At 61.3% G+C, this 54,991-nt stretch carries 58 protein-coding genes, 1 tRNA gene and 2 pseudogenes (1 of these 61 cut by a window edge); 28 read left to right on the forward strand and 33 right to left on the reverse strand.

Annotated features, from left to right (window positions below):
- Positions 1–276: 276 nt before the first annotated feature.
- The 5 genes and pseudogenes from AC0L14_RS03865 to AC0L14_RS03885 form a co-directional block, all read left to right on the forward strand.
- Positions 277–408: pseudogene (locus AC0L14_RS03865) on the forward strand (haloacid dehalogenase-like hydrolase); the annotation flags it as partial.
- 81 nt (positions 409–489) lie between these two features.
- Complete coding sequence (locus AC0L14_RS03870) at positions 490–1,260, forward strand: hypothetical protein (RefSeq protein WP_473748710.1); 771 nt, start codon at positions 490–492, stop codon at positions 1,258–1,260.
- Between the two features lie 85 nt (positions 1,261–1,345).
- The gene (locus AC0L14_RS03875; protein WP_473748711.1) at positions 1,346–1,816 is read left to right on the forward strand and encodes a DUF992 domain-containing protein; all 471 of its coding nucleotides are present in this window, start codon (positions 1,346–1,348) and stop codon (positions 1,814–1,816) included.
- 280 nt (positions 1,817–2,096) lie between these two features.
- Positions 2,097–2,312 carry a hypothetical protein gene (locus tag AC0L14_RS03880; protein ID WP_473527536.1) on the forward strand — a complete coding sequence of 72 codons (216 nt, stop codon included), beginning with the start codon at positions 2,097–2,099 and terminating at the stop codon, positions 2,310–2,312.
- A gap of 166 nt (positions 2,313–2,478) precedes the next feature.
- The gene (locus AC0L14_RS03885) at positions 2,479–2,754 is read left to right on the forward strand and encodes a hypothetical protein (RefSeq protein ID WP_473748712.1); all 276 of its coding nucleotides are present in this window, start codon (positions 2,479–2,481) and stop codon (positions 2,752–2,754) included.
- Positions 2,755–3,133: 379 nt separating this feature from the next.
- Here the strand turns inward: AC0L14_RS03885 and AC0L14_RS03890 are convergent, their stop codons facing one another.
- Entirely contained in the window at positions 3,134–3,544 is a 411-nt protein-coding gene (locus AC0L14_RS03890) for a DUF1214 domain-containing protein (protein WP_473638150.1), read from the reverse strand.
- A gap of 588 nt (positions 3,545–4,132) precedes the next feature.
- On the opposite strand from AC0L14_RS03890, the gene AC0L14_RS03895 reads away from it, so the two are divergent.
- The gene (locus AC0L14_RS03895) at positions 4,133–4,387 is read left to right on the forward strand and encodes a hypothetical protein (RefSeq protein WP_473487206.1); all 255 of its coding nucleotides are present in this window, start codon (positions 4,133–4,135) and stop codon (positions 4,385–4,387) included.
- 15 nt (positions 4,388–4,402) lie between these two features.
- Here AC0L14_RS03895 and AC0L14_RS03900 read toward each other — a convergent pair whose 3' ends face one another.
- Entirely contained in the window at positions 4,403–4,819 is a 417-nt protein-coding gene (locus AC0L14_RS03900) for a hypothetical protein (protein WP_473748713.1), read from the reverse strand.
- Positions 4,820–5,973: 1,154 nt separating this feature from the next.
- A complete protein-coding gene (locus AC0L14_RS03905) occupies positions 5,974–6,291 on the reverse strand; it encodes a KTSC domain-containing protein (RefSeq protein ID WP_473748714.1) in 318 nt (105 codons plus the stop codon).
- Positions 6,292–6,430: 139 nt separating this feature from the next.
- On the opposite strand from AC0L14_RS03905, the gene AC0L14_RS03910 reads away from it, so the two are divergent.
- Complete coding sequence (locus tag AC0L14_RS03910) at positions 6,431–6,757, forward strand: DUF2934 domain-containing protein (RefSeq protein WP_473748715.1); 327 nt, start codon at positions 6,431–6,433, stop codon at positions 6,755–6,757.
- Positions 6,758–6,903: 146 nt separating this feature from the next.
- Here the strand turns inward: AC0L14_RS03910 and AC0L14_RS03915 are convergent, their stop codons facing one another.
- A complete protein-coding gene (locus AC0L14_RS03915; protein ID WP_473748716.1) occupies positions 6,904–7,806 on the reverse strand; it encodes a hypothetical protein in 903 nt (300 codons plus the stop codon).
- Positions 7,807–7,916: 110 nt separating this feature from the next.
- Here AC0L14_RS03915 and AC0L14_RS03920 point away from each other — a divergent pair.
- Positions 7,917–8,090: pseudogene (locus AC0L14_RS03920) on the forward strand (IS1595 family transposase); the annotation flags it as partial.
- A gap of 120 nt (positions 8,091–8,210) precedes the next feature.
- On the opposite strand, the gene AC0L14_RS03925 reads toward AC0L14_RS03920, so the two are convergent.
- Positions 8,211–9,128 (reverse strand): class I SAM-dependent methyltransferase, encoded by a 918-nt coding sequence (locus tag AC0L14_RS03925; protein WP_473748717.1) that lies wholly within the window; start codon positions 9,126–9,128, stop codon positions 8,211–8,213.
- A 974-nt stretch (positions 9,129–10,102) separates the two neighbouring features.
- On the opposite strand from AC0L14_RS03925, the gene AC0L14_RS03930 reads away from it, so the two are divergent.
- Positions 10,103–10,528, forward strand: a complete 426-nt coding sequence (locus AC0L14_RS03930) for a tetratricopeptide repeat protein (RefSeq protein WP_473748718.1) — start codon at positions 10,103–10,105, stop codon at positions 10,526–10,528.
- 359 nt (positions 10,529–10,887) lie between these two features.
- Here the strand turns inward: AC0L14_RS03930 and AC0L14_RS03935 are convergent, their stop codons facing one another.
- Positions 10,888–11,547 carry a DUF2161 domain-containing phosphodiesterase gene (locus AC0L14_RS03935; RefSeq protein WP_473489596.1) on the reverse strand — a complete coding sequence of 220 codons (660 nt, stop codon included), beginning with the start codon at positions 11,545–11,547 and terminating at the stop codon, positions 10,888–10,890.
- 116 nt (positions 11,548–11,663) lie between these two features.
- On the reverse strand, positions 11,664–11,960 hold the full coding sequence (locus AC0L14_RS03940; RefSeq protein WP_473489595.1) for a DUF982 domain-containing protein: 297 nt from the start codon (positions 11,958–11,960) through the stop codon (positions 11,664–11,666).
- A gap of 287 nt (positions 11,961–12,247) precedes the next feature.
- Between AC0L14_RS03940 and map the strand changes: the two genes are divergently transcribed.
- A complete protein-coding gene (map, locus tag AC0L14_RS03945) occupies positions 12,248–13,075 on the forward strand; it encodes a type I methionyl aminopeptidase (protein WP_123150673.1) in 828 nt (275 codons plus the stop codon).
- 48 nt (positions 13,076–13,123) lie between these two features.
- Positions 13,124–13,879: a RadC family protein gene (gene radC, locus AC0L14_RS03950; RefSeq protein WP_473489594.1), complete on the forward strand. Its 756-nt coding sequence runs from the start codon at positions 13,124–13,126 to the stop codon at positions 13,877–13,879.
- A gap of 51 nt (positions 13,880–13,930) precedes the next feature.
- On the opposite strand, the gene AC0L14_RS03955 is transcribed toward radC, so the two are convergent.
- Positions 13,931–15,382: an MFS transporter gene (locus AC0L14_RS03955; RefSeq protein WP_473489593.1), complete on the reverse strand. Its 1,452-nt coding sequence runs from the start codon at positions 15,380–15,382 to the stop codon at positions 13,931–13,933.
- Between the two features lie 142 nt (positions 15,383–15,524).
- Here AC0L14_RS03955 and AC0L14_RS03960 point away from each other — a divergent pair, with 142 nt between their 5' ends.
- From AC0L14_RS03960 to AC0L14_RS03995, 8 genes are all read left to right on the forward strand, one after another.
- Complete coding sequence (locus AC0L14_RS03960; protein ID WP_473748719.1) at positions 15,525–16,433, forward strand: LysR family transcriptional regulator; 909 nt, start codon at positions 15,525–15,527, stop codon at positions 16,431–16,433.
- A 146-nt stretch (positions 16,434–16,579) separates the two neighbouring features.
- The gene (locus AC0L14_RS03965; protein WP_473489591.1) at positions 16,580–16,738 is read left to right on the forward strand and encodes a hypothetical protein; all 159 of its coding nucleotides are present in this window, start codon (positions 16,580–16,582) and stop codon (positions 16,736–16,738) included.
- Between the two features lie 454 nt (positions 16,739–17,192).
- Complete coding sequence (coxB, locus tag AC0L14_RS03970) at positions 17,193–18,008, forward strand: cytochrome c oxidase subunit II (RefSeq protein WP_473489590.1); 816 nt, start codon at positions 17,193–17,195, stop codon at positions 18,006–18,008.
- A gap of 87 nt (positions 18,009–18,095) precedes the next feature.
- Positions 18,096–19,865, forward strand: a complete 1,770-nt coding sequence (gene ctaD / locus AC0L14_RS03975; protein ID WP_473489589.1) for a cytochrome c oxidase subunit I — start codon at positions 18,096–18,098, stop codon at positions 19,863–19,865.
- Positions 19,862–20,566 (forward strand): cytochrome c oxidase subunit 3, encoded by a 705-nt coding sequence (locus tag AC0L14_RS03980; RefSeq protein WP_473748720.1) that lies wholly within the window; start codon positions 19,862–19,864, stop codon positions 20,564–20,566. The genes ctaD and AC0L14_RS03980 overlap by 4 nt, the downstream gene beginning before the upstream one ends.
- Positions 20,567–20,579: 13 nt before the next feature.
- Entirely contained in the window at positions 20,580–21,302 is a 723-nt protein-coding gene (locus AC0L14_RS03985; protein ID WP_473489587.1) for a heme-copper oxidase subunit III family protein, read from the forward strand.
- 9 nt (positions 21,303–21,311) lie between these two features.
- Positions 21,312–21,716 carry a cytochrome C oxidase subunit IV family protein gene (locus AC0L14_RS03990; RefSeq protein ID WP_473748721.1) on the forward strand — a complete coding sequence of 135 codons (405 nt, stop codon included), beginning with the start codon at positions 21,312–21,314 and terminating at the stop codon, positions 21,714–21,716.
- Positions 21,717–21,903: 187 nt separating this feature from the next.
- Positions 21,904–22,377, forward strand: coding sequence for an aminoacyl-tRNA deacylase (locus AC0L14_RS03995; protein ID WP_123150665.1), 474 nt, complete (start codon positions 21,904–21,906; stop codon positions 22,375–22,377).
- 57 nt (positions 22,378–22,434) lie between these two features.
- Here AC0L14_RS03995 and AC0L14_RS04000 read toward each other — a convergent pair whose 3' ends face one another.
- The 4 genes from AC0L14_RS04000 to AC0L14_RS04015 all read right to left on the reverse strand — a co-directional run bounded on the left by AC0L14_RS04000 (position 22,435) and on the right by AC0L14_RS04015 (position 25,106).
- On the reverse strand, positions 22,435–23,253 hold the full coding sequence (locus AC0L14_RS04000; protein ID WP_473489585.1) for a DUF2189 domain-containing protein: 819 nt from the start codon (positions 23,251–23,253) through the stop codon (positions 22,435–22,437).
- A 53-nt stretch (positions 23,254–23,306) separates the two neighbouring features.
- The gene (locus AC0L14_RS04005; protein WP_473748722.1) at positions 23,307–23,588 is read right to left on the reverse strand and encodes a hypothetical protein; all 282 of its coding nucleotides are present in this window, start codon (positions 23,586–23,588) and stop codon (positions 23,307–23,309) included.
- Positions 23,589–23,660: 72 nt separating this feature from the next.
- Positions 23,661–24,590 carry a heme o synthase gene (locus AC0L14_RS04010; protein WP_473748723.1) on the reverse strand — a complete coding sequence of 310 codons (930 nt, stop codon included), beginning with the start codon at positions 24,588–24,590 and terminating at the stop codon, positions 23,661–23,663.
- 135 nt (positions 24,591–24,725) lie between these two features.
- Entirely contained in the window at positions 24,726–25,106 is a 381-nt protein-coding gene (locus tag AC0L14_RS04015) for a c-type cytochrome (RefSeq protein ID WP_473489582.1), read from the reverse strand.
- Positions 25,107–25,393: 287 nt separating this feature from the next.
- Between AC0L14_RS04015 and AC0L14_RS04020 the strand changes: the two genes are divergently transcribed.
- Positions 25,394–26,281, forward strand: coding sequence for an alpha/beta fold hydrolase (locus AC0L14_RS04020; RefSeq protein WP_473489581.1), 888 nt, complete (start codon positions 25,394–25,396; stop codon positions 26,279–26,281).
- Between the two features lie 77 nt (positions 26,282–26,358).
- Positions 26,359–26,685, forward strand: a complete 327-nt coding sequence (locus AC0L14_RS04025; RefSeq protein WP_473489580.1) for an antibiotic biosynthesis monooxygenase family protein — start codon at positions 26,359–26,361, stop codon at positions 26,683–26,685.
- Positions 26,686–26,766: 81 nt separating this feature from the next.
- On the opposite strand, the gene tig is transcribed toward AC0L14_RS04025, so the two are convergent.
- The gene (gene tig / locus AC0L14_RS04030; RefSeq protein WP_473638158.1) at positions 26,767–28,239 is read right to left on the reverse strand and encodes a trigger factor; all 1,473 of its coding nucleotides are present in this window, start codon (positions 28,237–28,239) and stop codon (positions 26,767–26,769) included.
- Positions 28,240–28,782: 543 nt separating this feature from the next.
- Complete coding sequence (locus tag AC0L14_RS04035; protein WP_473748724.1) at positions 28,783–29,484, reverse strand: hypothetical protein; 702 nt, start codon at positions 29,482–29,484, stop codon at positions 28,783–28,785.
- Positions 29,485–30,006: 522 nt separating this feature from the next.
- On the opposite strand from AC0L14_RS04035, the gene AC0L14_RS04040 reads away from it, so the two are divergent.
- Positions 30,007–30,089: transfer RNA gene (locus AC0L14_RS04040), tRNA-Leu, on the forward strand.
- A gap of 70 nt (positions 30,090–30,159) precedes the next feature.
- Here the strand turns inward: AC0L14_RS04040 and AC0L14_RS04045 are convergent.
- The 3 genes from AC0L14_RS04045 to AC0L14_RS04055 are packed head-to-tail and all read right to left on the reverse strand — an operon-like array spanning position 30,160 to position 33,362.
- The gene (locus tag AC0L14_RS04045; protein ID WP_473638135.1) at positions 30,160–31,608 is read right to left on the reverse strand and encodes an aromatic amino acid lyase; all 1,449 of its coding nucleotides are present in this window, start codon (positions 31,606–31,608) and stop codon (positions 30,160–30,162) included.
- Between the two features lie 60 nt (positions 31,609–31,668).
- The gene (locus AC0L14_RS04050; protein ID WP_473489577.1) at positions 31,669–32,250 is read right to left on the reverse strand and encodes a GDYXXLXY domain-containing protein; all 582 of its coding nucleotides are present in this window, start codon (positions 32,248–32,250) and stop codon (positions 31,669–31,671) included.
- The gene (locus AC0L14_RS04055) at positions 32,247–33,362 is read right to left on the reverse strand and encodes a DUF2157 domain-containing protein (protein ID WP_473748725.1); all 1,116 of its coding nucleotides are present in this window, start codon (positions 33,360–33,362) and stop codon (positions 32,247–32,249) included. Before AC0L14_RS04055 ends, AC0L14_RS04050 begins: the two co-directional genes overlap by 4 nt.
- A gap of 237 nt (positions 33,363–33,599) precedes the next feature.
- Here AC0L14_RS04055 and AC0L14_RS04060 point away from each other — a divergent pair, with 237 nt between their 5' ends.
- Positions 33,600–33,740, forward strand: coding sequence for a DUF1127 domain-containing protein (locus AC0L14_RS04060; RefSeq protein WP_091596947.1), 141 nt, complete (start codon positions 33,600–33,602; stop codon positions 33,738–33,740).
- Positions 33,741–33,794: 54 nt separating this feature from the next.
- Positions 33,795–33,935: a DUF1127 domain-containing protein gene (locus AC0L14_RS04065; RefSeq protein WP_023802557.1), complete on the forward strand. Its 141-nt coding sequence runs from the start codon at positions 33,795–33,797 to the stop codon at positions 33,933–33,935.
- Between the two features lie 373 nt (positions 33,936–34,308).
- Here AC0L14_RS04065 and AC0L14_RS04070 read toward each other — a convergent pair whose 3' ends face one another.
- Positions 34,309–34,917: a hypothetical protein gene (locus AC0L14_RS04070; protein ID WP_473489575.1), complete on the reverse strand. Its 609-nt coding sequence runs from the start codon at positions 34,915–34,917 to the stop codon at positions 34,309–34,311.
- A 93-nt stretch (positions 34,918–35,010) separates the two neighbouring features.
- Here AC0L14_RS04070 and trmFO point away from each other — a divergent pair, with 93 nt between their 5' ends.
- From trmFO to AC0L14_RS04085, 3 genes are all read left to right on the forward strand, one after another.
- The gene (gene trmFO / locus AC0L14_RS04075) at positions 35,011–36,423 is read left to right on the forward strand and encodes a methylenetetrahydrofolate--tRNA-(uracil(54)-C(5))-methyltransferase (FADH(2)-oxidizing) TrmFO (RefSeq protein WP_473527559.1); all 1,413 of its coding nucleotides are present in this window, start codon (positions 35,011–35,013) and stop codon (positions 36,421–36,423) included.
- Positions 36,424–36,500: 77 nt separating this feature from the next.
- Complete coding sequence (locus AC0L14_RS04080) at positions 36,501–36,791, forward strand: type II toxin-antitoxin system ParD family antitoxin (RefSeq protein WP_473489573.1); 291 nt, start codon at positions 36,501–36,503, stop codon at positions 36,789–36,791.
- Positions 36,775–37,107: a type II toxin-antitoxin system RelE/ParE family toxin gene (locus AC0L14_RS04085; RefSeq protein ID WP_473489572.1), complete on the forward strand. Its 333-nt coding sequence runs from the start codon at positions 36,775–36,777 to the stop codon at positions 37,105–37,107. The genes AC0L14_RS04080 and AC0L14_RS04085 overlap by 17 nt, the downstream gene beginning before the upstream one ends.
- Before the next feature lie 52 nt (positions 37,108–37,159).
- Here the strand turns inward: AC0L14_RS04085 and AC0L14_RS04090 are convergent, their stop codons facing one another.
- The 4 genes from AC0L14_RS04090 to yajC form a co-directional block, all read right to left on the reverse strand.
- Positions 37,160–37,987 (reverse strand): phytoene/squalene synthase family protein, encoded by an 828-nt coding sequence (locus tag AC0L14_RS04090; RefSeq protein WP_473748864.1) that lies wholly within the window; start codon positions 37,985–37,987, stop codon positions 37,160–37,162.
- A gap of 25 nt (positions 37,988–38,012) precedes the next feature.
- Complete coding sequence (locus AC0L14_RS04095; RefSeq protein WP_126106226.1) at positions 38,013–38,402, reverse strand: Mth938-like domain-containing protein; 390 nt, start codon at positions 38,400–38,402, stop codon at positions 38,013–38,015.
- A 104-nt stretch (positions 38,403–38,506) separates the two neighbouring features.
- A complete protein-coding gene (gene secDF / locus AC0L14_RS04100) occupies positions 38,507–41,059 on the reverse strand; it encodes a protein translocase subunit SecDF (RefSeq protein ID WP_473748726.1) in 2,553 nt (850 codons plus the stop codon).
- Positions 41,060–41,384: 325 nt separating this feature from the next.
- A complete protein-coding gene (gene yajC, locus AC0L14_RS04105) occupies positions 41,385–41,723 on the reverse strand; it encodes a preprotein translocase subunit YajC (RefSeq protein ID WP_123150653.1) in 339 nt (112 codons plus the stop codon).
- 292 nt (positions 41,724–42,015) lie between these two features.
- Between yajC and AC0L14_RS04110 the strand changes: the two genes are divergently transcribed.
- Positions 42,016–42,891, forward strand: a complete 876-nt coding sequence (locus AC0L14_RS04110; RefSeq protein WP_473748727.1) for an ATP-binding protein — start codon at positions 42,016–42,018, stop codon at positions 42,889–42,891.
- Between the two features lie 121 nt (positions 42,892–43,012).
- On the opposite strand, the gene AC0L14_RS04115 is transcribed toward AC0L14_RS04110, so the two are convergent.
- The 11 genes from AC0L14_RS04115 to AC0L14_RS04165 form a co-directional block, all read right to left on the reverse strand.
- Positions 43,013–44,506, reverse strand: coding sequence for a peptidoglycan DD-metalloendopeptidase family protein (locus AC0L14_RS04115; RefSeq protein WP_473748728.1), 1,494 nt, complete (start codon positions 44,504–44,506; stop codon positions 43,013–43,015).
- 417 nt (positions 44,507–44,923) lie between these two features.
- A complete protein-coding gene (locus AC0L14_RS04120) occupies positions 44,924–45,589 on the reverse strand; it encodes a protein-L-isoaspartate(D-aspartate) O-methyltransferase (protein ID WP_208867856.1) in 666 nt (221 codons plus the stop codon).
- On the reverse strand, positions 45,586–46,344 hold the full coding sequence (surE, locus tag AC0L14_RS04125) for a 5'/3'-nucleotidase SurE (RefSeq protein WP_473638123.1): 759 nt from the start codon (positions 46,342–46,344) through the stop codon (positions 45,586–45,588). Before surE ends, AC0L14_RS04120 begins: the two co-directional genes overlap by 4 nt.
- Complete coding sequence (gene serS / locus AC0L14_RS04130) at positions 46,344–47,888, reverse strand: serine--tRNA ligase (protein ID WP_473748729.1); 1,545 nt, start codon at positions 47,886–47,888, stop codon at positions 46,344–46,346. The genes surE and serS overlap by 1 nt, the downstream gene beginning before the upstream one ends.
- 299 nt (positions 47,889–48,187) lie before the next feature.
- Complete coding sequence (gene tatC / locus AC0L14_RS04135) at positions 48,188–48,997, reverse strand: twin-arginine translocase subunit TatC (RefSeq protein WP_123150775.1); 810 nt, start codon at positions 48,995–48,997, stop codon at positions 48,188–48,190.
- 44 nt (positions 48,998–49,041) lie between these two features.
- Complete coding sequence (gene tatB, locus AC0L14_RS04140) at positions 49,042–49,725, reverse strand: Sec-independent protein translocase protein TatB (RefSeq protein WP_473748730.1); 684 nt, start codon at positions 49,723–49,725, stop codon at positions 49,042–49,044.
- 28 nt (positions 49,726–49,753) lie between these two features.
- Positions 49,754–49,975 carry a twin-arginine translocase TatA/TatE family subunit gene (locus tag AC0L14_RS04145; RefSeq protein ID WP_095493766.1) on the reverse strand — a complete coding sequence of 74 codons (222 nt, stop codon included), beginning with the start codon at positions 49,973–49,975 and terminating at the stop codon, positions 49,754–49,756.
- 178 nt (positions 49,976–50,153) lie between these two features.
- On the reverse strand, positions 50,154–50,933 hold the full coding sequence (gene scpB / locus AC0L14_RS04150; protein WP_292185833.1) for an SMC-Scp complex subunit ScpB: 780 nt from the start codon (positions 50,931–50,933) through the stop codon (positions 50,154–50,156).
- Entirely contained in the window at positions 50,930–51,730 is an 801-nt protein-coding gene (locus AC0L14_RS04155; protein WP_473638156.1) for a segregation and condensation protein A, read from the reverse strand. The genes scpB and AC0L14_RS04155 overlap by 4 nt, the downstream gene beginning before the upstream one ends.
- 127 nt (positions 51,731–51,857) lie before the next feature.
- Positions 51,858–52,877, reverse strand: a complete 1,020-nt coding sequence (gene nagZ / locus AC0L14_RS04160) for a beta-N-acetylhexosaminidase (RefSeq protein ID WP_292185835.1) — start codon at positions 52,875–52,877, stop codon at positions 51,858–51,860.
- Between the two features lie 160 nt (positions 52,878–53,037).
- On the reverse strand, positions 53,038–54,991 hold the end of the coding sequence (locus AC0L14_RS04165; RefSeq protein WP_473748731.1) for an SPOR domain-containing protein. The gene runs 2,018 nt beyond the window's last position; the window shows 1,954 of its 3,972 coding nt (coding positions 2,019–3,972); the start codon falls outside the window, past its right edge; it ends in the stop codon at positions 53,038–53,040.

A 54,991-nucleotide genomic window follows, 5' to 3' on the forward strand; every position in this document is an offset into this window, starting at 1 on the left:
TCAACACCTCCGGCCAAAAGCCAAAAGTGTTACCCATGTGTCCGGTACAAAACGTCACCTATGTCTCGGGTCGCTCAAACCGATTGCAGAGGCAATCCCTAAGTCACGATAGCCGCCGCCTAGGCAATCCGCCTCCAAATCCGCAATGCCGCTTTCCCCAAAGGACAATATCGCCGAGACCGGCCGACAGCTAACGTTGCGTCAGTCCAGAGTGTCTTCTCCCAGTCACAACCGACACTCTGCCTCGGCCGTTCCAATTTGAACAGCTGGCGGGATTTCGAAATCCTCCGGCACCACCGCGACACCGATTTCGGCCGCCTCGACCTCGCACTCGATGCCGCGGCGATCAACCACTGGTCGGTGGTGAGTATGAAGACCGACTGGAAACAGATTTTTCCAGAGAAGTAGAACCATGGTTTCGGGTTTCGATCAGGGTGAAAACCGACGCAAGTACAGTACCGGCAACCTCAAACGCGAAGGATAACTGCAATGAATAGGATTCGCACCACAAGCCTGATGGCTTTTGCTGGAGGTTTGGCCATGGCAGCCACCGGGGCAATGGCCCAGGATGCCACCAAGAAGCCGCATGTGCCGCTCGAGAAGACCATCGGCGAGGTTACGCCGACCGGTCCGGTGCCATCGCTCGCCGTCGTCAACGCGGATGGCGCCAAGCTGGAGGGCGGCAAACTGGTCCTGACAGGCGTATCCAAGAACGCAATTGTATTCGCCGACCGACCGGTGCGGGCCGCAGGGCATGTCACCACCGAGCAATTCATCATGCAGTGGGATGAAGGCAAGGACAACTTTGCCATCGACCCCCCGAATGCGACAGTCTCGATGCTCGGCGGCGATGGATCCGATATAAGCGATGTTGTCGTGACCCTGAAAACTCCGAAGCTGGAAGGAACAACGCTGACGTTCGACGTCGCCGTCCTGGAGGGAAATCTGGATGGCGCCGCTGGGCCGGCGGCTGTTTTCATCGATAACTTTGGCGGCGGCTTCCACGGCGGCGGCTTCCACGGCGGCTACGCGCATGTCGGTGATGCCACCTTCGCCCATGTCGGCGGATGGCATGGCGGGGGCTATGGCGGGGGCGGCTACTGGCACGCTCCGGTTTACCACGGGGCCTGGTATGGCGGCGCAGGCGTTGCAGCGGGCGTGGTGGCTGGCGCTGCCATCGGTGCCGCGGCGACCGCTCCATACCGCTACGGCTACTATGGGGACCAATGCGGGTACTATCCCTATCCATCGTGCTACTAGGAATGGCACTTCGCACATTTAGGGGCTCGCTCCCCCAAGGAGCGGCCATCGCAACAAGCGACATCAATTCAAGGGAGACATGATAATGGCCTACCTTCGCAGCGCATGTTTTGCGCTCTTCGTACTATCGATCCCCCTCGCTGCGACTGCCCAGAACTCGACACAGGTCGGCACATTGTCGTGCGATGTGTCACGCGGGATCGGCATGTTCGTGGTCGAAAAGCAGAAACTTGCCTGCGTTTTCCAAGACCAGAGCGGTAAGGTCGAAAACTATGCCGGTTCAATTGATCAGTTCGGCTTAGAACTCGGCGAGGTGAAAGATGGGCATTTGATCTGGGGCGTGGCTGCGGCGACAAGCGGCCTTCCGGCGGGTGCACTGGCGGGCACCTATACCGGTGTGGGCGCCAACGCATCTTTCGGCGCCGGCGCTGGCGCCAATATTCTTGTCGGCGGCAGCGACCGTTCGCTCTCCTTGCAGCCGATCTCGGTCGAGGGTCAGCAAGGCATCAACATCGCGGGTGGTGTCACCACCGTCACGTTGACGGCGACTGATTGAAGAACGACTGGTCGCACAACGCTGGAGGCTGCAGAGGGCGCGGGTCCTAGGGTGAGCGCGCCCATTGAAGCATGAGATTTTCGCGAAGGGCCTCGCGCACGCATTGCGAGCGGACCCTTATTGCTAACTTACCCCTGGTTGAAAAAGTACCAGGCTGGCTGGTTGAAGAAGTCGCAGAGCGGTTCTGTTCATAAGGGCAATACCGCCAACACTTTTTTGATGCCAGCTTTGACAGTACCGCTTGGCATGGCAGGCGTGAACAAGAGATGGGAAGCTCGTCATGAGTGGTAATCATGGTAGTGATCGCCGGCACGGAGTGCAGCAAACGGGCGGACGGATGAAACGGCGCGACCTATTGCTCAGCGGCTGTTCGTTGCTGGTAGCATCAATGCTGCCGGCCGTGCCAAAGGCGCTGGCTCAGACCGGGAAAAAACCCAACATCCTCGTCATCTGGGGCGATGACATAGGCATTGACAATATCAGTGCGAGGGCGTGACGGTGGCGCTTCCGGCTGCCGGTAATTGGGCGACGAGACTCCACCGCAAGTTCCCTAAAGGACAATATCGCGGAGCCAAGTGCTCTCCTATGGTTGACCTAGGGGTAGGCCCGACCCGTGCCGATCCCGCACGAGCACGAAATAAAAGCAACCAGGAGAAATGACCATGAACCTCAAGATGCTTTGCACGGGCGCGATGGCGTTTTCGATGATGACCGGCGCCGCACTTGCCGAACACGGTGGCGCCCTCGACGAGCCGACGAAAATGGCGCCCTTCTACACCGCTGCCGACATGAAGACCTTAAAATCGGAAGCCGACTTCAAGGCCGCTTGGGAGGGGTTGAAAGACGAGGATCGCGCCACGATAAAGCAGGAATGCGGCGACATAGCCAGTGATGACCAGGGGCATGGCGACTTCTGCACGATGGTTGGCCACCAGTAAACGCTGCCGGTTTGGTGAAGTCGGAGATGGCGGGCAGCGTTGCCTGCCATTTTTCCGTGACCGGACCTTTTCCGTCAGCGCTCATGAGATTACCGGCGGGCGCGTTCATCCATGTCACATTGTGGCTAACTAAAGGACGCTTTCAGATCGGCCCACGAAACTTCCGCTAAGCGCCGATGGGCTGCCGTAAGGCCCGACGCCAACCGAGGGTCAGATCGTGTCATGCGACACTCGCGAACGAACGACTCCAAAGGATAGAATGTTGTCATTCGTCTCATCGATTGGAACGAGCAAATAGCGCCAGTCCCGGACCTTTGCAGTAATGCAGCGAAGGTCGCATCTCGACCAATGGTTCACCGCCCGGCATCGGCAGCTGTCGTCAATTCACCTTCTCGATATCGCCGGGCTTCCAACTTTTGTCGATGGCAGCTTCGGTCGGGCCGTAGAGCCTGAGGATGGCGAAATACCCCTTGTTCAGCACAGTCGCGAGCCAGTTGCCGGCCTTGCCCTCTGGGGCTTTGGGGCCGAGGTAAAGGTCCGTGCTGCCGTCGGCGTTCTGCACCGGCTTGTCGCGCGAGCCGAGCGACGGGAATGGTTGCCCGTTGGCCAGGCCCGAGGCGTTCTCGGCTTCGTAGAGCGTCACCGACCAGAAAGTGGCGGCTGGAACGTTCGGCGGCAGGTTGATCTTGTAACTCGAACCGCCCGAGAGCGACGCGCCGGTGCTATCGGTAAAGGCTATGACGCTAACAGGCTTCGTGACTTGATGGCAAAAGTTATCATGGGTGGCCACTGATTCTGAACGTGAGCTAAGAGCAACTACGACAGGGCCAGGCGCAAGGCGGCCATAATGCCCGCCTCGACATGGCTCCGATACACTCCGCCTTGCCGGCACAATATGACCAAACTCTCAGACTTGGGGCCACACTAGGCCGGCCGCTGGGCAGCCCGTCTGCACATCTGCCGCATGTACCGCGCTCCCAGGCTATGCGCCAGGACGAGCAGTTCTGACGTGCCTCCAGCCCGCTAGTCGGGATACTTCAAAGGCTTGTGGCTTGGCGTAGCGTGGTGAAGAGCCTCGCCAAGATCGCGCATGTCCATTTCTTGCCCGCAGACAGGGCAAATCTGGAAATGCTTCGCTTCGTCCTGCACCGGGCCATCGTGGCGCTCCCCCTTGAAGCCAGTCGCTTCACTATTCGTCCGCGGACGGTTCCGAATGGCCTTCACCGTGTCGGTGAGCGTCGGTCCGCCCCTCGCTTTCGCTCTGATCCGCTCAAACACTGTCGGTCGTCGGCCATTCCACACCTCCTGACCGCAAAACGGACGGTTTTGTTGCTACCCACGTTGCGCTTGATACGATCGCGCGACCAGGAGCACCAAGATGAGCGGGCCGGAGCAGGATTTTGCCGAGAAGCTCCGCAGCCGCATCAGAGAGAGTGCCGCAAACGAACGCGGTGAACGGGCAGGGCTACAGCTAGTTCGCATGGCTATCGAAATGACGTGCCCCGCTGGTGTGCTGCCGAGCGAAGAAGCTGTCCTGCTGCTCTATGGTCCTGAGCCGGTCCATGAGGGGGAAGCGCTGGCCAAAGCCATCATTGAGACGGTGGAAAAGCTGACCCGGTGCCCACCGCGTTGATTTGTTGCCGGCCGGCTAGGCAGCTTCTGGACTCTCGCCCGCAATGGCGGCAGGCAAGCCGGCGGCATCGACGGCGGCGTGCCCGACTACAGCAAGGAAGCCGACTGCATCGAACGCCAGCTTGATGGCTTTGCCCGCGTTCAGAAACTGCTGCCCCGAAGGAGTGAACCATGACTGACACCAACACCGCCGACATTCTCCGACGTCAGCGGCTACGTCACCCGCTTCGGCACCGCCTGCGCCTACGAGGTCTTTCAGGCGGGCTTTGTCCGTCCTCAAGCAGAGCCTGTTCGACGAGACGACCGGGCGCTCGATGGTCAAGGTGGCCTGAGCCAGGACGCCTGAACAGTGCGCACCATAGGCAAGAAGATCGGCCTGACGCAGGAATAGCTCGCCAATATCGGGTCGGCTCACGCCCTCGTGCGGCGTCATGGGGCCCCCACAAGCCACCCTCACCCCGCCTGCCGCAACCCGGGGGGCGACCGGCACGGACAAGGATGCCTGCTTCGCGCACCCCATCAGCAGCGGTGTGGCTTCTAGCCGCAAATAATTGCTTGAAGCAGTTCCCGACACCACATGGTGGTCCATAGCCAGCCAAGCGAGATAAACTCGACGCAGTCGCGCTGCCCTCCACAGGGGAAATCAGACTATTGGATCATGGCGATGGCCTACGGCCAACCTTAGGAAACTAGAAAGACATCATGCCTGAAAACACCAGACTAACGTCGAGGGATGTCCCCCTCATTCAGCTAGGCCTCTATCAGTGCCGCTTTCCGGTGAGCGAAGACCCGTCAGTACCTGGCGGTTACCGTTTTTGCGCTGGGCCAACTTCGCCGGATCGCGTCTACTGTGATCACCACCACAGCATCGTGACCGCCGTCGAGCCTCGTCGAGCCCGTTCGGGTTTCCACCTCGCTCAACGACGCGCCGCGTAGGCTGCCCGGTCTCTAGGCTCGGCGCTTTGAGCTCTGACGCTGACAGTCGACTTCAGCCGTTTGCATCGTCGTCCTTTCGCGGGCTGAGCCCTCCGCGCGCTGGCGGTGGGCGTTGCTTCGTCGTCTATCATGCCGCCCCCTCATATTCCTTCTGCTATTTCGGATTGGTAGCGTCAGATCGATCAGCCTAGCCTGCAGGAGGGATGGCGTGAGTTCGTCACCCTGACCTATGCCAGCGGCGCACCTGGCCGAGCCTGGGCCAACGCTGGCCAAGAGCACAGGCCGCCCGCTGCTGTGAGTTCGCAACGCCAAAGCACAATCACCCCGATCCGTTGCTTGATGATCCCGCGAGCACGAACGGACATGCCGTGGCGGTCCCCGTTTTCTGGTTCGATGAATCGCTGGAACAAAACACCGGATCGGACCGGGCTGCGGCATTAAGTCCCCAGACGACAAGCAAAAGATGAGCCGCCCATAGAGCCGGCGCGAGCAACGAGGAGAGAACCGTTGCGGATCGCATAGTTAACCCCTCTCGTATGAACTTATTGGGACGGATCGCCTTTCCAAATTACGCATCAGCCGCCTTTGACGTGAGGCGAAGCCAGCCCCGATGGTCTCGATGGATGGCCTTCCGATGTCAGCAGATCCAGATCATCCCGTCTCGTTGCCGGCCGCAACCCGTCGGTACCGGAAGTGATTGCGGATGTGGTCGTTGAAGTAGCGGCCCTTGGCGAAGGCCGCTTTGAATGCGGCAAAAGTCTCCGGCGGCACGCCCTCAAACTCATATCGTTTTCCGCTGGCGACGAACCACACCGAAAGGATTCGGCTCTCCGGATCGTATTCCGTTTTGGGTATTGAGGTGGATGGCATGACGGCAGCTAGATCAAAAGTAATCAGCGAGCGGAGCGGCGGTCGCGTTCCCTCGTGGTATCGCTCCCGAGCAGCGCACGAGGATTTTCTCCAGGCCACCTAACGCATCGCGGCGTCGCAACACGCGGCAGGCACGGTGCTCCGGAAGCCAGTCTTTCGTCCCTCTTTTGTCCGAAATCGGCGCGTAGGATCGGATCGTTCCGTGGCCCCACGCGTTGGAGAAAAGGCAACGGGAGGAATGAACATGTCAGACGAGAAACACGAACGCATTAGGCGACGCGCTTATGAGATATGGGAAGCGCTGGAGATCGAGACCGAAGACCGCTCGCTCGGTGCTCGGCCACCAGCAATATCTGGTGCCGATGTACCAGTTCCCGCGCAGACCCAAAGCCGAGAGAAGAAAGGCAAGCGTGCTGCTGGTCAATCGGATGTTGAGGCGGCGGAAGCACTGGCGATGAGAACAGGCATCACCGGCGATCAAGCTCAAGAGCTTATCGACCGCCTCGGTGACGATCCGCTGGCGCTCGATGAGGCGGCGCGGAGCCTTAGGGCGTCCGAACGGTAACCGCCGGCTTTCTCAGGCAGCCCATCGTGTAACTCGACAGATCGCCGCAGATTTTCAATCTCCGTCCCCCGCCAGCGGACCGCCGAACAAATGAAAGCCCGCGCCTCTGGCGGAGAGAGCGGGCCGCTCGGGTCGCGGTCTGAGTTTCATGACGTTGGACCGAGATCGCGGTTTCGCCTTCGACGCTCGATGATGCGAGCGTTTCGACGAGCGACTCTGAGTTCGGTGAGCGTCGGCTGCCACCAGCCCCGGGAATGTTCCATCGGCCCGGCTTCACGACGAGCGGGCCATGTCCTGATGAGTTCCGTCAGCGTTGCCGAGCGCCACGTTCCCCACACGTAGTCGATGTCGGTCCGCGTCGCATGTGGGCAGAAAGCAGCTACTGCCGACGGCTCGGCAATTTCCCCTGACACATCGGTAAAGACGACAATGCCGTACTGCTCTGTTGCGACAGCGCGGCCCATCGGAGGCAAGTCTTCAGCAGGCAACGGATAGCGATGGCGGCGGCGTTCCGCATATCGCAACCGCGTGGTTCTTTGAGCTTCCGAGTCCCTCGCCGCCTCGCGTCGTCGCTTCCTTTCCTCGGGTTCGCTACGTCTGGCAGCCTCTTCGATTGTCGGCCATCGGCGCCGCAGTTCCTCATAGGATCGAAACGGCACGCGCCACGCCCGGAGTTCATCGTCCCAACTTGCCCAGGGAATTTCGTGTAGTTCCCGAAGGACGGTCTTCGAATAGGGTGTCCGAATGCGCAGGTCGTCGGCAACCTCGAGATAGGGACTGGAGATCGGATCGAAAGCGAACGCGTCGCGCCCCTTGCTGTCGGCGTGGATCGCCAGCAACTCGGCCTCACGCGCCAGCCAGCGGTCAACCCGGCGGGCCGCCGTCTTGCCTGGTACAAACCAGCTCCTGCGCTCGTCGCTCCACCTCGCTCGCGGAAATGCCGCCCGAAATCGTTCGACTGTCATTCGGTCATAAGGAAAGTTCGCCAAGGCACCAGGCGTGCCTTGTTTCTCCAGCGCATGCTGATGCTTTGGTTCCTCCACGGTCATGCCGTCAATTGTGTTGGATTCGCAGAGAAACGTGCCGCCGGCCCTAATGGTTCACACGCGAACCAGAACGTGAGTGCCCTTCGCAAGGGACGCCACCAATCACGACGGACGGCATCAGCGCCCATCAGCTGCACCGCGTTCTGGAATGCACCTACAAGACCGCGTGGTTCCTGGCCCATCGCATTCGCGAGGCAATGCGCTCGGATGACTTCATGCGGATGGGCGGCGACGGCAAGACCGTCGAGGCGGACGAAACCTACATTGGCCGCCGCGTGACGTTCCGGTCAACAAGGTCTTATTGACAGCGCGCCATGACACTCCAACCTTTTTGGAGTTGACCGTTGATCCAGTCAGCGTGACCGTGGGGTCATAAGGCTCCTTCGACATCACGGCGGCTGCATATCTCATTTTCGCATAACCACTGCGGCCTGATGATCGTGCGCCTGCTCCTTCACAGCGACAACCGGTATGATCCGGCCCCACCGCCGCTCCAAGGAAGGGACGTCATAAAACACCTGAGAGTTCGGGTCAGCGCCGAAGGTAAACACCGACCACTCGACTCCATCAGGATTATTTTCGGCGAAGTTGGAGTTCAGTTCTGCAAGTAGGTCAGAGAAAAGTGGATCATCGCGATACTTCGTTCGCAGAAGATCAATCGTCTGCCGAGTATGAATGGTGATATATGCGTAACCGTCCTGACGGAGAACGCGCCGAACTTCGAGGAGCCACGCCTCAGCCAATTCGGATATATGCGTGAAAACCGATCCGCAGTAAACCAAGTCGAAGGTGCTGTCTTCAAATGGAAGATGCGGTGCTGTGGTGTTGGTTGCGAAGAGCATCGGCGGATTAAGGTGTTCCTGGCACCAAGCGATATGCTCGGCATTAATGTCGAGGCCCCAATGCTCTGATGTCTCGTCTCGCGGAAGAAATCGCAGCATGCGGCCACTGGCGCATCCGAGATCGAGCACGCGTGTCAACGGAATAGGCGGTTGCCCGACTTCATTGAGGATGCAAAGCATTTGTGCCACGTCATCTTGTCCGCATTTCAAATAGTCTAATTCAGTCTGGGCGTATCCTTCCCACAGATGTTGAGGTGGAACCGGCGCGGCATTTGACTGGGAGGGACAAACAAACAAGACGTTATGGTGTCTGGCTAAGGGGATGAATCGGGCCGAGCTGCCGGGACGTTCTTGGCTGATGAGTTGCTCGGTCGCGAGCTTGAAACGCTTGGTTTTACTTAACTGCCCAGCTAGCTTTTCCATCAGCGCCATTGCGCGACGATCCTGACTTAGTTTACGAGCCAGTTGTTCAATGAGGTTCATTTGCGCAGCCTCCAATTCTGATCGATGGTTTACGCACAAATTCGAGTCTAGGCCCGTCCCATCTGGTGGCTAGGGGAACGGATCATGATCATTTACTAAATTAGCAATTCTGCATGAAACGGCTTATTATTTTTCCCAGCCGGCGGGCACGCCCACACCCCCGCCGGTTAGGCCCGGCGGTTGGTTGCCTACTCCGCAGCGGCTGTCGGGCCGACCATCTCAGCGAGGATGCAGTGGAAGCGCCAGAGACGATCCAAAACGCCTGGGCCGCGCTCAAGCTGGTTCGCATGGCGATCGAACAGACCTGCCCGCCGGCGTGCTGCCGAGCGAGGAAGCTATCCTGCTGCTCTATGGTCCCGAACCGGCCCATGAGGGCGAAGCGCTTGCCAAAGCCATTATCGAAACGGTGGAAAGGCTGAACCGATAACGTCCAAACGGTTCGCCTGGGCGTACCGCTTGAGAAACACACCCGCTAGAAATCTTTATCTGGCCTCGATAGGCGCGAGAATCGCGTCAGGGTCGAGGCCAAGAGCCGTGACTAGCAGGATTGCGTCCGGGTCGTCGCAGTAGACCTCGGGTCGATCGGGAGCAAACCAGCGGGCGAAATAGACCGGGTTTTGCGTTGGAACGGTGGACCGATGCGGATTTTGTCCTTTCCTGCATCCTTGAAGGAGCCGCGATTCAATTAGCATGCTCTTAATTAGTTCCGGAAAATTTTAACGAATCGTTGACCGCGCTGTCCCAGAATAGGACGGCGCGGTCAAACCCCCAAACGGGCTGCGCTGGCGGCTCCGGCAATTCGCCTTCCCGCGCTACTGTCGGAGCCGCTACCACACTCCTCCAAAATACCAGTAATCGTTGAAACAACTATTACCGCACGTGCTTTCCAGTGCGTTTTCCCAGTCGTTAGACTTTGATGGAACAGGCCTCGCCTTCACGGTTGACGCTGAGACAGTCCATCTCAGCGAGGAAGCATGGAAGCCCAAGAGAACATCCGCAACGCCTGGGCCGCCCTCAAGCTGGTTCGCATGGCTATTGAACAGACCTGCCCCGCAGGAGGCGGCCCGCTTCCACAGAAAGGTTGGTTCATCCAGGCTGAGAACGTCTATCGCCAAATCCTGAACACCGAGCCCACGCATGATCAGGCGCTGTACGGACTCGGTCACGTTCTGGGTACGAAGGGCGATAACCGTCAGGCTGCGGAATGCTTCGGCGCGCTTGCAGCTATGTCGCCGCAATCTGTAAACGCCTGGCTTTGCCTGGGCATTGCGCAGCAGTCGCTAAACGACCACTCCGCAGCCATCGAATCGTTTGGACGAGCCACGGACCTCGACCCGGGCTTCACCCTAGCGCGTTATGCCCCGGGGCCGCAGCCTTCTCGCCCTTCAGCGGACGGATGAGGCGGCCCAGGCTTTCACGCTGGTGCTTGAGAATGGATCGCCCGCGCCGGCGGAAACCGCCCTGCGCGCCAAGGCCCGGCGACAATTGCAGCAGTTGAGGACAGCCAAGCCGCTCTACATAAAGAAACCTGAGCGCGAGACGCCCGTCATCCAGCCGTCGGTGCCGCTGGGGCTGACAAATCTGCTTAAGGTTGCGCGGCGGCAACCACGAGCCGCTCCATCTCTTCTGTTGCTTGACGAGGGGCTTGCCTTAGGATCAGCACGCGATTGGCCCGTCCAGAGCGGCCAAACGCAACGGCAATCAAGTCGGGAGAGGTCCCCTGCCGCTGCAAGCCGCTCAAACGACTCGTGCCGCCTCGTCATGGAGCCGGTTGCGGCCAGCGCTGCAACGCAGCACGGCCAACGTCCGTAAGCGCATAGACGCCGCGCTCGGCCCTGGCGAACCAGCCATAGACGTTGTGAAGCAGGATCTTGGCAGCGCGTGGTGAAACGGTTTTCAAGTCGCGCGGACGCTTCGGGCCGTCAACCATGGCAGCGGCGCAGGCCAGTGCATCCTGTCGGTAAGCGGTCATTATCGGCGTACGCGAGCCGCCGCCGACCACAGGGTCGCCGCGCCGGCGCCGATGCTCGTCCACCAGGCGCGATCTTCGCCTCGGATCTCGCCGGGGCGGCAAGGCGGCCGGGCTGAGCAGCAATTCGACGTTGCCGGCGGAACCAACTCCCAAAAGGCCGAAGCCGAGCCGCCTGCAGAGTGCGCGGAACCGGCGATCGCGCTCGCGGCCTTTGCCTCGACTTGACATGCGCGCCGCAAGCCAGACCTCATCGCATGACGCAGCACGATCGACACCTTGAAGTATGAGCTCGAGGTTGAACTGCAATTTCAATTCGCAGATGACGACCACGGGCGGCTCGCCGTCGCGCAACCCCACGACGTCGCAACCACCAACTTCGCCTTTGACGGTGAATTCCAGGCCCTCAAGAAACCGCTTCACCGGCATGTAAAGAGACGTTTCCTGCATGCGCGAGGCATAGCCGATTCGTGACTGGCTGGCACAGCATCACCGAAGAGCATGCCGCTCTGGGCCAGATTTGCCGCTCGTCGAACGCATGGAAGTGTGGGATGCCAGCTCGGCCGCTAAGCTCTCAGCCCCCTCGCCTCACCAGAACGCTTGCCCGGAACCATCATATCCCTGGCCAGCAGGCGGCTCACCCGGCAGAACGCCATGAACGCCCGGCAGGCGTCCTCGGTCTCGACCAGGTCGACCGTGGCGCCGAAGCAGGCATTGAATGCGGCCTGATAGACCGGGCCTTGCCGGCGAACCGGCCAGCCTTGCAGGAAATCCAGCGCCTGTTCGACGCTGTAGATTTCCTCGACCGGCAGGCCAGGCGCGGTCGTGATGCGCACCGGCACCTCGAATTGCAATCTGTCCATTCCTGTCTCTCCCGAACGCGTTCCCGCAGCAACACCGTTCGTCGCAAAGTTGCTTTGACCGGCTTTTCGCTCAGGCCCCACTTCTTGCTCAGAAATATGTCGTCAGTGCGGACAAACACCCCGGCACGCGCCGGACAGGCACAAGATGAAGCCGCGAGGTATGAATATCGCCGGCTTAAGCCGATCGCCGGCAGTTCGTCCTTGAACCTGACGCCGTCCGGTGCCAAATCTGGGAGGATTTTCGCGCGGGCTCATTGGAAGCCCTTTCTTCCGGCAAGACGGACACAATGGTCACCTATCTCGACGCCGCCATGGCACCACTCAGAAACACCGGCCAGATCCGCCTCTATGGCGAAGAAGGCTTTGCCGGCATGCGCAAGGCCTGCGATCTCACCGCGCGCTGCCTCGACGAACTGGTGTCGATCGTCGCACCGGGCGTCACCACCGAAACCATCGACCGTTTCGTCTTCGAGTTCGGCATGGATCACGGCGCATTGCCGGCGACGCTCAACTATCGCGGCTACACGAAGTCGTCCTGCACCTCGATCAACCACGTCGTCTGCCATGGCATTCCCGACAACAAGCCGTTGAAGGACGGCGACATCGTCAACATCGACGTCACCTACATCCTCGATGGCTGGCACGGCGATTCCTCGCGCATGTATCCGGTGGGCACGATCAAGCGCGCCGCCGAGCGCCTGCTCGAGGTCACGCATGAATGCCTGATGCGCGGCATCGCGGCGATCAAGCCCGGCGCCCGCACCGGCGCCATCGGCGCCGCCATCCAGACCTATGCCGAAAGCGAGCGCTGCTCGGTGGTGCGCGATTTCTGCGGCCACGGCGTCGGCCAGCTCTTTCACGACGCGCCGAACATCCTGCACTATGGCAGCGCCAGCGAAGGCGTCGAGATGCGGCCGGGCATGATCTTCACCGTCGAGCCGATGATCAATCTCGGCCGGCCGCACGTAAAAGTGCTGTCGGACGGCTGGACGGCGGTGACACGCGACCGCTCGCTGTCGGCGCAGTATGAGCACACGATCGGCGTCACCGAAACCGGATGCGAGATTTTCACGCTGTCGCCAAAAAGCCTCGACCGTCCCGGCCTGCCGGCCTAGTGTTTGTGCGAGGGCCGGATCTTTCCGGTCAAGAAAATGCGGGCGGCCATGGGGACAACCAGCGACGACGACGAGCGGGGTTTCTTTCCCGAGAGACCGACAAAATCGCTCGCGAAAGCCACGTCGGTCGAAAAGCCGCATTATCTCGGTCATCGCGACCGCTTGCGCCAACGGTTCGCGGCCGCGGGTTCCGACGCCCTCCCCGATTACGAATTGCTGGAGCTCTTGCTCTTTCGCCTGATCCCCCGCGCCGACACCAAACCCGTCGCCAAGGCATTGCTGGCGCGCTTCGGCACGCTGGCCGAGGTGCTTGGCGCGCCGGTCGCGCGGCTTGAGGAGGTCAGGGGTATCGGCCCGGCGGTGGCGCTCGATCTGAAGATCGTTGCCGCGGCCGCCCAACGCGCGGCACGTAGCGAGATCAAAGGCCGCGAGGTCTTGTCGTCCTGGACGCAGGTTCTCGGATACTGCCGGTCGGTCATGGCCTTCGAGGAGCGCGAGCAGTTCCGTATCCTGTTTCTCGACAAGAAGAACGCACTGATCGCCGACGAGGTGCAGCAGGTCGGCACCGTCGACCACACGCCGGTCTATCCGCGCGAAGTGGTCAAGCGCGCGCTCGAACTCTCCGCCACGGCGATCATACTGGCGCATAACCATCCGTCAGGCGATCCGACGCCGTCGCGCGCAGACATCGAGATGACCAAGCTGGTCATCGAGACGGCCAAACCGCTCGGCATCGCCGTCCACGATCACATCATCATCGGCAAGAAGGGTCATGCCAGCATGAAGGGCCTGCTGCTGATCTGACGCCCTGCTTGAACATGCGTCGGCTTCTCGCCGAAAGCTTCCCGTCTCGTGTCATGACACGCCAGGCAGCGAAGGACGTGGCGCGGGAGTACGGCTGCCAACCGCGATGGCGAGCGCGACGACGATCAGTATAGCCGCGACCGCGAACGTGATCCGCATACCGGCGGCAACGGCCTCGGGGCGCGCCGTTGCGATGTCCATCGCCTCTGAGGCGAATGCGAACACAGCGCCCATGACGGATGCGCCGGTGATGAGCCCGAGATTGCGCGACAAATTGAGCAAGCCGGAAACGACGCCCCGCTGGTCCGGGTGGATATCCGACATGACAGCGGTGTTGTTGGCGGTTTGGAACAGCGCATAGCCCGATGTGATGACTGCGATCGGGGCGATGTAGCCGGGGACGCCTGATATTGCCGGCATCACGGATAGACTGAAGCAACCGGCGGCTATCGCGATGAGCCCAATGATGGTCATGCGCCCAGCGCCAAAACGGTCGGCTATGCGACCAGCTGGCACACCGGTCAGCGCGGCGACAAGCGGACCGACCGACATGACGATGCCAACAAGAGCCGCGTCGAGCCCGAGCGCACGAGACAGATAGAACGGCCCGACCACCAGCGTCGCCATCATCACCGTCGCAACGAGCGCGCTCATGGCGAGGCTGGCACTCAGCATCGCATTGCGGAACGCGCCCAATCGGATCAAAGGCGACGCCACTCTCGCCTCCACAAGCACAAAGAAGCCGGTTCCGAAGACGGCAGCCACCAACAGAGCCATGTTGAGCGGACCAAAACTGCCACGCCCGATCGTCATCGCGAGCGCATACGCGCCAAGCGTCAAGGCAAGCAGCAGCGTGCCGACAACGTCGAAGCCGGCCCGATCCGTCTTCGGCCCCCGGCGATCAGCCGGCAGATAGCGATAGGCGAGAACAAATGCCAGCAACCCCAGTGGCACGTGGACGAGGAAGATCGCCCGCCAACCGGCTCCGGCAATCAGAAGGCCGCCGAGCGAGGGACCCAGAGCGGTGCCGATCGCCGACATCGTTCCGAGCAGCCCCATGGCGCTGCCGGTCCTTGCCTTCGGAACCGTCTCAGCGACAAAGGCCATGGTCAGCGCCATCATGATAGCCGCCCCCAGGCCCTGCGCCGTCCGGGCTGAGATCAGCAGCCAGAGCGTCGGCGCGAAACCACATAGGACTGAGGCCGTCGTGAACAGGAAGAGCCCGGCCAGCAGCAGCAGCCGGCGGCCGGTGATGTCACCGAGCCGTCCGACGCTGACGATCAGCGTGGTGATGGCGAGGAGATAAGCCAGCACGATCCACTGGACGTCCTGGAACGAGGCGTTGAACGCCTGCGCCAACGTCGGCAAGGCAACATTGGCGATGCTGATCCCGAGTGAGGACAGCAACATCGACAACGAAAGGCTGGCGAGTGCCCACCGAACCGAAGGTGCCCGTTGTGGATTTCCAGCGACTGCCCGTCCTGCATCGATTGGCTTCAACATGAACTCCGTTTTCTGGCGACTCCTGAAACGGAGTTGGCAGACAGGTAGTCCTTGGCTTGGTATGACGAAAGGCGCATCGTTTGCAGTTAATCATTGCGTCTGACGCTATGTCACATAGTGCCGACCGTGCTACGATCAGCATATGTCGCATCCCGATCTCAATCTGCTTGTCACCCTTGATGTGCTGCTGACGGAAGGCAGCGTGGCGCGCGCCGCCAAGAGGCTGCGGCTGAGCCCGTCGGCGATGAGCCGGGCGCTGGCGCGATTGCGTGAGACGACCGGCGATCCGCTGCTAGTCAGGGCTGGACGCGGCCTCGTGCCCACACCCCGAGCCATCGAGCTCCGCGAGCGCGTCGGTCAGCTTGTGGAGGACGCCGAATCCGTTCTGCGTCCTGTTGAGACGTTCGACCTGAAACGGCTCGTGCGAACCTTCACGCTCAGAAACCAGGATGGCTTTGTCGAGAGTTTCGGACCGGATCTCATTGCGCGCGTCGGCCAACAAGCACCGGGCGTGCGGCTGCGTTTTGTGTTGAAGCCAGACAAGGACAGCACGCCCCTGCGCGACGGCAGCGTAGACCTGGAAACCGGCGTCGTCGGAAACGCCACGGGACCGGAGGTGCGCGCGCAAGCGCTGTTTCGTGATCGTTTCGTCGGCGCCGTGCGGATGGGGCATCCATTATGCGAGCTGACGATCACCCCTGCCCGTTACGCAGCCTGCCGGCACATCCTCATCTCCCGTCGCGGGCTCGACAGGGGGCCGATCGACGACGCCTTTGAGCCGTTAGGGTTGAAACGAGAAATCGTCACGGTCGTCGGCGGCTTTTCGGAAGCTCTGGCCCTGGCGCGTGCCTCGGACCTGATCGCCAGCGTTCCCGAACGCTATACGGGGAACCTGCGCGACGGGATGTTCTGTTTCCCTCTGCCGATTCCCTTGCCGGAAATCACGGTTTCACTTTTGTGGCACCCGCGGCTGGATGCCGATCCGGCGCATCGCTGGCTGCGCGGTTGCGTTCGAGACGTTTGCGCCGGAACAACTCCCTGGATTTCTTAGTGATTGAGGCGAGCGTTGCTGATCCGATCACGGCAACTCGGTGTTGCAGGTGCCGGCGATCTGGCCGACCGCCTCGCTGAGCCCGGCAAGGTCGAAATCGGCCTCGCCTCGCCCTGACACCATCCCGAACCAGCCTCCTCCCGCGCTTGCCGACCGACCAGCTTTCGTTGACCTTGCTGGCGTTGTCGACGGTTACCGACACGGTGATGGTCCGGCTGGCGGAGACGGCATCGTTCAACTGCAGCCATTCGCTCCAGCGCGAGGAGGAGCGTCGTGGCGACCGCGCCTCCAATGCCGACGAATAGCTTCAGCGATCCCTCCAACGACCTGCACTTTGCAACTCGGCGCAGATAATGATCAAAACCTCGTATCGCCAGCCGCCAACCGCTGCTTGGGCACGAATCTATCGCCTACCGCATCGGCTCGAAAATCGGAATCGATTCGCGGACAGCACGATGCGCAGATAGTGAGAGTGCAGAGTGTATTTTGTCCGTCTAAGTGGCCGCACGTCGCTCTAAGGTCAAAACCGCACATGGGGCGGCCTTTCACAATTCGGCGGAAACCCGTGTTGTTCGGCGCTTTTGGCAGGCTTTTTCTTCGCCGCAGCCTTCTTCTTCTTAGGTTTTTCCACATCATCGCCATTGCGTTTTCGGCTGACCGGAAGACCGCACTAGAATTTCGATCAGAAATCGAGCTATGATGCATTTGGCATTTCCTGGGACGGCTTCGCGCCCTTGGAATGCCGGGAGGAAACGGGATATGGCCATAGCGCTTGTACTCGTTTTGGTAGTTGTGGGCTCAGTGTTGTTCCACTTCCTGAGCCCATGGTGGTGGACGCCGATTGCCTCTAACTGGGACTATATCGACAACACCATCATCATCACCTTCTGGATCACCGGCGTCGTCTTCGCCGCCGTCGTCCTATTTATGGCCTATTGCGTCTTCCGCTTCCGTCATCGGGAAGGCAATCAGGCGGCATACAAACCCGAGGACAAGCGGCTCGAATGGTGGCTGACGATCGTCACCGCAACCGGGGTCACGGCCATGCTGGTTCCCGGCCTGTTCGTCTGGAACCAGTTCGTCAGCGTCCCAAGCGACGCAACTGTGGTCGAAGTCGTCGGCCAGCAATGGCAATGGAGTTTCCGCTTGCCCGGCAAGGACGGCAAGCTCGGCACATCCGACACCCGTAACGTCAGCCCTGAAAATCCCCTGGGCGTCATTGCCGACGATCCCAGTGGCCAGGACGATGTCGTCGTCGAAGCCGCCGATCTGCATCTGCCGGTCGGCAAGCCGGTCAAGATGCTGCTTCGCTCGATCGACGTGCTGCATGATTTCTATGTCCCTGAATTCCGCGCCAAGATGGACATGATCCCGGGCTCGGTCACCTATTTCTGGTTCACCCCGACCAAGACCGGAACCTTCCAGGTCCTGTGCGCCGAACTTTGCGGCCAGGGGCATCCTTTGATGCATGGTGTGGTCATGGTCGACACGCAGGAAGATTATACGGCCTGGCTCGGCGAACAGCAGACTTTTGCGCAATTGTCGGCCCCCCAGCAGGTGGGCTCGGCAGAGTAGACGCCGTGAAAGACGGCGACGTGGGTTGAAATTGCGGCAGGGCTCGAAACTGTCGAGCCTGGCCGAGAAGGGCACGGAGGTGTTCCTATGGTCGATATCACGCCTGCAGATGCGGTGCCGCCGGCCGAAGTCCCGGAGATGGAACTCTACCATCCGCACAGCTGGTGGACGAAATACGTTTTCTCGCAGGACGCCAAGGTCATCGCCATCCAGTATTCGGCGACGGCGACGGCAATCGGCATGGTGGCGCTGGTGCTGTCCTGGATGATGCGGCTGCAGCTCGGCTTCCCCGGCACGTTCGATTTCATCACGCCGGAAGCCTACTACCAGTTCATCACCATGCACGGCATGATCATGGTGATCTACCTGCTCACGGCACTCTTCCTGGGTGGCTTCGGCAACTACCTGATCCCACTGATGGTCGGCGCGCGCGACATGGTCTTTCCCTATGTCAACATGCTGAGCTACTGGATTTACCTGCTCGCCGTACTGGTTTTGGTGTCGAGCTTCTTTGCGCCCGGCGGGCCGACGGGTGCCGGCTGGACGCTCTACCCGCCGCAGGCGATCATGACCGGCACACCAGGCGGCCAGGACTGGGGCATCATGCTGATGCTCATCTCGCTGATCCTGTTCATCATCGGCTTCACCATGGGCGGCTTGAACTATGTGGTGACGGTGCTGCAGGCCCGCACACGCGGCATGACGCTGATGCGCCTGCCGCTGACTGTCTGGGGTATCTTCACCGCGACGGTCATGGCGCTGCTCGCCTTTCCGGCGCTGTTTGTCGCCTGCGTGATGATGCTGTTCGACCGTGCGCTCGGCACCAGCTTCTTCATGCCGGCGATCGTCGAGATGGGCGAACAGTTGCAGCATGGCGGCGGCAGCCCGATCCTGTTCCAGCATCTGTTCTGGTTCTTCGGCCACCCCGAGGTCTATATCGTGGCGCTGCCGGCCTTCGGCATCGTATCCGACCTGATCAGCACCCATGCACGCAAGAACATCTTCGGCTACCGGATGATGGTCTGGGCCATCGTCGGCATCGGCGCGCTGAGCTTCGTGGTCTGGGCCCACCACATGTATGTCAGCGGCATGCATCCCTATTTCGGCTTCTTCTTCGCCACCACGACATTGATCATTGCCGTACCGACCGCGATCAAGGTCTACAATTGGGTACTGACGCTGTGGCGCGGCGACATCCACCTCACAATACCGATGCTTTTTGCCCTGGCCTTCATCGTCACCTTCGTCAATGGCGGGCTGACCGGATTGTTTCTCGGCAACGTCGTCGTCGACGTTCCGCTGTCGGACACGATGTTCGTCGTCGCCCATTTCCACATGGTCATGGGCGTCGCCCCGATTCTCGTGATCTTCGGGGCGATTTATCACTGGTACCCGAAGGTCACTGGCCGGATGCTGAACGAGGCAATGGGCCAGTTCCATTTCTGGGTCACCTTCCTCGGTGCCTACCTGATTTTCTTTCCCATGCACTACATCGGCCTGATGGGCGTGCCGCGCCGCTACAACGAACTGACCGACATGACGGTGATGACGGAATCGGCCCACCACCTGAACTCGTTCATCAGCGTCATGGCCTTTATCGTCGGCTTCGCCCAGATAGTATTCCTGTTCAATCTGATCTGGAGCATCCGCCATGGCCGGGAAGCCGGCGGCAATCCGTGGCGCGCCACGACGCTCGAATGGCAGACGCCCGAAACACCGCCCGCCCATGGCAATTTCGGCAAAGAACTGCCGATCGTCTATCGCTGGGCCTATGACTACAGCGTGCCGGGCGCCAAAGAGGACTTTATCCCGCAAAACATGCCGGGCTCCTTCGGATCCTCAAGAGAGCCGGCATGAGCGTCATTCTGGTCTTCCTCCTCGTGATCGCCGGCTTTGCCGGATGGTGGCTCTCCCACCAGCGGCTGATGGCCAAGCCATGGCTCGAGCAAGGTGTGATCGGGGATGTTATCGGCTCGGAAGGATCGGCGCTGCCGACCGCCAAGATCGGCCTCGGCGTCTTCCTCGCCGTCGTCGGCTGCCTGTTCGCGCTTTTCACCAGCGCCTATTTCATGCGCATGGCGCTGTCGGACTGGCAGGCGTTGCCGCTACCGCGCGTGCTCTGGTTCAACACAGGCGTGCTGGTCCTGAGCAGCATCGCGCTGCAATGCGCCTCGGTCGCTGCGCGCCGGGGCCAAATCGACACGGTCAGGCTTGGCCTCGTCACAGCTGGGCTCACCGCACTTGGCTTCCTGATCGGACAGCTTGTGGCATGGCGGGACCTGACCGGCGACGGCTACCTGCTGACCGCCAATCCGGCCAACAGTTTTTTCTACCTGATAACCGGGATGCACGGCCTGCACATACTGGGAGGGCTGGTGGGCCTGAGCAGAACGACTGCCGGCGCCTGGAACGGAGCACCGGCGGAGCGGCTTCGCCTCAGCGTCGAATTGTGCGCCATGTACTGGCATTTCCTGCTTTTCGTCTGGCTCGCCATCTTCGCGCTTCTGGCCGGCTGGGCCGCGACTTTTATCGAGATTTGCCGACAGTTGCTGACCTAGGAGGGCCGGGCGGATGGCAGAGACGACAGTGACACATATCGGCCAAACACAGCCGCGGCCGGCGGGCTTGCAAGGCGTCGCGGCCGACTGGTCCTCGGATCAGCGCGCGTTCAAGAACGTGTCCTGGGGCAAGGCCATGATGTGGATATTCCTGCTCAGCGACACCTTCGTCTTCGGCTGCTTCCTGCTCTCCTACATGACCGCGCGCATGTCTACCCGAGTGCCGTGGCCCAATCCGAGCGAGGTCTTTGCCCTTCACATTGGCGGCTCGGACATTCCGCTGATCCTTATCGCCATCATGACCTTCGTGCTGATCTCGAGCAGCGGAACGATGGCCATGGCGGTCAACTTCGGCTATCGCCGCGACCGCCGCAAAACGGCGATCCTCATGCTTTTGACCGCAGCACTCGGCGCGACCTTCGTCGGCATGCAGGCGTTCGAATGGACCAAGCTGATCACCGAAGGGGTACGGCCCTGGGGCAATCCGTGGGGTGCGGCGCAGTTCGGGTCATCCTTCTTCATGATCACCGGCTTTCACGGCACCCATGTGACGTTTGGGGTGATCTTCCTGATCATCGTGGCGCGAAAGGTCTGGCGCGGCGATTACGACACGGGACGGCCTGGTTTCTTCACCAGCCGCAGGGGTCGCTACGAGAACGTCGAGATCATGGGGCTCTACTGGCATTTCGTCGACCTGGTCTGGGTGTTCATTTTCGCATTCTTCTATCTTTGGTGAGAGGCAGATATGGCTGAGATAACCGCAAACGGCCTGGGGCAACATACGCTGCACGGAGCTCAAGCGCATGATGCGACAGCAACCGGCATCGCCCCCGCGGAGGTTCATCAGGAGCACCCGATCAAGCTCTATCTGGTCGTCTGGGCATGGCTGTTCATCCTCAGCGCCTGCTCCTATATGGTCGATTATCTCGGCATCCACGGCTATCTCAGATGGTCGCTGATCCTGATCTTCATGATGCTCAAGGCCGGGCTGATCGTCGCGGTCTTCATGCACATGGCCTGGGAACGGCTGGCGCTGACATATGCGATCATATTGCCGCCGATACTAGTGCTGGTGTTCGTGACAATGATGGTCTTCGAATCGGATTACACGCTTCTCACCCGGATGGTGTTTTTTGGGGCCGGGCCCTGACGCGCAATCCGGGTACAGGGTCGACGGCGTCTCCCGTCAAGAGCTGGAAGCGCTAGTTGCGGTCCGCTCCTGTCTGCCTTGAAACAATCGACAGCTGGCCCATTTTTGTTAGCACGGGAAACGACGGAAGGAGAATGATTGCCTGCGTTTCCACATGCGTCGCGAACTCCAGCAAGGGAGGCTCAGGATGACGATCGCAAACAGACTGAAGGACTTTATCGACGGGAAAGGAATTTCCTATGACACCGTCGAGCACCACCGCACGTCGACAAGCAGGCAGGCCGCCATAGCGGCGCATGTGCCCGGCAGCATAATGGCCAAATCGGTGGTCGTTCACCACGAACTCGGCTATGCGCTGGCCGTGGTTCCCAGCACGCACAGGATCGAGCTCGGCACGTTGCAGGATGTCATGGACAAACGTATCGGACTCGCCTCCGAAGACGAGGTGGTTTCGCTCTTCGAGGATTGCGACACCGGCGCCATCCCGCCGATCGGCGCGGCCTACGATGTGCCGGTGATTCTCGATGAGAGCCTCGGCAATGCCGCCGACATCTATTTCGAGGGCGGCGACCACAGGACGCTCGTGCATGTCAGCGGCAAGGATTTCCGCAACCTGACCAGCGACGCACGCCAGGCCCGCTTTAGCTACCCGGCTTACTGAACACCCTGGCCAACTTGCCGCACCGATGCTCTCTCCGGTGCGGCAGGCAGGATTTTGTCAGTTAGCCGGTCTGGTGGAGGCCGGCGATTCCACAACTTTCCGATAGACGTGCCAGGTGGCGTGACCGAGGATCGGCAGCACCACCGCTAGCCCGGCGAACACCGGCAGCGAACCAATGATCAGCGCGACGGCGACAATCAGTCCCCAGACAGCCATCACGATCGGGTTCGCCAGGACCACACGCACTGAGGTGTGGATGGCTTCGTAGGCACCGACATCACGATCGAGCAACAACGGGAACGCGACGACCGTGGTGCACAACACCACGGCGGCGAAGACAAAGCCGATAGCGTGGCCAAGGATAATCAGCGTCCAGCCGCGTCCGGTGGCGAATATTTCACTGATGAAGCTGGAGAGCGATTCCGGCGGGGCCGGGCCGAACACTTGCTGGTAAAATATCTGCGCGGTCAAAAGCCAGGCGATGAAGATCGCAAGCAGCATGATCCCGACCGCCGCGATGGCCGGCAGCGCCGGAGAATTCCTGACCCCGAAAGCGTGGCTCCAGGAGGCGTCGAGCCCGGCCTCCCGTCGCCGGCTGATCTCATAGAGGCCGATCGCCGCGAATGGACCGATCAGCGCAAAACCCGACACCAGCGGAAACAACAGCGGCAGCGCATTGTTGCCCGACGTCCAGACGGCGAGCACGACGCCGACAAGCGGATAGATCAGGCAGAGGAAAACGATATGCGACGGTTTGACCATGAAATCGTCGACGCCGCGCTTGAGCGCGTCGAAAAGGTCGGAAACGCCGATCTTTCGAATTCTGGTGTGCTCCAGCGTCTCGCTGGCGCCTGCAATCACGTGAAAACTTGCCATGACCATTCCTCCAGACCAGGTCCGGTAAGGTCGCGATTTTACGGTGCTGCCGTTCAGCGTGACTGGCCACGCAAAACCGCGACCTGCACCATGATCAACATACGCTCTTGCAGGGGATTTGTCGCCGCCCTTTGTCTTGAGAGGACGGCTCCGGTGATCCGGCTAGCTCTAACCGCATTTCTTCGATATTCTCCAAGCTGGGTTGAAGGGTGAAGGTCATGGATGGAAAGACCGTTCTCATGCTCGGCCTTGGCGTAGTTATTCTGCTGTTGCTGGGATTCTGCGCAGTGCCAATGTGAGGTTTGAGCAGGTTCGGGGCGCACCTCGATCAGCAATCGCCGATTCTCAACCCGGCAAGCAATCCGAGAACATCAGGATTCAATGCAGCCACGAGGCAGGTCATGCCGTCAATTTCCGGCTGACATGACGACACGCATTGCAGTGGTATCGGCAAGCAGCACGGCAAAGATCGCGAAAAGATAGAGAATCGAATAGGCAAACAGCGCCTTTGCGCGATTCATCTCCTTGTCGATCAGAAGCTTCCAGGCATGCCAGATGAAACCCGCGCCCAATGCGGCCGAAACAATCCCGTACAATCCGCTCGCGAATCCAAAGGCCCAAGGCAGCACGCCGATTGGTGCTAGGATCAGTGAATAGACGAAGATCTGTTTTCTGGTCGAAGCCTGGCCGGCCACGTTCGGCATCATGGGAATGCCGGCAGCAGCATAGTCGCCGATCTTGAACAGCGCGAGCGCCCAGAAATGCGGCGGCGTCCAGAGGAAGATGATCAGAAACAGGATGAGACTTTCAGCCCCCACGGCGCCGGTGGCCGCCGCCCACCCGATGACAGGAGGAAGGGCACCCGCGGCGCCGCCTATGACGATATTCTGCGGCGTCGAGCGTTTCAGCCACATCGTGTAGATGACAACGTAGAAGAAGATGGTGAAGGCCAGCAGCGATGCGGCAAGCCACCCAACCAGCACGCCGAGCGTCATGACCGAAAGTACGGAAAGCACCAGGCCGAAGCCGAGAGCTTCGCCTGGCGTGACCCGGCCTGAAGGGACCGGCCGCTTCGACGTGCGCGACATCAACGCGTCAATATCGGCATCGTACCACATGTTGAGTGCCCCGGCCGCTCCCGCTCCAACTGCAATTGCACCAATTGCAATCACGGCGATGACCGGATTCATCGCCCCAGGCGCCACCATCAGGCCGACGAAAGCGGTAAAAACAGCAAGCGCCATGACGCGTGGTTTCAGAAGCGCGAAGAAATCACTGACCGTCGCTTCAGAGATCTGGATACCGGTATCCTTGAGGCCGCTTTCCCGAGCCGACATTTCAGGCGACCACCGATGGGAACGGGCAATCTGGCCGACCCATCAGCCGGCGGAAGAGCCAGGTTACTTCCTGGCGGAAGAACCGGGTTACTTCCTGGCGGAAGAACCGGGTTACTTCCTGGCGGAAGAACCGGGTCATTTGGAGAATTGCTTCAGATAGGCGATGACGTTGGCGAGATCCTCGTCCTTCTTGAGGCCGGGAAATGCCATCTTCGTGCCCTTGACCATGGCCTTCGGGTCGCGAAGGTAATTCGTCAGTGTGGCGTCGTCCCATTTGACGCCGGATTTACCCGCCTCGGTCATAGCTTTAGAATATTTGAACCCTGGATGCGTGCCGGCCGTCCGGCCGATAACGCCGCTCAACGACGGACCGACCTTGTTCTGGTCCTTGTCCACGACGTGACAGACTTTGCATTTGGTGAAGACCTTCTCACCCGCGGCGGCATCCTGTGCCTGCGATTGGTTTGTGATGAACGTCGCAACAGACACGACGACGAAAAACGCGATTGCACGCATGGCATTCCCTCCCCGATCGCCAAATCTGCCTTGGACGATCTGCGCGTGCCGACAGTTTCGCCGGCATGCGCCCCTTGCACGACAGAGCGGAATATCCGCGTCATGGAATTGCGGCATCTACATACCACAGAAACTGGCCGGCAGATAGAAGAGTCGATCAGCAGGATTGCCGCCGAAACGATAAGGCCGCTCGATCGGCGTCGAGCGCAGTCGGAACGCATACCGGCTAACGGCGTTAGACCAGCTACGGTTCAACGTCTGCAAGATCAAAGATCAGAGAAGCGTCCATGAACGACAGGAGCGTCCTGGACGTGCGCCACGACACCCGCACGATCGATGGCGACACGGTCTTTTACAGAGAAGCAGGTCCTGCCGCCGCGCCGGTGTTGTTGCTTCCGCATGGCTATCCCTGCTCGTCCTTCCAATATCGCCGGCTGATGCCGGCACTCGCCGATCGCTGGCGAACGGTCGCGCCGGACTTCCCCGGCTTTGGCTATAGTGGAACCCCCGATCCGGCACGGTTCGGTTATGATTTTGACGCCTACGCGACTTTCCTGGAGCGGTTCACCGACGCGCTGGGGCTCGGCAGCTATGCGTTATGGCTGCACGACTACGGCTCGCAGATCGGCCTGCGCCACGCTATAGCTCACCCATCGCGGATCAGGGCCCTGATCATCCAGAATGGCGACATCTACGCGGGTGCTCTTGGCCCAAAATACGAAACGATCCGGCGTTTCTGGCGGGATCCCTCACCGGCGAACCGTGCGCCGCTCGAAAACGCGGTGAGCGAGGACGGCTTTCGCGCCGAGTTCGTCGGCGAAGTCGATGGCGACGTCGCTCGATGTGTCCCGCCCGATATGTGGAAATTGCATTGGCCGCTGATGAATACGCCTGTGCGCCGTGCGCTTTCAGTCGGACTGATGGAGAAGCTCAAGGCTAATCTCGACTGGTTCCCTCGTTACCAGGGATACCTGCGCGAGCAACAGCCGCCGGCAGTGATCCTTTGGGGCCTGAAGGACGAATACATGCCCGAGCCGGCAGCGCGCGCCTATCTGCGCGATCTCCCCGAGGCCGAACTGCATTTGCTGGACGACGCAGGGCACTGGCTGCTGGAGACCCATTTCGAGGTCGCCCTGCCATTGGTGCGACGGTTTCTCAGCAAGGTCCTGCATTAATCGGCCCGCACAACACCGCAGCGGATCCCGCCATAGCTGCCCCATCCTCATCACAATCATCGAGAGGAGCGCAAGTCATGACCGACAACGCCACAATTGCCCGGATCTGGCGGGGAAGGACACACAGTGATTTGGCAGACGTCTACGAGCCCTATCTACGCCGCGAAGGCATTCCGCCGCTTCAGGAGAAGGCACTTGGCGTGCAGTTGTTTCGCGAAGATCGCGAAGAAGAAACAGAGTTCGTGACGATCTCGTACTGGCCTGACGTCGAAGCCATGGCGAGCTTCACCGGCGGCGACCCGCACAAGATCCATCACCTGCCGCGTGACGAAGAGTTTCTCGTTGAACTGCCCCAACGAGTGACGGTGATGCGGATCCTCGTCAATCAATTACCTGGCAATTAGGGCGGCAGCGGCCTTGCGACGTCGACAGCATCGAAAAAGGCCGCCTCAAGGGCGGCCTTTCGCAATTCGCAGAATGCCGTGTTATTCGGCGTCCTTGGCGGCTTTCTTCTTCGGCGCGGCCTTCTTCTTGGGCTCTTCCGCATCGTCGGCCTTCTTGGTGTCGGCCTTCTTCGCGGCAGCTTTCTTCGCCGGCTTCGCCTTGGCCGTCTCGCTGTCCTCGTCGTCGGCCATCAGCTCTTCCTTGCTTACCTTGACGTCGGTGACCGAAATCTGGCTGAGCAGATGGTCGACCACCTTCTCCTCGAACAGCGGCGCGCGCAGCGTGTTCAGCGCTTCGGGATTGCTGCGGTAGAATTCGAAGGCTTCCTGCTGCTGGGCGGCCGGATAGCGGCGCACCTGCTCGAACAGGCCACGCTGCAATTCCTCGTCCGACACGGTGACGCCGGCCTTCTCGCCGATTTCGGCGAGAACCAGGCCGAGACGCACGCGGCGCTCGGCAAGCCGCATATATTCGGCGCGCGCCTCTTCTTCCGTCGTCTCCTCGTCGGCGAAGGTGCGGCCGGCGGCTTCCAGATCGCGGTTGACCTGGTTCCAGATGTTGTTGAACTCGGCCTCGACGAGCTTCGACGGCGCCTCGAACGAGTAGGCGGCGTCGAGCTGGTCGAGCAGCTGGCGCTTGATCTTCTGGCGCGTCATCGAACCGAACTGGTTCTCGATCTGGCCGCGCACCACTTCACGCAGGCGCTCCAGCGATTCCAGGCCGAGATTCTTGGCCGTTTCGTCGTTGATTTCCAACGCACCGGGCTTGGACACTTCCTTGACGGTGACGTCGAAGGTCGCTTCCTTGCCGGCCAGATGCGCCGCCTGGTAGTTTTCCGGGAACGTGACCGTGACCTGCGTCTCGTCACCGGCCTTGCTGCCGATGAGCTGATCCTCGAAGCCGGGAATGAATTCCTTGGAGCCGAGCACCAGCGGCTGGTCCGTGCCGGCGCCTCCGCTGAAGGCTTCGCCATCGATCTTGCCGACATAGTCGATCGTCACGCGGTCGCCTTCGGCGGCCTTGCCGGTCTTCGGTTCGTAGGTGCGCGCCGATTCGGCGACACGCTGGACCTGCTCGTCGATTTCCGAATCCGGCACGTCGAACACCTGACGTGTCACCTTGATGTCGGAGAAATCCTTGATCTCGATCGGCGGGATGATCTCGTAGTTCAGCCGGAACTCGAAGTCGGCGCCGCCGGCCAGGATCTTCTCGGCCTCCTTCTCGTCCTCGGTCATGATTACTTCGGGCTGCATGGCAGCCTTTTCGCCGCGCCCCGTAATGATCGAACGGGTCGAATCGTTGAGGATCTCGTTGACCACTTCGGCCATGAACGACTTGCCATAGACCTTGCGCAGGTGCTGCACCGGCACCTTGCCGGGACGGAAGCCGTTGATGCGGACCTTGCTCCTGGCATCGGAAAGCCGCGCCATCAGCTTGGCTTCCATGTCACCGGCCGGCACGGTGATCTTGATCTCGCGCTTGAGACCGGAGTTGAGCGTTTCGGTGACCTGCATCATAGAACCTTTGTTTCCACCAATGAGGCAGCCAAACGGCTCCTGCCGTTTACAGCCTGCCGGTATGATCTTGCCGGGAATGGCTTTTGGTGCGGGACTTGGCAATTTGTCCGCCCAACGCGGCTCAAATCCTCCAGAAATACGCTCCAAAATGTGAATAAGTCTTTGTTTTTCCTACTTCTTATCACATTCTGCAGAAGCGGATCGTCGCATCCCGTCACATTCGACACGCCTTTTGTCACAGGCGCGGCTAATTTTCAACCATCTTCGCGTCTACCGCGCCGCGCGTCCTTCTTGGACGCGCAAGGACGCTTGTAGCACCTTGATTTTGGCGCATGATCCCGAAACACGATTTTTCGATTTTCGGGATCATGCGCCGGCGAACGGCCGCTATTTTGACCGCGACATTGACAGAATAATGGCTCAGCGCAGCGATCCTGATGCAGAGAAGCCCGCCACGTTGCGGGTGGCGGGCCGGCCGCGAAGCCAGGAGAGTATTGTCAAAGCCTCCACGGCCGATGCGACGCTCTCGTTTGCGAGTGCTCAGCGACGCGCGATCAGCATGCAAAGCTGCCGCAGGTCACGGTCATAGGTGCCTTCGCTGCTGAGCACGTCGACACAGCGTTTCTTCATGCGCATCAGTTGGCTGCTGGACATCTGCGCGACCACGCTCGGCATGCCGGGAGTCCCCGGTGTTCCAAGAGTGCCAAGTGTCCCGGCAAGCGTTCCGCCGCCGACGCCGACACCGACACCGCTCGTGCGAGCGACATTGGCACCCAGGCCCGCTGTAGGGCCGCCGGTGCCGCCTAAATTTGCGCCTGCGCCAGCCGTAATGCCGCCGGTGCCGCCCACGTTTGCGCCTGCACCGGCAGTGCCACCGACATTGGCACCCAGGCCAGCCGTGACGCCCCTACTGCCGCCAATCGATGCACCGGCGCCTGCATTTACCCCGCTCCTGCCGCCGATCGAGGCGCCGGCACCAGCGGTAAAGCGCTTGCTGCCGCCAATCGATGCACCGGCGCCGGCGTTCACCCCGCTCCTGCCGCCGACCGAGGTGCCGGCTCCCGCATTGATGCCGCCACTGCCGCCGACCGAGGCGCCGAGACCGGCGTTTACGCCGCCTCGGCCGCCGACCGATGCGCCGGCGCCGACGCTAATGCCGCCTGCGCTGGAGGGAAAAGATAGAGATAAAACAAGTGCACCACCGGCCAAAGCTGTGGCGAAACTCTTAACGAAATTTGCCATGACACTCTCCTTTGGTAGTTACCCCACAGCAGCAGTTTCAGCGCCTGCTACTTTAGCGATAACGAACTCAGGGAGTTGTTGAATTGCTAACACGAAACAATGTTTGCGATCGTAACTTACGGGTAGCAAAATATTCTGAATCAATTTGAAAGAATTTGGGAATACATCCTCGGCCAGGAAGACCTGACCGCGAACGAGTTCGTTCGCGCCACCTCGCCTATTTTGGACGGAAGGTCCGCGCCGTGGCCGCCGACGGCACTATCTGGTGCTCGTCATGGCAGATAGCTTTGCAAGGAAACCGAATGTCCCGTCACGACTTTGTGCTCCAGCGCTAGACCTATATGACCGCCAGTTTGAGCGCGATGCCGATGCATGGCGCGCGTGGGCCCACGGTCTACGGGCTGGGACTTGCCCAAGCGAACGGCATAGACGGCAACGCGAGGCCCAAAAAACCTCGAAAATCTAAGTCTTGAACTTGTGACATGGCTTGTGACATAGACATGTCACGGTGACACGAAGCCAGCGGGTATGGCGGAATTGGTAGACGCACCAGATTTAGGTTCTGGCGTGAGAACGTGGGGGTTCGAGTCCCTCTACCCGCACCACTGCTCCCCCTCGAACAGTGGATTAAGCAGTGTCGGAAGGCGAGTCCCTTCATCCGCACCAATTTGGTGCCTACTCCTCAAAGACCTGGCGCGTGAACCATCCGGTCAAAGTCGCAAGTTCAGGCCCCAGCACACGATCGTCACCGACCGGCGGCACGATGCTTCTGATATCCGCGGCGAACGACTGAAGCGCCAGAGGCGCCACGCGCTCGGTGACATGCAGTGCCTGCGAGGCGATCACCGCCAGCATCGCCATCGCGGCATCGAGGCAGCGGCCGGCGCGTGCTTCCTTCGTCCATGCGAGGAACACCGTCGTGGCGACGTCGTCCTGGCCGGCGCCGGCCGATTCCGTTCCCGGGATGAAGGTTCGCTGGGCCGCGAGTTTCGCCTGCTCCAGATAACCCGTGATCGCCATCGGCACATAGCCGACATTGCCGTGGCCGTCGCTGTCGCTCCAGTCCCGCCCCGTCAAAAGCAGATCGGGCAGGAGCGAGACCTTGCCGTTCAAAAGCTTCGAGGCGTGGCGGTCGCACAACAGGCAGATATCGGCCCATATCGCCGCCAGATCATCCAGGGCGGGTGTTGCCATGGCATTGTGATAGCCGCCCGTGCTGATGCAGCGCCCGAGCGGATGCACGTCGTCAGGCGGGATGTAGACCGGGTTGTCCGAGACCGAGGCGAGCGACACGGTCGCCGCGCCTTCCGCCGATGCCAGCGCGCGATGCGCGTGCCCCAGGATGCGAGGAACGATGCGATAGCTGACCGGCGCCTGATAATTGCGGCGCCCGGTGCCGGCGCCGGCAAGAAACTCCCTCAATCCGCACAGCGCCGCTGCTTCGTGTTCATCGCCCCAAAGCGCGTCGAGCGCCGGGTCGTAATGTTCGAGCGGCGCGCGAAACGCTTCGATCGAAAGCGCAAAGACTTTTTCGGCAAGGCGAATGCGGCGGCGAGCCGCCAAGGCAGCGTCGGCCACAAGTGCGGCAGCGCAGGGCGAGCCATTGATCAATGATCCCCTTTCCTTGACTTCCAGGTCGAAGCGCGTCGAAAGTTCTGCAAAGAGCGGATAGAGGGCGAGGATTTCACCGGCACCGCCCTGGCCGGAGGATGGCACCAGGGGCATAGGTCCGCTATCCAGCATCGAAGCGACGGCGAGCGCCATGCGTGGTGTGGTCGCAGCATTTCCTTCGAGGAAATTCGCCAGGCGGGCGAGCACGATCGCCCTCACCACGCGATCTGGCAAAGGCTCGCCGAACGATGTGGCGGCTGCGAACGCCTTGATGCGCGCGTGGCGATCCCGCTCGCCAAGTTCGAGCCGCCTGCTCGCCAGTTCTCCCATGGCGGTGGTCACGCCATAGATGACCGGTACAGGGTCGGTCTCGATGAGACGCAGGAACGACGCGCGACACTCTGCGATGCGCTGCAAGGCGTTGCCGCTGATTTGCACCGTGTCTTTCTTCCAGGCGACGCGGAAAACCGAGTCGAGATTTATGTCTTCTCGTGTCGTCAGGATAATTGTCATGTTTGATGCTGTCCGAGCCGGCCACGCTTTCCAATTCTAATCCGGCCCGGCTTTCCAATTCTAATAAAGCGGTTCCTCGAACAGCGTCTTGTCGCCGTCCATCAGCGCCTTGATCTGCGCGGCGCCATCGGCTGCGATTGCGACGCGGACGCCGAACGGCCGCACCCGCATGTCGTTCTGGATCGCCATCCCCTCGCCTTCCGGCAGATAGAAACGTTCAATGCCGTAATCCGGCGCGATCGTCGTGGCTGCACTGAGATCCCACCCCTCAGCCACATGCCCGACGATATCGGCTTCGTCGGATGCTGCCGGCGCAGGCGCTTGCCCGAACCAGGCCGCGGTCGCCTCCCAATAGCCGTCGGCGCCCTGCTTCAGCCTGACGACGATCGGCGTGTCGTCGCTCGTGAGCTTACCGGCCGGAATGTTGGCGATCAGCTTCACCGGTATGCGCGAAATCTCATAGCCAAGGCGAATAAAGTCGCCGCGCAGGAGATCGCGCGGATCGATCGGTTCGACCCTCAGCAGCACTTGCCTGCCGTCGCGCAGGATCGCCGCCCGGCCGGCGATGATCCAGCTCAGGAAGCCGATCTGGACGAGCGCCAGCACCACCGCCGAAACGATCAGTCTTTTACCGGTCATCATGCCGCCGCTCCTTCCACGCTCGAGGCCCTCATGCGCTTTTCCACGCGGAGGATGACAAGGGCAAGCAGGCCAAGAAGCACAGCGGCTGCAAGGAAGAAGCCTGCTGTGTCGAGCATCGACTGCAACATCACCACATAGATGATGGCGAGTTCGAGGGCGAAGCCGGCATAGGCAACCCAGCGCAAGCCCCTGCTCTCGCGGCCTCCCAGCACAATCGCCGCGACAATGCCGGCAAGCGCAACGGCCGAGGCAATGCCGAAGCCGCCGTTGTTGCTCTCACCGGCTAGTTCGAACTGGATCATCGCCAGGCCGGTGAGAAATCCGATCAGCGCGTGTAAGGGCAGACGGCCGCCAAGCTGCAATATCCGGTCGACGGGCCCGGCAGCGAAGATCGCAGCCGCGAAAAGCAGCGTCGACACGACAATGAGCGGGACGGCGACCTGCAGCGTTTCGTATTCCGTAAACAACAGCACGAGATAGAAAATGACCGACAGGATGATCAGGTGCCGAGCCGCCTGGCTGCGGGTCCAGAACGAAATGGCGAACAACACGCTCGCCATGACGACGAAGAGATGCGGAAATTCCGCGCGCCCGAAATAGTCAAACCCCCTCAGGAACAGCCATGCGTCGGCAATGCCGACAGAAGCGACGGTCAGTGGGTTCGAGCGCAGCGCAACCGCCGCTAAGGCCGTGCCAGCGCCCCAGGTGATCAAGGCCGATGTTTCGTCGCCGGATAAATGATACATCTGGCCGATCAGCGCGATCGATCCGCCGAATGCCGCCGCGGCGGCGATCCAGAGTGCCTCGCCGATAGCAGCATGGTCGAGTGTCTTCAGCACCGCGCCGCCGACATAGCCGGCGAGGATGATGGCGAAGAGCGCTGCCACCCGCGCCAGCCGCGGGATGGCTTCCCAATTGGCGGCGACGAAGATAAGGACGGCCGCACCAAAAAGCAGCGCAGCCATCATCGCCAGGATCGAGCCGAAGCTCAGTGATTTGCGCTCATTGGCCTCGACGTCGCGCGTCAACGCGTCGGCCGTCGAGGCGTCGATCAGGCCAGCCTGCAGCCATCGTGCGATATCGGTCCTGACGCGTGACGAATAGCTCGCCATGCCTTTCTCCCCCAGCTTGCTCTTTTTTTCAGCCGATCCGGCCAAACCGTTGACGCTACGGCATTTTCCGATTCGGGCCTATCTATGTCGAAGACGTGATTTGGCGGCGATGGTGCATTGCACAATTTGCATTGCTGCCATGCACCAATAGCGCTTTTAAATCGATGTGACCCCACCTATCTTCAGGGCGTACACAAAGACGGAATGATCCGGAAGAAAGACGAAACGAGAAATACCATGAACCTGATCCGCAACTACCGCAACTGGCGCCGCTACCGGGACACCGTTTCCGAGCTGAGCCGCCTGAGCACCCGCGAACTGACCGACCTCGGCATCAGCCGCAGCGACATCCACTACGTCGCCCGCAAGGCGGTCTAATCCTCTTCGGACCGCAAATGGTCCGAACCAGTTTGACTTGAAAAGAGAACGACAATGAACCTGATCCGCAACTATCGTAACTGGCGCGTTTATCGCTCGACGGTTACCGAGCTGGGTCGCCTTTCGAACCGCCAGCTGCATGATCTCGGCATCGTCCGCGAAGAGATCAAGAGCATCGCTCGCAAGGCGATCTAGTCAAGGAATTTCGCCAGGGTCGACCTCCTCCCCGACCCTGACGAATACGGTCAGCCTTCACCTCCTCCCGAGGGTTGACCACAAAAACGGCGCCCGCCGTACCTCCTCCCGCGGCGGGCGCTGTTTCCCCGGAACGAAATTTCGTCCCAGGGGCGAAAGGAATTTCGTCCCAAAAGGGTTTCGCCCCCTTTCATCAGGCGAACGGAATTTCGTCAAAGCCGACCTCCTCCCCGGCGATGACGAATACGGTCGATCTTCACCTCCTCCCGAGGATCGACCAGCAAAACGACACCCGCCGGACCTCCTCCCCCGGCGGGTGTTGTTTTTTTCAGGGTCGAGGCACTCTGGGAGCCGTTTTGGCGGCATGTCCCTGTCAGTCCAGCGCACCGCTTTCCAGAACGCCCCGTTTCTTCCACTGGCTCAACGGAAAAATGTCCGGTGCGCCGCCCATCGGCGCATACCAGGAATCCACCACCCATTCGGTGCCGCCGCGGTCGCTGATCACCGCCGTCCAATGGGGATAGCGTCCGTCGACAAACAGGCCTCGCGAAGCTTTGTCCTCGACCTTGTGAAACCTGAGCAGTTTTCGCTCGGCAAGATAGACCAGCAGCGCATGCGTATTGGTCGATTCGTCGACACAATCCATCTGGCCCCTGATGCGCGATGCACCGAATTCCGATTGCGGCAGATCGCGAATGCCGGTGGCCCGGAAAATGCGCTGCTCGAAATAGCGGACAGCCTTCGAAATAGCGGAACGCTCGGCCTGGGGCGAACCCGCACCCGCACGCAGGATAGCGCGGAAACGCGCGCCGTCACCGGGGCCAAGCGCCAGCATCGTGCGATAGTTGCAACTGTAGCCGTGGCATATGGGGATCCGCCTGGAAGCCGTCGCGGCCAGTTCGCCGGCGGCGGCTGTTTCGCCCACAGCGATCAAGACTGTCAGAAATGCCGCTCTGGCAAAGACCCCGAGACTCCCGTCCATTCTCCGACAGTAGACGATTGCAGCACTTGGCGGCAACAGCGCCGCTAACCGGGGCAATTGCAATCGCAGCTACAAGCGACTATTTCGGCGCTCATGAGCAAGAATCCCATTCACGTCATCGGCGGCGGTCTCGCCGGCTCCGAAGCCGCTTGGCAGGCCGCCGAGGCCGGCGTTCCCGTTGTCCTGCATGAAATGCGTCCCGTCCGCGGCACCGATGCGCACAAGACGAATGGGCTGGCCGAGCTGGTCTGTTCCAATTCCTTCCGCTCCGACGATGCGCAGACCAACGCCGTCGGCCTGCTGCACGCCGAAATGCGGCTGGCCGGTTCGCTGATCATGAGCGCCGGCGACGCGCACCAGGTGCCGGCCGGCGGTGCGCTGGCCGTCGACCGCGACGGATTTTCCGAAGCGGTGACCAAAAAGCTCGAAGCGCATCCGCTCATCACCATCCGGCGCGAGGAAGTACCCGGCCTGCCGCCGGCGGACTGGGACCAGGCGATCATCGCCACGGGCCCGCTGACCTCACCTGGGCTCGCGCAATCGATCGCGGAAGTGACCGGCGCCGACGCGCTCGCCTTCTTCGATGCTATCGCGCCGATCGTCCATTTCGACACAATCGACATGAACATCTGCTGGTTCCAGTCACGCTACGACAAGGTCGGGCCCGGCGGCACCGGCAAGGACTACATCAACTGCCCGATGGATAAGGAGCAATATCTCGCCTTCGTAGGGGCGCTTGTGGCGGGCCAAAAGACCGAATTCAAGCAATGGGAAGGCACGCCCTATTTCGACGGCTGCCTGCCGATCGAGATCATGGCCGAGCGCGGCGTCGAGACGCTGCGCCATGGGCCGATGAAGCCGATGGGGCTTACCAATGCGCACAATCCATCGGTGAAGGCCTATGCCGTCGTGCAACTTCGACAGGACAATGCGCTGGGCACGCTCTACAACATGGTCGGCTTTCAGACCAAGCTGAAGCACGCCGAGCAGGTGCGCGTCTTCCGCACCATCCCGGGCCTCGAAAGCGCCGAATTCGCCCGCCTCGGCGGCCTGCACCGCAACACCTATATCAATTCGCCGACGCTGCTTGACCAATCGCTGCAGCTGAAGTCGCGGCCCGGCCTGCGCTTCGCCGGTCAGATCACCGGCTGCGAAGGCTATGTCGAAAGTGCCGCCATCGGCCTGCTTGCCGGGCGCTTTGCCGCCGCCGAGCGGTTGGGCCACGCGCCGGCGCTGCCGCCGATGACCACAGCTTTTGGGGCGCTGCTCAACCATATTACCGGCGGTCACATCGTTTCCGACGACGAGCCGGGAAAGCGCTCCTTCCAGCCGATGAACATCAATTTCGGCCTGTTTCCCCCTGTGGAAGCGCCGAAAGCCGAGGGAAAGCGCCTGCGCGGCAAGGACAAGACCGTCGCCAAGCGGCGTGCGGTGACGTCACGCGCACTGGCCGACTGCCGCGAATGGCTGGGACTTGCATCATTGGCGACGGAAGCGGCGGAATAGTCCGCCTGTCTGTTCTTGTCGATCGGGCGACAGGAGAGTAGGATATTATCCTACTCTCCATCATAGGGAGCAATTCCATGGAGCCCGCCGAGAAACTGTCCGTCACGGTGACGCCCGCAATGGCGCGCATGATCCGCAAAAAAGTCGAGGACGGCTCCTTCGGATCGGCAAGCGAGGTCATCCGCGCAGCACTTCGCGCCTTCCAGCGCGAGGAGGAAGAGCATGCCGAGCGCATGGCCTCGATCAGGGCGCGCGTGAAGGCATCTATCGAGGACACGAGACCGAACCTTTCTGGGGAGGAGGTTCGCGACCGTCTTAAGGGATTTTTCGCGCAGTATTCGAGCCGCGCCGATGATTCGGCGGCTTGAGGTCGAGTATCGCGAAAGCGCCAGCGGTGATCTGGCAGCAATTTTCAGACATATCGTCGAGGCTAGCGGAAGTGCTGACATCGCACTGAAATTCGTTCTGCGTATCGAAGACCGCTGCCAAAACATCGGCAATGCCCCTCGCGGTGGCCGCCCGCGCGACGACATCGTGCCAGGCTTGCGAACAGTTCCGTTCGAGCATTCTGCCGTCATCGCTTACATGGTCGATGACGATCTCGTACGCATCGTCAACATCTTCTATGGCGGGCGCGACTACGAGACACTGATGCGCGATAGCGGGCCTAGCGAACCATCATAATGAAAGCGATTCTATGATCGCCGCCGCTTCATGGTTCCAGTTCGGCGCCAGATCAGCCGGTTGAAGCAGGCCAGCCTCGAGTCGCCCGGCGCAACAGCAGCCAATGGCGGCGCCAGGGCGAGAGCCGCGCCACGCCGTTCAGAGGCGAATGACTTTCCATCTTGGCGAGATAGGCGCGCGACAAGGCCAGCGGCAAAAATGCCGGTCGCAGCGAAACCGGCAACGCCGATGCGCCGCTTTCGAAAGCTGCAAGATGTTCTTGCGCCAGTGCGATCATCGCGGCGACAGCGCGTTCTGCGCCCGGCCCGCCATCGCCTGCAACGAACTCCTCGGGCGACGACCCTGCCGCGGCCAGAATGTCGGCCGGGACAAAGCACTGCCCGCGCTTGCGGTGCAATGGCAGCAGTAGCAAAAGGCCGGTCATCGCTTGTGCGCAACCTGCCCTGCCCGCAAGTTCGGCAAACCGCGGTGCTGCGACCGGATCGAGTACCATCGCTGCAAGCTGGATGAGCGCCGCTGCGGTCTCGCCGCAATAGCCTTCCAGATCGGTGCGCGACGGCATAGGGTCGTCATAGAGATCGAAAACGCGGGCTTCGAGCATGTGCTCGAAGGCGGGTATCGGCAGGTGGTGGGCGGAAATCGTAGCCTTTAGCGCGTCCGCGACAGGATGGCCAACCCCGTCCCCACTGTCCTCGGTTGCGATGACATCGCGCCACCATTGCAGCCGCACCTCGCCGGGTAGCGCCTCGCGGATACGGTCGCGAATGCCTGATATCTCGGCATTGAAGGCATAGAGCGAAAAAAGTGCGTCACGCTTGTCCTCAGGCGCATAGAGCGCGCAAACATAGCGGTCATGGTCGGCGGCTCGCACCGTTTCCATGACGATTTTGGCGTTTTCGGTCACGTCACTCGACGGCGATCAGTGCGGCGGCCACCGCACGGTTTTCCGCCAGAAGAACATTGTAGGTCCGCACGGCAGCACCAGTCGACATCGGATCGGCCGCAATGCCCGCCGCCTTCAGCGCAGCACGCAGCGCCGCCGGCAACGGCCTGAGATCCTTGCCGGCGCCGACCAGCAGGATCTCGACCTTGTCAGCCTCGTTGAGCAGCTTGGCGAAATCCGCCGCCGTCAGTGCCAGGGGATCAGCCGGCTCCCAGCCATAGATGCCCGACGGCAGGCACAGGAGCGAGCCGCGATGAGACATGTCGGCGAAACGAAACCCGCCATTGCCGTAGGCCTCGATCGGCGCACGGCCAGGGAAATGCGCTTCGCGGATGACGATGCCTTTTGCCACTAGTGGTCCGATTCTAACATTCGCATCCCATTCCAACAGCGTCGTTTGCGAATGTTAGAACGATAGGGACCACCAGCAAATAGATGTTTCTGCCGCGGCAATCGTCAGGTTGCCAAGGCTTTGCCGCCGCCCACCGGCTTCTCCTCATCGGCCGTCGCGGCCTGCGGCCGCAGCTTGAACAGGATGAGCAGCGGGGCGGCGATAAAGATCGACGAATACGTTCCGAAGACGACGCCGAACAGCATCGCCAGCGTGAACGAGCGGATCACCTCGCCGCCGAACAGCACCAGCGCCAGCAGCGCTAGCATCGTCGTCACCGAGGTCAGCGTCGTTCGCGACAGCGTCTCGTTGATGGCGTTGTTCAACAATTGCGGCAGCGGCATTCTCTTGTATTTTCGTAAGTCTTCGCGAACACGGTCATAGACGACGATCGTGTCATTGAGCGAATAGCCGATGATGGTGAGTATCGCCGCGAGCGACGACTGGTTGAATTCGAGACCGGTGATGACGAAGAAGCCGATCGTCATGACCACATCGTGGACCGTGGCGATGATGGCGCCGACCGCGAACTGCCATTCGAAGCGGAACCAGACATAGATCAGGATTCCGAGTAGTGCGATGAGCATGGCGATGGTGCCTTGCTTGGCGAGTTCGCCGGAAACCGTTGGCCCCACCACCTCGACGCGGCGGAAGTCGTAGTTGTCCTGCAACTCGCCGCGCACTTTGTCGATGACGGTCTGTTCGGCGTTCTCGCCGCCCTCCTGCGTGCCGACGCGAATCAAGACGTCGTTCGGGTCGCCGAACTGCTGCACCTGCACTTCGCCGATGTTGAGTTCCGAAAGCCTGCCGCGGATGTCGGCAATATCGGCGGTGCCATCTTTGGCCTGGACCTCGATCAGCGAACCGCCCTTGAAGTCGATGCCGTAATTGATGTCGACTGTCATGAACAGCACGACCGACAGGATCGACAGCATGCTGGACAGCGCGAATGTCCAGCGGCGGATGCCCATGAACGGAATTCTCGTGCCCGCCGGGACGAAGGTCACCGGCGCGCGCGGCAATTCCTTCGGGCGGGCGCGGCGGAGCCAGATCGACACCAGCAGCCGGGTGAAGGTGAAGGCGGTGAAGACGGTGGTCAGAATGCCTATGGCGAAGGTTACGGCAAAGCCCTTTATTGGTCCGGTCCCGAGCCAGAACAGCACCACGGTCGCGATCAGCGAGGTGACGTTCGAATCGACGATGGTGGCCAGCGCTTTCGAAAAGCCCGTGTCGATCGCCTGGATTACCGAGCGACCGTTTCGCCGCTCCTCGCGGATGCGCTCGTAGATGAGAACGTTTGAATCGACCGCCATGCCGATGGTCAACACGATACCGGCGATGCCGGGCAATGTCAGTGTCGCGCCAAGCAACGACAACAACGCGATGATCATCGCCACATGCACCGCCAACGCGATATTGGCAATGAAGCCGAGAAAGCCATAGGCCACGAACATGAACACGACGACGAGGATGGAGCCGATCACGCCGGCGACTTTGCCGGCGTGAATGGAATCCTCGCCGAGCCCAGGGCCTACTGTGCGCTCTTCGATCACCGTCAGCGTCGCCGGCAGCGCGCCGGCACGCAACAACACGGCGAGGTCGTTGGCGCTCTCGGCGGTGAAATTGCCCGAGATCTGGCCGCTGCCGCCAAGGATCGGTTCGCGGATCTGCGGTGCCGAAATCACCTGATTGTCGAGGATAATGGCAAACAGCTTGCCGACATTCTGCGAGGTGGCCTGGCCGAAACGCGCCGCTCCCTTGGAATCGAAGGTGAACGAAACCACCGGCTCATTGGTCTGGGAATTGTACGTCGCCTGCGCATCGACGAGATTTTCGCCCGAAACGATGACGCGGTTCTCGATCAGATATGGAACCGGCGGATCGTCCTGCGAATACAGAACCGAGGATCCCGCCGGCGGGCGACCGTTGAGCGCGTCCTGCACCGGCATCGACTGGTCGACCATCTGGAAGGTCAGCTTGGCGGTCTGGCCAAGAATTTCCTTCAGCCTTTGCGGATCCTGCAGGCCCGGCACCTGGACCAGAATGCGGTCGTCGCCTTGGCGTTGCACGATCGGCTCGGTGGTGCCGAGTTCGTTGACGCGGCGCTCGACGACCTCGAGCGACTGCGCCAGCGCCGTCGACGTGCGGTATTTGATGCCGGCATCGGTAACGGTGAATTTGAGCAGGCCGGGCTCGGAATCATCCAGCGACATCTCCTGGACGGAGCCGCCGCTGAACAGGCCGGCGGCCACCGGGTCGGTCAGTGTCTTCAGCGCCGTCTTGGCGGCATCGACCTGACCGGGATCGGTGATGCGGACCTGCACGGTCCGGCCTGATCCGGCAAGGCCGGTGTAACCGATCTTGGCGTCGCGCAGCAGTGTCCTGATTTGGTCGCGCGTCGTCTCCAGCCGATCCTTGGTCAGATCGTTCGGATCCATCCTGAGCAGGATATGCGAGCCGCCCTGCAGATCGAGGCCGAGCGTCATCTGGCGCTTCGGCACCCAGTCGGGAAGCTTGGCCAGCGTGCTGGCTGAGAAAAGATTGGGCGCAGCGAAGATCACTGTGGCGGCCACGGCCAGCCAGATCAGGATCATCTTGAAGCGCGAGAAATAGAGCATATGGCGTCGTCCGTCAGGGCATTCTGGCGGATCGTTCCGCCTGGAATTGGGTTATTTCTTGGCGTTCTGGTTCGCCACCGGCTCGCCTCGGTCAGCATATGGGTGATTGTCGAGCACGAGGCAGTTCACTTTGGTGCTGCCATCGGGCTTTCTTCCACTATTGTCAATCTTGCCGGCAAGAGACCAGCGCGCAATGGCATCACGAGATGTTGGCGCCCTGGACCGGGTGGCCAGCCAGATCAGTGTCGTCTTAAAGTGCGAAAATACAGCAAATGGCGTCGTCCGTCAGGGGCGTATCCGCGGACCGCTCCCCCAGAAATTTCGGCTATTTCTTGGCGTTCTGGTTCGCCACTGGCTCGCCCTTGACGCGCACATCGGCAATCGTCGAGCGCAGCGCCGTTACCTTGGTGCCACCGCCGAGATCGATCTCGAGCTCGTTGTCGTCGATCACCTTGGTCACCTTGCCGACGAAACCGCCGCCGGTGATGACCGTGTCGCCGCGGCGAACCGCCGCCAGCATCTCGCCGCGCTTCTTCAACTGCGTACGCTGCGGCCGGAGGATCAGAAAATACATGATCACGAAAATCAGGACAAACGGCAAAATGCTGATGAACATATCCGGGGAGGTGCCGACGCCTTGGGCATATGCCGGTGTCACGAACATCGAGGTACTCCTGAATTTTGAAAAACAGCCGCCAAACCGTCCTGGGGAAATTTGGCGGCCCCGTGAAATTTGGCCGGAATATAGTCGGTAAAGTTGCCAATGCAACTGCGGCCAGGCATTTCGGCTGCTTTTCGGGCTGGTTGAGCCGTGTTAGAGCATGATCCCGAAAAATGGAGCGCGGTTTCGGAAAAGATCATGCTCTAACAAAAGGTTGGAGCCGGTTCCGAAACCGCCGGAATCAAATAGGTTCCGTTGTCACGCCTTCCTGAATGCAGAAACAAAAAGACAAGAAATGACCGACAGCACCATCGAAGCCCTGAACAAGAAGCTCGACCGCCTGATCGAGGCGGTCGCCCGCCTCGCTCCGCCGCCGGTGCCGGAAACCGATCTCGGCGGGGCCGATTGCTTCGTCTGGCAGGCTGATCCCGGCTATCTGGAGCCGCTGCTCAAGGTCAACCGGGTCGACATCGGCCTGATCCGCGGCGTCGATCGCGTCCGCGACATACTGGTCGACAACACCGAGCGCTTCGCCGCCGGTTACGCAGCCAACAACGTGCTGTTGTGGGGCGCGCGCGGCATGGGCAAGTCCTCGCTGGTCAAGGCCGTGCATGCCGCCATCAACGCGTCGGCAAAGCTGGACCTGCCGCTCAAGCTCATCGAGATCCACCGCGAGGACATCGACACGCTGCCGAAGCTGATGAATTTGCTGAAGGCGGCACCTTACCGTTTCATCCTGTTTTGCGACGATCTCTCCTTCGACCACGACGACACCTCCTACAAGTCGCTGAAGGCGGCGCTCGAAGGCGGCGTCGAGGGCCGCCCGGAAAATGTCATCTTCTATGCCACGTCGAACCGGCGGCATCTGTTGCCGCGCGACATGATCGACAATGAGCGCTCGACCGCCATCAACCCGTCAGAGGCGGTCGAGGAAAAAGTCTCGCTGTCCGACCGCTTCGGCCTCTGGCTCGGCTTCCACAAATGCTCGCAGGACGAGTATCTCGACATGATCGACGGTTATATCAGCCATCACGGCCTTGCCATCGATCCCGAGACGCTGCGCGCCGAGGCGCTGGAATGGGCGACGACGCGCGGCAGCCGTTCGGGCCGCGTCGCCTGGCAGTTCACCCAGGATCTGGCAGGCCGGCTCGGCAAATCTCTCAAAGATTAGGACAAAGACCGAAAAAGCCCGCCCCTTGCGGAGCGGGCTGAGCCGGCGGGCCGGACTGGAGGTCAGGCGGCGCGCAATTGCTTTTCTTGTTCTATTCGAGATAGGAAGGATCGACTTTCTTTTATTCAAGATAGGTCGAAGGATCGACCGGCGCCGAATTCTTGCGCACTTCGAAATGCAGTTTCGGTGAGTCGGTGGTGCCGCTCATGCCGGACTGCGCGATTTCCTGGCCGCGCTTGACCTTCTGGCCGCGCTGCACTTCTATCGAACGGGCGTGGCCATAGACCGTGACCAACCCGTTCTCGTGGCGCACCAGCACCGTATTGCCGAATTCCTTGAGGCCATCGCCGGCATAGATGACGACACCGTTCTCGGCCGCCTTGACTGGCGTTCCTTCCGGCACGGCGATGTCGACGCCGTCCTTGCCGCCGCCGAAGCTGGAGATCACGCGGCCGCGCACCGGCCAGCGCATCTTGCCGATACCGGTGGCGTTTGGCGCCACCGCGTCGTCGTCCTCGGCCTGCTGGATGACCTTCGCATCCTTCCTCGGCGGCGTGTAGGCGGCGAGCGTCTCCGACGGCGTGGTCTTTGCCGCAGGCGGGGTGGTGGCGGTCGTAACCGGATCGACCTTTGCCGGCTTGGCACTGGCAACCGTCGCGGTTCCGCCGGCCGGTACCTTCAGGGTCTGGCCGATCTTGAGCAGACCATCCTGCATGCCGTTCGCCTGCTTCAACGCAACCACGCCGACACCGGTCTTCCTGGCGATGGCCGACAGAGTATCGCCTTGCTGGACCGTGTAGGTGCCACCGGCACCAGTCGTCTCGGGTGCGGCATCCTTCGGCTGGCTTGCCGCGGCCGATGCATCCACCTGCGCGGCGGACTTGCCCTCCTTGAGCTTCGGCTGCTGCGGCAGCACGGCCACCATCTCCGGCATCTTGGCCGGCAAATCGCGCTTAGTGTCGTTCGCAGGCTTGGCGTCGGCAAGCTTCGGCGCCGGTTTCTTGCCTGAATAGGCATAGGCGGGGATGACGAGCTTCTGGCCGGTCTTCAGCCCGTTGGTCGCGCTCAGCCCATTGACCTTCATGAGGGCGTCTGTGGGCACGCCGTAGCGCCGCGACAGGCCGGAGATGGTCTCGCCATCCCTAACGATGATCTCGGTGGCACGCGGTTCGCCGCCTGCCGTCGCCATGCGCGGATCATCAGGTTGTGCGTTCTTGAACGGCTTTGCCGCTGTCCCGGTCGCAGTACGGTCAACCTGTGAGGCGGCGGGCACAGAAGCGGTGCGAGCCGGACTGGCGGCGGGCGCCGGCTGCGACTGGCTGACCGGCGGCAATTGCTGCGTCGTAACCGGCTCGAGGCTTGAGCGGCTGACCGACTGGGTATGGCTGCCGTCGGGCGGCGCGGCCGACACCGGCGCATCACCCGGATAAGGCTGGGCGGCGTCCTGCTTGTCGATGATACTGCGCTGGTTGTTGGTCGAGGAGGTGAAGACGTCATCGACGCTGTTGAACCGCGAGACCTGGGAACTGCATCCCGCCGCGGTGCCCGCAACCATAAGGACAGCGAAACCACGCGCCAGATTGCGTCCGTTTGCCTTCAAAATACTGAATTGCATCGCTTTTACCCGCAGATACCCGGTACAGACTGACCGTGATTAAAGCGCGTTAATGTTACCGGTCGGTTAAACCTTTAGAATCAGACGCAAATTTTCTTAAAATATTTAAGGCTGCCTGTTTGGGGTATGTCGAGATTCAGGTCAGGCCGCGCCGGAGTCGAAGAATTGGCCGAAGGCCTCAGCTTCGTCATCCTAGGGCGGAGCAGGAGCGAAGCTCCGTCGCGGAGACCCTAGGATCCATTCCGTTACCTTAGCCGAAGAATGCAGGGGAACAGCATTCTGCACCGTTGCAACGCCTTGATGGCGCGTCATGGATCCTAGGGTCTGCGCTGCGTCGCTTCGCTCCTTGCTGGGCCCTAGGATGACGACCGAGAGGCTTCGGCTGATCGATCCCCAAGCGCGCGATGCGTCGGATAATCAGATGACCGCGGCTACGCTGCGCAGGATCGGCTGCAGGCGGACGAGACCGATGTCCTCGCGTTCGAAGCGGCTGCCGACCTTGGTCAGTTTGGCCAGCACCTGCTCGCCCTCCTCGGGTCCGATCGGAGCGATGACGATGCCGCCGCTCGACAATTGGTCGAGCAGGAAGCGCGGCAGGCTGTCGAAGGCCGCCCATGCGACGATGCGATCGAACGGCGCTTCATTGGCCAGTCCGTTGGAGCCGTCCGCCTGGCGCACGATGACATTGCCGATGCCGAGCGCGTCGAAGCGCTGCTTGGCCTGCTCGGCCAGCGTCTTGTAGCGGTCGACGGTGACGACCCGCGCAGCAAGCCGCGACATCACCGCCGCCGTGTAGCCCGACCCGGTGCCGATCTCGAGCACGCGGTTGCCCGGCTCGATGGCAAGTGCTGCGATCACCGCAGCTTGCAGATCGGCGCCCTCGATCGCTTCGCCGCATTCGATCGGCAGCATGCGGTCCGACCAGGCGATCGGATGGAACTGCGCGGAAAGGAAGCCGCGCCTCGGCGTCGCCTCGAAGGCGGCGATCAGCGCCTTCGGCACGACGCCCTTGCCACGCAGGCGGAGCAGGAAAGCGGCGAAGCCTTCGCGGTCGTCGACCGTCGGACCATGGTTCAGGTTCATGCGAGCGCCTTGGTCAGTTGATCGCGGATTTCATGAGCGGTGAGATCGAGCTGCAGCGGCGTCACCGATACCTGCTGGTTGCGCATGGCGTGGAGGTCGGTGCCTTGCTTGCCCTCGACCGGCTCGCGGCCGAAGCGCAGCCAATAATAGGGAAGCCCGCGCCCATCGCGGCGCTCATCGACCCACAGGCTGTGGACGAGCTTGCCTTGCGTTGTGACCACCGTGCCGGCGATCTCTTCTGGCGCGCAATTCGGAAAATTGACGTTGAGCAGCACGCCGTCCGGCAGCGGCATGGCGACAAGCTTCTTGAGCAGCGCCGGCGCCAGCGCCTCGGTGGTCTCATAGGGAACGACGCGATCCTCGCCGAGATAGGAATAGGCCTGGCTGAGCGCGATCGAACGCACGCCAAGCAGCGCGCCTTCCATGGCGCCGGCAACGGTGCCCGAATAGGTGACGTCGTCGGCGATGTTGGCGCCGGAATTGACGCCGGACAGGATCAGGTCGGGTGCTGCAGGCAGGATCTTCTTCACGCCCATGATGACGCAGTCGGTCGGCGTGCCGCGCACGGCGAAGTGTTTTTCGCCGATCTTGCGCAGGCGCAGCGGCTCCGAGATCGACAGCGAGTGCGCGTAGCCGGACTGGTCCTGCTCCGGCGCCACCACCCAGACGTCGTCCGACAGCGTGCGGGCGATGCGTTCGAGCGATGCAAGGCCCTCGGCATGGATGCCGTCATCGTTGGTCAGGAGGATGCGCATTATTTTGATTCGATCTTTTCCAGACCGCCCATGTAAGGCCGAACCGCTTCAGGAATGGTTACGCTGCCATCCTCATTCTGATAGTTTTCGATGACAGCAATCAGAGCGCGGCCGACGGCGGTGCCGGAGCCGTTCAGCGTGTGGACAAAGCGGTTGCCCTTGCCGTCCTTGTCCTTGTAGCGGGCGTCCATGCGCCGCGCCTGGAAATCGCCGCAGACCGAGCATGACGAAATCTCGCGATAGGCGTTCTGGCCCGGCAGCCAGACCTCGATGTCATAGGTCTTGCGCGCGCCGAAGCCCATGTCGCCGGTGCACAGCGTCATGGTGCGGAACGGCAGGCCAAGACGCTTCAGCACTTCCTCGGCGCATTCAGTCATCCGCTCGTGCTCGGCGAGCGAGGAGTCCTGGTCGGTGATCGACACCAGTTCGACCTTGTAGAACTGGTGCTGACGCAGCATGCCGCGCGTATCGCGTCCGGCCGAGCCCGCTTCCGAACGGAAGCACGGCGTCAGCGCGGTATAGCGCAGCGGCAGTTTTTCATGCGGCGTGATTTCTTCGCGCACTAGATTGGTCAGAGGGACTTCGGCGGTGGGGATGAGCCATCGGTCCGAGAGCAAACCGTTGCTGTCTTCCGAGCCATCGACAACTGAGTTCAAAAAATCCGCAAAATACTCGACACTTTCCAAGGTCGTATCGCCGAAGCCGTCAGCAAGAGCTTGATACAGCGCCTCACTTTCTGGATCCGCGCGTCTGGTGCTCAGATATTTTACAAGTTTTGGAAAGAGATCGATTTGGTTCAATATTCCGGGAATGACTGCGGTATGTTCTTCCATACCGTAATGGGCATGGCTGCTTTCGTCGTGAATTCTATACAAATCTAGTGCGAATTTTGGCAGTTGTCCTGTTCCATACATAGTCGCCGAATTCACCATCAGCGGCGGCTGGATCTCCTCATAGCCATGCTCGGTCGTATGCAGGTCCAGCATGAACTGGCCGAGTGCACGTTCCATCCGTGCCAGCCCGTCTTTCAACACGGTGAACCGCGAGCCGGACAGTTTCGCCGCCCGCTCAAAATCCATCATGCCGAGCGCTTCGCCGATCTCGAAATGCTCTCTGACCCAGTTCGGGCGGGTCGGCACCTTGCCGACGATGCGCTTGACGACATTGTCGTGCTCGTCCTTGCCGACCGGCACGTCGTCGAGCGGCACGTTGGGCAGCACCGCCAGCGCATCGGTCAGCGCCTTGTCGAGCTCGCGTTCGCGCGCCTCGCCGTTCTGGATGAAAGCCTTGATCTCGCCGACCTCGGTCTTCAGCCTTTCGGCAAGAGCGGCGTCACCCGAACGCACGGCGTTGCCGATCTCCTTCGAAGCAGCGTTGCGGCGCTCCTGCCTGGTCTGCAGATCGGTCAGATGTTCGCGCCGCGCCTCGTCCCTGGCGATCAGATCATCGACCGTGGACTGCGCGTCCTCGCTGGACCACGAGCGCTTCCTGAGCGCCTCGACAAGGGCCTTCGGGTTGTCGCGAATCCATTTGATGTCAAGCATGGTCCTGAACGCTCCTGAGCTAGGTCAGAGGGCGTAAACCGCATCCTTGACCGATGCAAGATGTCAAGATCGAGTTCCTTCGCGCCCCCACTGTCCTGCCGGACATCTCCCCCACGGGTGGGGAGATTGGCTGTCATCACGGGCTTTCGCCAATTTTCCGGCGTTGAAGAAGCGGGCCGTCGACGAAGCTGCCAATCTTCCTCCTTGTGGGGGAGATGCCAAGTTTTGGCAAAGAGGGCAGGACAGAGGGGGTCGCTGTCCCGCAGATTTCGAAGATAGTGCTACCCGCCTGATGCAGCCTACGTCGACGACGCGTCCGCTGCCTTTTCGGCCGCCGCTTCCGCAGCTTCCCGCTTCTCGCGCGCCAGACGTTCCCGTTCTTTGCTGCGCTCGATCAGCCGGGCCGACCAGATCGAGACCTCGTAGAGAAGGATCGTGGGAACGGCCAGGCCGATCTGGCTTATCGGGTCGGGCGGTGTCAGCACAGCCGCCACGACGAAGGCGATGACGATAGCCCATTTGCGCTTTTCGACCAGCGCTTCGGACGACAGCATGCCCACCCGCGTCATCAGGCTGGTCACCACCGGCAACTGGAACACCAGGCCGAAGGAGAAGATCAGCGTCATGATCAGACTGAGATATTCCGACACTTTCGGCAGCAGCGAAATCTGCACCTGGTCGTCAGTGCCGGCCTGCTGCATGGCGAGGAAGAACCACATCACCATCGGCGTGAAGAAGAAATAGACCAGCGACGCGCCCATCAGGAACAGGATCGGCGAAGCGATCAGGAACGGCAGGAAAGCGTTGCGTTCGTTCTTGTATAGGCCGGGCGCGATGAATTTATAGATCTGCGTGGCGATCAGCGGAAAGGCAATCACCATGCCGCCGAACATCGCCAGCTTGACCTGGGTGAAGAAGAATTCCTGCGGCGCCGTGTAGATAAGCTCGACCTTGTGCGGGTCGAGCCCTGCCCATTGAGTCGCCCATTTGAACGGGATCACCAATAGGTTGAACAGTTGCTTGGCGAAGAAGAAGCAGAACAGGAAGGCAACGAAGAACCCGCCGATCGACCACATCAGCCGTCGGCGCAATTCGATCAGATGCTCCATCAGCGGAGCCGCCGATTTATCGATCTCATCCTTTTCCGAAATGCTCACTTGGCGGCTCCCGCCGTCTTTTTGGCGGCTGCAGTCGGCTTCTTCACCGCTGCCGGTGCAGGCTTCGGCTCGGCCTTTTTAGCCGAGGTCTTCGTCGCAGCAGGTTTTGCCGCTGGCTTCGCTGCGGCCTTGGAGGCCGGGATCGCTTTCGCTGGCGCACCCTTCGTCTTCGCCGCCGAGGCCTTTTGCGGTGCAGCCGGCGTCGCCGCCGCGACAGGCGGTGTCACCACCGACTCATCGGTCATCGCCGGAAAGGTCGGCGCCGCCAGCGCCGCTTCCGGGCCATTGACGCCCGGCAACACCGTCGCGCCATTCTTCAGCTCGGTATCCTGCGGGCTCGAAGCAGCCGACGCGACAGGGTCTGCAGCCGGCTTCGGCTTCATCACCGCGTCGACGCCTGAACGGACGTCGGCTGCCGCCTGCTCGAACGGGTTGAGCTGTTTCCTGATCTCGGCGGCCGGGTTGAGGCTTCTGAGTGAATCGACCGACTTCTTGACGTCGTCAAGCTCGGCCTCCTTCAGCGCGTCGTTGAACTGTTTCTGGAAGTCGGCTGCCATGCCGCGCATCTTCGCCGTCGTGCGGCCGAAAGTGCGCAGCATCTTGGGCAAATCCTTAGGTCCGACGACCACGATCATGACAATCGCGATGACCAGCATCTCGGTCCAGCCGATGTCGAACATGGCGATACGTTCCGACTAAGTTTTGGGCTCAGCTCTTGCTGGCCTTTTCCTTCACTGCCGAAACGGTTTCGTCGGCACGGTGTTCAACGGTGCGCTTGTCCTCGGCGACCTCGTCGTCGGCTATGCCCTTCTTGAAGCTCTTGATACCCTTGGCCATGTCACCCATCAGCTCGGGAATCTTGCCGCGGCCGAACACCAGCAACACAATCACCAGAACGATCAGCCAGTGCCAAATCGAAAATGAACCCATAACAATCTCTCTCGAAAGTTTTCTCTGACGATGATCTATGCGCTTTCACGTCGGGATTCAAACACAACCGCGACAGAGTTTATAAATGAGTGGCCGAAGTCACGCACTTTCGGCGCCATAGCCCGCTACCAATCGGCGCAGCCGCGAAATACCAACGGCTTTCGGCATGTCGTTTGGGTCAATCTTCCTCGACGCGCGGCGTCAACAGGCCGAGCTCCTCGAGGTCGATGTCGGTCAGCGGATCCTCGTCGTCGGTCAGCGCATCCGGATCCGCCGGCGGCAGCGGAATGGAAAAATTCGACGGCATGCGGCCTGAAAGCAGCCCGGCGCCCTTCAATTCGTCCATGCCGGGAAGATCGCGGATCTCCTCCAGCGCGAAATGGTCGAGGAAGATGTCGGTGGTGCCGTAGGTGACGGGACGGCCGGGCGTGCGGCGCCGGCCGCGCATCTTCACCCATTCGGTCTCCATCAGCGTGTCCAGCGTGCCCTTCGAGGTCTCGACGCCGCGAATATCCTCGATCTCGGCGCGCGTCACCGGCTGGTGGTAAGCGATGATCGCCAGCACTTCGAGCGCCGCGCGGGAAAGCTTCCTCTGCTGCACCGTGTCGCGGCTCATCAGGAAAGCGAGATCGCCGGCGGTGCGGAACGCCCAGGCGTCGCCGACGCGCACCAGATTGACGCCGCGCCGCGCATAAATCTGCTGCAGTTCGGCCATCGCCGCGGCAATGCTGATGCCGTCAGGCAGGCGTGCGGCAAGCTGCTTTTCGCTGACCGGTTCGGCGCTGGCGAAAACAATCGCCTCGGCCATTCGCACGGCTTCCGCCATATGCAGCCGCTCGCCAGGATTCTGGGACAAGTTCTGGGCTTGATTTTCTGCCGGTACCCCGGCGAGCACGCCCTCTTCGGTCTCGTCGTCGACGTTGAACGGAATGACCGAAGCGTTGGCGCGTTCACTCATGATGCCACCTCGACTGCCCTGATGCCTTGCGCACGGCCGCGCAGATAGAGCGGCGCGAACACCTCGTCCTGCCGCATTTCCATTTTGCCTTCGCGCACCAGTTCCAGCGTGGCCGCGAACGAACTGGCAATCGCGGTACGCCGCTCGTCCGGGCCGGTCAGATATTCGACCAGGAAACTGTCCAGCGCCGTCCAGTCGGCAAGCGTGCCGATCAGCCTGTTGAGGATGTCGCGTGCATCCTTGAGCGACCACACACCGCGCCTGGCGATCGTCACATTGGTGATCGCCTGCTTCTGGCGTTGCGCCGCATAGGCGGTCAGCAGATCGTAGAGCGAGGCCGAATAGGCGTTGCGTTTCTCGACCATGACCATTTCCGGCATGCCGCGGGCGAACACGTCTCGTCCGAGCCGGTTACGGTTGACCAGGCGTGCCGCCGCGTCGCGCATCGCTTCCAGCCGCTTCAACCGGAATTGCAGCACCGCGGCCAACTCCTCGCCGCTTTCGCCGTCGTCACCGGGTTGCTTGGGGATCAAAAGCTTCGACTTGAGAAACGCCAGCCACGCTGCCATCACCAGATAGTCGGCGGCAACCTCCAGCCTGAGCGCCCTCACCTTCTCGACGAAGGCCAGATATTGCTCGGCCAGCGCCAGGATCGAGATGCGCGACAGATCGACCTTCTGGTTGCGGGCAAGATGCAGCAGAAGATCGAGCGGGCCCTCGAAACCGTCGACATCGACGACCAGCGCGGGATCGCCAGTCAGCCGCGAATCGTCGTTCTCGGCCCACAGACGGTCCATCGGTGCGGCCTTGCCGGCCTTGCTGTCCAATGTTTCCGCCACTTCCTGTCGCTTTCCTTTGCTTCTAGCTTCTTGTTTGACCATGATCTGTTCCGAAAAACCGGCTCCCATTTTTCGGGATCATGGTCTAGGCCACCGCATCGAAATAGGTGGCGAATTCGGCGCGTATCTCGGCTTCATCAGCCCGATCGCGCTTCTTGATATAGGTCAGCGCCCGTTGCGCGCGTTGCAGCGACGTGCCTTCAAGCCCTGTTGTGCGCGACGCAATGCCGGCCATCTCCTCGAAAACGCCGTTGCAGTGAAGGACCAGATCGCAGCCCGCCGCAAGGATCGCGGCCGCCTTTGTCGGGAAATCCCCAGAAAGTGCCTTCATCGAGGTGTCGTCGCTCATCAACAGCCCGTCGAAGCCGATTTCGCCGCGGATGATCTCGTCGATGACCTTGCCGGAGGTGGTGGCCGGGTTCTTCGGGTCGATCGCGCTGTAGACGACATGCGCCGTCATCGCCATCGGCAAATGATTGAGCTCCCTGAACGGGGCGAAATCATGCCGCTGCAAGTCGCTCATTGAGGCATCGACCGTCGGCAGTTCGAAATGCGTGTCGGCAAAGGCCCGTCCATGCCCGGGGATATGCTTCATCACCGGCAGCACGCCGCCCGACATCAGGCCCTCCGCCGCGGCGCGACCCAGTTCGATGACGGCACGAGGCTCCTTGCCATAGGCGCGCGCGCCGATGACGTCGCTGGCGCCCTCGATCGGAACGTCGAGCACCGGCAGGCAATCCGCCGTGATGCCGTAGCGCAGCAGGTCGAAGGCGTGCAACCGCGCCATCAGCCAGGCGGCGCGGTTGCCGGCATCGTGATCGTTGCGCCACAAGGCCCCGAGCGCACCACCGGCCGGATAATTCGGCGCCAACGGCGGCCGCAGGCGCTGCACCCGGCCGCCTTCCTGGTCGATGAACACCGGGGCGTCCGGGCGCTCGATACAGTCGCGCATCGCCGCGACCAGATCGCGGATCTGCTCGGTCTCGCCGATGTTGCGCGCAAACAGGATGAAGCCCCACGGGCATTCATTGCGATAGAAATTGATTTCGTCGCGTGTGAGCGATTTCCCGGCGCAGCCGAGGATCATGGATTTTGATTCGGTCATGAGCAGGAGTTTAGAGCTTCACGCGGACAAAGGGAATCGCATCGAACCACATGCGGTTGAGCCACAACCCCTTCCACACAAAGAACTCCCTTCCACCAAAAAACGGCGCGGTTCGTGACCGCGCCGGTTCTTTCCGCCCAAGGGCGGGTATTCGAAATGGCTAGCGCGACACGAAGCAGTTGCCGCCGGCAGCCTTGTAGTTGGTGCACAGGTTGATCGCATCGTTGCGTGACTTCGCCGGGACGCGGACGCGATAGAACGTTCCCTTGCCGGCGATCTCGGCCTTGACGATGTTGGCGGTGTGGCCGGAAAGCACGCTGCCGTAGCGGCGCTGCAGATCCTGATAGGTCGACTGGGCGCTTTCGACAGTCGGTTGCGAAGCGATCTGCATCGACCACGAGCCACCGCCGGTCGAGGCGGCCGCCGGACTGATGGACGCAACCTGGTCGGGCTTGACCTCGCCGACGACGTCGACCGGCTGGTCGGACGGACGCTGCGGCGCCACCGGAACCGTGGCCGGCGTATTGGCAGGCTGGGCGGTTTGGGCCTCAGCCTCAGGCGCGGCTGCCGGCGCGGTTATCGGATCGACTGTTTCCGGCTTGGCTGTTTCCGGCTTGGCGATTTCGGTCTGATCGCCGCCCACCGGGTCGCCACCCAACAGATCGCCACTTGCCTGGTCGGCAACAGGCGGTACCGTACCGGTCTGTTCTGCTGCGTCGTCGGCCTGTCCCGCTGGGGCCACATGCTGCGGCGCCGGATCGACAGGTTCGACGGCAGCCATCTGCGGTGCAGGCGCCGGATCGACAGGTTCAACGGCAGCCGTCTGCGGTGCCGCAGGCGCCGGATCCTCCCGCGCAACCAGCGAGCCATCTGATTTGACGACCATGGTTCTCACCTTGCGCGGTGCAACGGCGACGACGTCGGGCTCGATGCCCTGGTCGGCCTCTTGCAGAACCTGGGCGATACGATCCTCGGACTTGGGTGCCGGCGCGGCGGCGACGTCGGCATTTCCGGCCGCTTGCGTGCCGCGGATCGCATTGGCGCCTTCAGCGGCGGCGGATTCGGCATTGCGGATTGCATCGGGGGCTTCAGCCGTGTCGATATCGTCGGGCGAAAGATCGACCACACGGCTCTGCGGCGGCTCCTTGGCCGCCACGTCCACCGGCTCTTCGGTGTTGGTGACCAGTTTTTCCTGGACCGGTTCGGCAGGCTTTGCGCCACCCTTGGCCACTGCGTCATAGACCTTATTGTCCTGGTTCGGCACGACGGTGCCGCCCGGATTTTCAGGCCTGACCTTGATCGGTGCGTTGTCCGCCTTGACGATGACCGGCGCATCGGTGCCGCCGGCGCCGCCGAAAGACAGCGCGAAGGCGCCGAGACCGCCGGCGAGCGCCACGGCGCCGACGACTGCGGCGACCAGCAGGCCGCGGCTCCGCGGCCTCGCGGCATCGTGCCCAGCCAAGCCGGGAACCGACATGGCCTCATCCAGTTCGGGGTCGTAGTCGAGTTCGTCCAATCCAAAGTCGTCGGCCTGCGAGGCCGGCCGGCCGTTGGGCAAGTCGCCCCAATCGAAGCCGCTGGCGGCATCGGCATAAGACGCACTGACAGACGCTTGTGCGGGTCTCGCCGCATAGGTCCGCGTTTCAACGCGTTCGGGCTCATAGCCTGACTGGAACCCGGCCGCTGACTGGATTCCGGCCCCTGACGGGAAACCTGCATTGTAGGATTCGTCGTCATACGACGCGCTGCGCGCCGGGGTGGCAGCGACGTCTACGGTGTTCATTTCGGTGAGAAGGCTAGCGAACTCGGTGTCGAGATCGTCATAGGCAGGCGCCGCCGGTTCGTCGTCATTGAAGTCGAGTTCCGGAATATCGAGGTCGTCCGCCAGCGCCACGACGCGCTCGGGCACATCGACCGTCTCGACATCAGGCACCTCGTCATACGCCGAAGACTGTTCGCTTTGCGCCGGTGCAGATGCAGCATTGGCGGCATCGTCTTGCGCCGGCTCATCCTGATAGGATGGTACCGCAGCCATCGGCGGCGGCGCTTCCGTGGTCCTCGCCGAAGCCGTCGGCTGGGCTGCAAAGGCAGGTTGCGACTGCGCGACCGGCGTT

This window comes from Mesorhizobium sp. WSM4841 (assembly GCF_055811515.1).

Bases quoted from the DNA above. Each gene is read 5' to 3' on its own strand.
- AC0L14_RS03870 (WP_473748710.1), top strand. From the start codon at position 490: ATGAATAGGATTCGCACCACAAGCCTGATGGCTTTTGCTGGAGGTTTG.
- AC0L14_RS03875 (WP_473748711.1), top strand. From the start codon at position 1,346: ATGGCCTACCTTCGCAGCGCATGTTTTGCGCTCTTCGTACTATCGATC.
- AC0L14_RS03880 (WP_473527536.1), top strand. From the start codon at position 2,097: ATGAGTGGTAATCATGGTAGTGATCGCCGGCACGGAGTGCAGCAAACG.
- AC0L14_RS03885 (WP_473748712.1), top strand. From the start codon at position 2,479: ATGAACCTCAAGATGCTTTGCACGGGCGCGATGGCGTTTTCGATGATG.
- AC0L14_RS03895 (WP_473487206.1), top strand. From the start codon at position 4,133: ATGAGCGGGCCGGAGCAGGATTTTGCCGAGAAGCTCCGCAGCCGCATC.
- AC0L14_RS03900 (WP_473748713.1), bottom strand. From the start codon at position 4,819: ATGACGCCGCACGAGGGCGTGAGCCGACCCGATATTGGCGAGCTATTC.
- AC0L14_RS03910 (WP_473748715.1), top strand. From the start codon at position 6,431: ATGAACATGTCAGACGAGAAACACGAACGCATTAGGCGACGCGCTTAT.
- AC0L14_RS03915 (WP_473748716.1), bottom strand. From the start codon at position 7,806: ATGACCGTGGAGGAACCAAAGCATCAGCATGCGCTGGAGAAACAAGGC.
- AC0L14_RS03925 (WP_473748717.1), bottom strand. From the start codon at position 9,128: ATGAACCTCATTGAACAACTGGCTCGTAAACTAAGTCAGGATCGTCGC.
- AC0L14_RS03930 (WP_473748718.1), top strand. From the start codon at position 10,103: ATGGAAGCCCAAGAGAACATCCGCAACGCCTGGGCCGCCCTCAAGCTG.
- AC0L14_RS03935 (WP_473489596.1), bottom strand. From the start codon at position 11,547: ATGCAGGAAACGTCTCTTTACATGCCGGTGAAGCGGTTTCTTGAGGGC.
- AC0L14_RS03940 (WP_473489595.1), bottom strand. From the start codon at position 11,960: ATGGACAGATTGCAATTCGAGGTGCCGGTGCGCATCACGACCGCGCCT.
- map (WP_123150673.1), top strand. From the start codon at position 12,248: ATGGTCACCTATCTCGACGCCGCCATGGCACCACTCAGAAACACCGGC.
- radC (WP_473489594.1), top strand. From the start codon at position 13,124: ATGGGGACAACCAGCGACGACGACGAGCGGGGTTTCTTTCCCGAGAGA.
- AC0L14_RS03955 (WP_473489593.1), bottom strand. From the start codon at position 15,382: ATGTTGAAGCCAATCGATGCAGGACGGGCAGTCGCTGGAAATCCACAA.
- AC0L14_RS03960 (WP_473748719.1), top strand. From the start codon at position 15,525: ATGTCGCATCCCGATCTCAATCTGCTTGTCACCCTTGATGTGCTGCTG.
- coxB (WP_473489590.1), top strand. From the start codon at position 17,193: ATGGCCATAGCGCTTGTACTCGTTTTGGTAGTTGTGGGCTCAGTGTTG.
- ctaD (WP_473489589.1), top strand. From the start codon at position 18,096: ATGGTCGATATCACGCCTGCAGATGCGGTGCCGCCGGCCGAAGTCCCG.
- AC0L14_RS03980 (WP_473748720.1), top strand. From the start codon at position 19,862: ATGAGCGTCATTCTGGTCTTCCTCCTCGTGATCGCCGGCTTTGCCGGA.
- AC0L14_RS03985 (WP_473489587.1), top strand. From the start codon at position 20,580: ATGGCAGAGACGACAGTGACACATATCGGCCAAACACAGCCGCGGCCG.
- AC0L14_RS03990 (WP_473748721.1), top strand. From the start codon at position 21,312: ATGGCTGAGATAACCGCAAACGGCCTGGGGCAACATACGCTGCACGGA.
- AC0L14_RS03995 (WP_123150665.1), top strand. From the start codon at position 21,904: ATGACGATCGCAAACAGACTGAAGGACTTTATCGACGGGAAAGGAATT.
- AC0L14_RS04000 (WP_473489585.1), bottom strand. From the start codon at position 23,253: ATGGCAAGTTTTCACGTGATTGCAGGCGCCAGCGAGACGCTGGAGCAC.
- AC0L14_RS04010 (WP_473748723.1), bottom strand. From the start codon at position 24,590: ATGTCGGCTCGGGAAAGCGGCCTCAAGGATACCGGTATCCAGATCTCT.
- AC0L14_RS04015 (WP_473489582.1), bottom strand. From the start codon at position 25,106: ATGCGTGCAATCGCGTTTTTCGTCGTCGTGTCTGTTGCGACGTTCATC.
- AC0L14_RS04020 (WP_473489581.1), top strand. From the start codon at position 25,394: ATGAACGACAGGAGCGTCCTGGACGTGCGCCACGACACCCGCACGATC.
- AC0L14_RS04025 (WP_473489580.1), top strand. From the start codon at position 26,359: ATGACCGACAACGCCACAATTGCCCGGATCTGGCGGGGAAGGACACAC.
- tig (WP_473638158.1), bottom strand. From the start codon at position 28,239: ATGCAGGTCACCGAAACGCTCAACTCCGGTCTCAAGCGCGAGATCAAG.
- AC0L14_RS04035 (WP_473748724.1), bottom strand. From the start codon at position 29,484: ATGGCAAATTTCGTTAAGAGTTTCGCCACAGCTTTGGCCGGTGGTGCA.
- AC0L14_RS04045 (WP_473638135.1), bottom strand. From the start codon at position 31,608: ATGACAATTATCCTGACGACACGAGAAGACATAAATCTCGACTCGGTT.
- AC0L14_RS04050 (WP_473489577.1), bottom strand. From the start codon at position 32,250: ATGATGACCGGTAAAAGACTGATCGTTTCGGCGGTGGTGCTGGCGCTC.
- AC0L14_RS04055 (WP_473748725.1), bottom strand. From the start codon at position 33,362: ATGGCGAGCTATTCGTCACGCGTCAGGACCGATATCGCACGATGGCTG.
- AC0L14_RS04060 (WP_091596947.1), top strand. From the start codon at position 33,600: ATGAACCTGATCCGCAACTACCGCAACTGGCGCCGCTACCGGGACACC.
- AC0L14_RS04065 (WP_023802557.1), top strand. From the start codon at position 33,795: ATGAACCTGATCCGCAACTATCGTAACTGGCGCGTTTATCGCTCGACG.
- AC0L14_RS04070 (WP_473489575.1), bottom strand. From the start codon at position 34,917: ATGGACGGGAGTCTCGGGGTCTTTGCCAGAGCGGCATTTCTGACAGTC.
- trmFO (WP_473527559.1), top strand. From the start codon at position 35,011: ATGAGCAAGAATCCCATTCACGTCATCGGCGGCGGTCTCGCCGGCTCC.
- AC0L14_RS04080 (WP_473489573.1), top strand. From the start codon at position 36,501: ATGGAGCCCGCCGAGAAACTGTCCGTCACGGTGACGCCCGCAATGGCG.
- AC0L14_RS04085 (WP_473489572.1), top strand. From the start codon at position 36,775: ATGATTCGGCGGCTTGAGGTCGAGTATCGCGAAAGCGCCAGCGGTGAT.
- AC0L14_RS04090 (WP_473748864.1), bottom strand. From the start codon at position 37,987: ATGGAAACGGTGCGAGCCGCCGACCATGACCGCTATGTTTGCGCGCTC.
- secDF (WP_473748726.1), bottom strand. From the start codon at position 41,059: ATGCTCTATTTCTCGCGCTTCAAGATGATCCTGATCTGGCTGGCCGTG.
- yajC (WP_123150653.1), bottom strand. From the start codon at position 41,723: ATGTTCGTGACACCGGCATATGCCCAAGGCGTCGGCACCTCCCCGGAT.
- AC0L14_RS04110 (WP_473748727.1), top strand. From the start codon at position 42,016: ATGACCGACAGCACCATCGAAGCCCTGAACAAGAAGCTCGACCGCCTG.
- AC0L14_RS04115 (WP_473748728.1), bottom strand. From the start codon at position 44,506: ATGCAATTCAGTATTTTGAAGGCAAACGGACGCAATCTGGCGCGTGGT.
- AC0L14_RS04120 (WP_208867856.1), bottom strand. From the start codon at position 45,589: ATGAACCTGAACCATGGTCCGACGGTCGACGACCGCGAAGGCTTCGCC.
- surE (WP_473638123.1), bottom strand. From the start codon at position 46,344: ATGCGCATCCTCCTGACCAACGATGACGGCATCCATGCCGAGGGCCTT.
- serS (WP_473748729.1), bottom strand. From the start codon at position 47,888: ATGCTTGACATCAAATGGATTCGCGACAACCCGAAGGCCCTTGTCGAG.
- tatC (WP_123150775.1), bottom strand. From the start codon at position 48,997: ATGGAGCATCTGATCGAATTGCGCCGACGGCTGATGTGGTCGATCGGC.
- tatB (WP_473748730.1), bottom strand. From the start codon at position 49,725: ATGTTCGACATCGGCTGGACCGAGATGCTGGTCATCGCGATTGTCATG.
- AC0L14_RS04145 (WP_095493766.1), bottom strand. From the start codon at position 49,975: ATGGGTTCATTTTCGATTTGGCACTGGCTGATCGTTCTGGTGATTGTG.
- scpB (WP_292185833.1), bottom strand. From the start codon at position 50,933: ATGAGTGAACGCGCCAACGCTTCGGTCATTCCGTTCAACGTCGACGAC.
- AC0L14_RS04155 (WP_473638156.1), bottom strand. From the start codon at position 51,730: ATGGACCGTCTGTGGGCCGAGAACGACGATTCGCGGCTGACTGGCGAT.
- nagZ (WP_292185835.1), bottom strand. From the start codon at position 52,877: ATGACCGAATCAAAATCCATGATCCTCGGCTGCGCCGGGAAATCGCTC.